The sequence below is a fragment of the Isoptericola sp. NPDC060185 genome (assembly GCF_042728595.1).
Classification (GTDB): domain Bacteria; phylum Actinomycetota; class Actinomycetes; order Actinomycetales; family Cellulomonadaceae; genus Isoptericola.
The window spans coordinates 1-42,828 of record NZ_JBHWYY010000036.1; the positions used below are offsets into that span (position 1 = coordinate 1).

44 protein-coding genes and 1 tRNA gene are annotated in these 42,828 nt (G+C 74.2%); 31 read left to right on the forward strand and 14 right to left on the reverse strand.

What is annotated here, in order from left to right:
• Positions 1-51 precede the first annotated feature (51 nt).
• The gene (locus tag ACFWDO_RS12890; RefSeq protein ID WP_380319922.1) at positions 52-1,572 is read right to left on the reverse strand and encodes a zinc-dependent metalloprotease; all 1,521 of its coding nucleotides are present in this window, start codon (positions 1,570-1,572) and stop codon (positions 52-54) included.
• Positions 1,573-1,789: 217 nt separating this feature from the next.
• Here ACFWDO_RS12890 and ACFWDO_RS12895 point away from each other — a divergent pair, with 217 nt between their 5' ends.
• From ACFWDO_RS12895 to ACFWDO_RS12930, 8 genes are all read left to right on the forward strand, one after another.
• Complete coding sequence (locus ACFWDO_RS12895; protein WP_380319925.1) at positions 1,790-2,959, forward strand: PDZ domain-containing protein; 1,170 nt, start codon at positions 1,790-1,792, stop codon at positions 2,957-2,959.
• Between the two features lie 116 nt (positions 2,960-3,075).
• The gene (locus ACFWDO_RS12900; protein ID WP_380319928.1) at positions 3,076-6,126 is read left to right on the forward strand and encodes a UPF0182 family protein; all 3,051 of its coding nucleotides are present in this window, start codon (positions 3,076-3,078) and stop codon (positions 6,124-6,126) included.
• A 147-nt stretch (positions 6,127-6,273) separates the two neighbouring features.
• Positions 6,274-6,350 (forward strand) — tRNA-Met (locus ACFWDO_RS12905).
• Positions 6,351-6,500: 150 nt separating this feature from the next.
• A complete protein-coding gene (locus ACFWDO_RS12910; RefSeq protein WP_380319931.1) occupies positions 6,501-7,082 on the forward strand; it encodes a helix-turn-helix domain-containing protein in 582 nt (193 codons plus the stop codon).
• The gene (locus ACFWDO_RS12915) at positions 7,079-8,368 is read left to right on the forward strand and encodes an MFS transporter (RefSeq protein WP_380319934.1); all 1,290 of its coding nucleotides are present in this window, start codon (positions 7,079-7,081) and stop codon (positions 8,366-8,368) included. Before ACFWDO_RS12910 ends, ACFWDO_RS12915 begins: the two co-directional genes overlap by 4 nt.
• Positions 8,369-8,370: 2 nt before the next feature.
• Positions 8,371-8,640 carry a Rho termination factor N-terminal domain-containing protein gene (locus ACFWDO_RS12920; RefSeq protein WP_380319937.1) on the forward strand — a complete coding sequence of 90 codons (270 nt, stop codon included), beginning with the start codon at positions 8,371-8,373 and terminating at the stop codon, positions 8,638-8,640.
• 116 nt (positions 8,641-8,756) lie between these two features.
• Complete coding sequence (locus tag ACFWDO_RS12925) at positions 8,757-9,134, forward strand: hypothetical protein (protein WP_380319940.1); 378 nt, start codon at positions 8,757-8,759, stop codon at positions 9,132-9,134.
• A gap of 127 nt (positions 9,135-9,261) precedes the next feature.
• Positions 9,262-9,756 (forward strand): dsRBD fold-containing protein, encoded by a 495-nt coding sequence (locus ACFWDO_RS12930; RefSeq protein ID WP_380319943.1) that lies wholly within the window; start codon positions 9,262-9,264, stop codon positions 9,754-9,756.
• 10 nt (positions 9,757-9,766) lie between these two features.
• Here the strand turns inward: ACFWDO_RS12930 and ACFWDO_RS12935 are convergent, their stop codons facing one another.
• Together ACFWDO_RS12935 and ACFWDO_RS12940 are read right to left on the reverse strand one after the other, a co-directional pair.
• Positions 9,767-11,014, reverse strand: coding sequence for an RNA polymerase sigma factor (locus ACFWDO_RS12935; protein ID WP_380319946.1), 1,248 nt, complete (start codon positions 11,012-11,014; stop codon positions 9,767-9,769).
• Positions 11,015-11,027: 13 nt separating this feature from the next.
• Complete coding sequence (locus ACFWDO_RS12940; RefSeq protein WP_380319949.1) at positions 11,028-11,411, reverse strand: YciI family protein; 384 nt, start codon at positions 11,409-11,411, stop codon at positions 11,028-11,030.
• 214 nt (positions 11,412-11,625) lie between these two features.
• Between ACFWDO_RS12940 and ACFWDO_RS12945 the strand changes: the two genes are divergently transcribed.
• The 3 genes from ACFWDO_RS12945 to ACFWDO_RS12955 are packed head-to-tail and all read left to right on the forward strand — an operon-like array spanning position 11,626 to position 14,175.
• A complete protein-coding gene (locus ACFWDO_RS12945; protein WP_380319952.1) occupies positions 11,626-12,489 on the forward strand; it encodes an ABC transporter substrate-binding protein in 864 nt (287 codons plus the stop codon).
• Positions 12,490-12,496: 7 nt separating this feature from the next.
• Positions 12,497-13,402 carry an ABC transporter permease subunit gene (locus tag ACFWDO_RS12950; protein WP_380319954.1) on the forward strand — a complete coding sequence of 302 codons (906 nt, stop codon included), beginning with the start codon at positions 12,497-12,499 and terminating at the stop codon, positions 13,400-13,402.
• On the forward strand, positions 13,399-14,175 hold the full coding sequence (locus tag ACFWDO_RS12955; protein ID WP_380319957.1) for an amino acid ABC transporter ATP-binding protein: 777 nt from the start codon (positions 13,399-13,401) through the stop codon (positions 14,173-14,175). Before ACFWDO_RS12950 ends, ACFWDO_RS12955 begins: the two co-directional genes overlap by 4 nt.
• A gap of 2 nt (positions 14,176-14,177) precedes the next feature.
• On the opposite strand, the gene ACFWDO_RS12960 is transcribed toward ACFWDO_RS12955, so the two are convergent.
• Positions 14,178-14,843 carry a response regulator gene (locus tag ACFWDO_RS12960; RefSeq protein WP_380319960.1) on the reverse strand — a complete coding sequence of 222 codons (666 nt, stop codon included), beginning with the start codon at positions 14,841-14,843 and terminating at the stop codon, positions 14,178-14,180.
• Positions 14,844-14,892: 49 nt separating this feature from the next.
• Positions 14,893-16,161, reverse strand: a complete 1,269-nt coding sequence (locus ACFWDO_RS12965) for a sensor histidine kinase (protein WP_380319963.1) — start codon at positions 16,159-16,161, stop codon at positions 14,893-14,895.
• Positions 16,162-16,325: 164 nt separating this feature from the next.
• Here ACFWDO_RS12965 and ACFWDO_RS12970 point away from each other — a divergent pair, with 164 nt between their 5' ends.
• The 4 genes from ACFWDO_RS12970 to ACFWDO_RS12985 all read left to right on the forward strand — a co-directional run bounded on the left by ACFWDO_RS12970 (position 16,326) and on the right by ACFWDO_RS12985 (position 20,622).
• Positions 16,326-17,048, forward strand: coding sequence for an Ltp family lipoprotein (locus ACFWDO_RS12970; protein WP_380319966.1), 723 nt, complete (start codon positions 16,326-16,328; stop codon positions 17,046-17,048).
• 69 nt (positions 17,049-17,117) lie between these two features.
• Complete coding sequence (locus ACFWDO_RS12975; RefSeq protein ID WP_380319969.1) at positions 17,118-18,152, forward strand: DUF2510 domain-containing protein; 1,035 nt, start codon at positions 17,118-17,120, stop codon at positions 18,150-18,152.
• A 133-nt stretch (positions 18,153-18,285) separates the two neighbouring features.
• Positions 18,286-19,164 (forward strand): NAD(P)-dependent oxidoreductase, encoded by an 879-nt coding sequence (locus tag ACFWDO_RS12980; RefSeq protein WP_380319972.1) that lies wholly within the window; start codon positions 18,286-18,288, stop codon positions 19,162-19,164.
• 105 nt (positions 19,165-19,269) lie between these two features.
• Positions 19,270-20,622 (forward strand): DUF2235 domain-containing protein, encoded by a 1,353-nt coding sequence (locus tag ACFWDO_RS12985; protein WP_380319975.1) that lies wholly within the window; start codon positions 19,270-19,272, stop codon positions 20,620-20,622.
• Between the two features lie 24 nt (positions 20,623-20,646).
• Here ACFWDO_RS12985 and ACFWDO_RS12990 read toward each other — a convergent pair whose 3' ends face one another.
• Entirely contained in the window at positions 20,647-21,033 is a 387-nt protein-coding gene (locus tag ACFWDO_RS12990; protein WP_380319978.1) for a universal stress protein, read from the reverse strand.
• A 79-nt stretch (positions 21,034-21,112) separates the two neighbouring features.
• Here ACFWDO_RS12990 and ACFWDO_RS12995 point away from each other — a divergent pair, with 79 nt between their 5' ends.
• Positions 21,113-21,514: a zf-TFIIB domain-containing protein gene (locus tag ACFWDO_RS12995; protein WP_380319981.1), complete on the forward strand. Its 402-nt coding sequence runs from the start codon at positions 21,113-21,115 to the stop codon at positions 21,512-21,514.
• Between the two features lie 39 nt (positions 21,515-21,553).
• Here the strand turns inward: ACFWDO_RS12995 and ACFWDO_RS13000 are convergent, their stop codons facing one another.
• Together ACFWDO_RS13000 and ACFWDO_RS13005 are read right to left on the reverse strand one after the other, a co-directional pair.
• A complete protein-coding gene (locus tag ACFWDO_RS13000) occupies positions 21,554-21,994 on the reverse strand; it encodes a SufE family protein (RefSeq protein ID WP_380319984.1) in 441 nt (146 codons plus the stop codon).
• 152 nt (positions 21,995-22,146) lie between these two features.
• Positions 22,147-23,073: a sulfurtransferase gene (locus tag ACFWDO_RS13005; RefSeq protein WP_380319987.1), complete on the reverse strand. Its 927-nt coding sequence runs from the start codon at positions 23,071-23,073 to the stop codon at positions 22,147-22,149.
• A gap of 439 nt (positions 23,074-23,512) precedes the next feature.
• Between ACFWDO_RS13005 and ACFWDO_RS13010 the strand changes: the two genes are divergently transcribed.
• From ACFWDO_RS13010 to ACFWDO_RS13030, 5 genes are read left to right on the forward strand one after another with little or no spacing between them, the layout of a single operon-like run.
• Positions 23,513-24,052: a nucleoside deaminase gene (locus ACFWDO_RS13010; protein WP_380319990.1), complete on the forward strand. Its 540-nt coding sequence runs from the start codon at positions 23,513-23,515 to the stop codon at positions 24,050-24,052.
• A 29-nt stretch (positions 24,053-24,081) separates the two neighbouring features.
• Positions 24,082-25,572: an NCS2 family permease gene (locus tag ACFWDO_RS13015; protein WP_380319993.1), complete on the forward strand. Its 1,491-nt coding sequence runs from the start codon at positions 24,082-24,084 to the stop codon at positions 25,570-25,572.
• 58 nt (positions 25,573-25,630) lie between these two features.
• Positions 25,631-26,854 (forward strand): XdhC family protein, encoded by a 1,224-nt coding sequence (locus tag ACFWDO_RS13020; RefSeq protein ID WP_380322699.1) that lies wholly within the window; start codon positions 25,631-25,633, stop codon positions 26,852-26,854.
• Positions 26,845-27,723 (forward strand): FAD binding domain-containing protein, encoded by an 879-nt coding sequence (locus ACFWDO_RS13025; protein WP_380322696.1) that lies wholly within the window; start codon positions 26,845-26,847, stop codon positions 27,721-27,723. The genes ACFWDO_RS13020 and ACFWDO_RS13025 overlap by 10 nt, the downstream gene beginning before the upstream one ends.
• Entirely contained in the window at positions 27,720-30,593 is a 2,874-nt protein-coding gene (locus tag ACFWDO_RS13030; protein ID WP_380322693.1) for a molybdopterin-dependent oxidoreductase, read from the forward strand. The genes ACFWDO_RS13025 and ACFWDO_RS13030 overlap by 4 nt, the downstream gene beginning before the upstream one ends.
• A gap of 69 nt (positions 30,594-30,662) precedes the next feature.
• On the opposite strand, the gene ACFWDO_RS13035 is transcribed toward ACFWDO_RS13030, so the two are convergent.
• The gene (locus tag ACFWDO_RS13035) at positions 30,663-31,313 is read right to left on the reverse strand and encodes an NTP transferase domain-containing protein (RefSeq protein WP_380322690.1); all 651 of its coding nucleotides are present in this window, start codon (positions 31,311-31,313) and stop codon (positions 30,663-30,665) included.
• Entirely contained in the window at positions 31,310-31,738 is a 429-nt protein-coding gene (locus tag ACFWDO_RS13040; RefSeq protein ID WP_380322687.1) for a winged helix-turn-helix transcriptional regulator, read from the reverse strand. Before ACFWDO_RS13040 ends, ACFWDO_RS13035 begins: the two co-directional genes overlap by 4 nt.
• Before the next feature lie 146 nt (positions 31,739-31,884).
• Here ACFWDO_RS13040 and ACFWDO_RS13045 point away from each other — a divergent pair, with 146 nt between their 5' ends.
• The 7 genes from ACFWDO_RS13045 (at position 31,885) to ACFWDO_RS13075 (ending at position 38,504) form a co-directional block, all read left to right on the forward strand.
• Positions 31,885-32,760, forward strand: coding sequence for an SDR family oxidoreductase (locus ACFWDO_RS13045; RefSeq protein ID WP_380322684.1), 876 nt, complete (start codon positions 31,885-31,887; stop codon positions 32,758-32,760).
• Positions 32,757-33,698, forward strand: coding sequence for a VOC family protein (locus ACFWDO_RS13050; protein WP_380322681.1), 942 nt, complete (start codon positions 32,757-32,759; stop codon positions 33,696-33,698). Before ACFWDO_RS13045 ends, ACFWDO_RS13050 begins: the two co-directional genes overlap by 4 nt.
• Before the next feature lie 59 nt (positions 33,699-33,757).
• Entirely contained in the window at positions 33,758-34,780 is a 1,023-nt protein-coding gene (locus ACFWDO_RS13055) for a bile acid:sodium symporter family protein (protein WP_380322678.1), read from the forward strand.
• Between the two features lie 10 nt (positions 34,781-34,790).
• On the forward strand, positions 34,791-35,078 hold the full coding sequence (locus tag ACFWDO_RS13060; RefSeq protein WP_380322675.1) for a DUF3175 domain-containing protein: 288 nt from the start codon (positions 34,791-34,793) through the stop codon (positions 35,076-35,078).
• Positions 35,079-35,174: 96 nt separating this feature from the next.
• On the forward strand, positions 35,175-36,461 hold the full coding sequence (locus ACFWDO_RS13065) for a GAF domain-containing protein (protein ID WP_380322672.1): 1,287 nt from the start codon (positions 35,175-35,177) through the stop codon (positions 36,459-36,461).
• A gap of 81 nt (positions 36,462-36,542) precedes the next feature.
• Positions 36,543-38,066, forward strand: coding sequence for an aldehyde dehydrogenase family protein (locus tag ACFWDO_RS13070; protein WP_380322669.1), 1,524 nt, complete (start codon positions 36,543-36,545; stop codon positions 38,064-38,066).
• Positions 38,067-38,081: 15 nt separating this feature from the next.
• Entirely contained in the window at positions 38,082-38,504 is a 423-nt protein-coding gene (locus tag ACFWDO_RS13075; RefSeq protein ID WP_380322667.1) for a DUF779 domain-containing protein, read from the forward strand.
• Positions 38,505-38,522: 18 nt separating this feature from the next.
• Here the strand turns inward: ACFWDO_RS13075 and ACFWDO_RS13080 are convergent, their stop codons facing one another.
• Positions 38,523-38,888, reverse strand: coding sequence for a DoxX family protein (locus tag ACFWDO_RS13080; protein ID WP_380322664.1), 366 nt, complete (start codon positions 38,886-38,888; stop codon positions 38,523-38,525).
• A 138-nt stretch (positions 38,889-39,026) separates the two neighbouring features.
• On the opposite strand from ACFWDO_RS13080, the gene ACFWDO_RS13085 reads away from it, so the two are divergent.
• Positions 39,027-39,428: a winged helix-turn-helix transcriptional regulator gene (locus tag ACFWDO_RS13085; protein ID WP_380322661.1), complete on the forward strand. Its 402-nt coding sequence runs from the start codon at positions 39,027-39,029 to the stop codon at positions 39,426-39,428.
• 21 nt (positions 39,429-39,449) lie between these two features.
• Here the strand turns inward: ACFWDO_RS13085 and ACFWDO_RS13090 are convergent, their stop codons facing one another.
• Complete coding sequence (locus ACFWDO_RS13090) at positions 39,450-39,815, reverse strand: DoxX family protein (RefSeq protein ID WP_380322658.1); 366 nt, start codon at positions 39,813-39,815, stop codon at positions 39,450-39,452.
• A gap of 173 nt (positions 39,816-39,988) precedes the next feature.
• Between ACFWDO_RS13090 and ACFWDO_RS13095 the strand changes: the two genes are divergently transcribed.
• Positions 39,989-40,981, forward strand: a complete 993-nt coding sequence (locus tag ACFWDO_RS13095) for a hypothetical protein (RefSeq protein WP_380322655.1) — start codon at positions 39,989-39,991, stop codon at positions 40,979-40,981.
• A gap of 40 nt (positions 40,982-41,021) precedes the next feature.
• On the opposite strand, the gene ACFWDO_RS13100 is transcribed toward ACFWDO_RS13095, so the two are convergent.
• Entirely contained in the window at positions 41,022-41,501 is a 480-nt protein-coding gene (locus ACFWDO_RS13100; protein ID WP_380322652.1) for an HNH endonuclease, read from the reverse strand.
• A gap of 144 nt (positions 41,502-41,645) precedes the next feature.
• Here ACFWDO_RS13100 and ACFWDO_RS13105 point away from each other — a divergent pair, with 144 nt between their 5' ends.
• Entirely contained in the window at positions 41,646-42,293 is a 648-nt protein-coding gene (locus ACFWDO_RS13105) for a dihydrofolate reductase family protein (protein ID WP_380322649.1), read from the forward strand.
• Between the two features lie 2 nt (positions 42,294-42,295).
• On the opposite strand, the gene ACFWDO_RS13110 is transcribed toward ACFWDO_RS13105, so the two are convergent.
• Complete coding sequence (locus ACFWDO_RS13110) at positions 42,296-42,718, reverse strand: hypothetical protein (protein ID WP_380322646.1); 423 nt, start codon at positions 42,716-42,718, stop codon at positions 42,296-42,298.
• Positions 42,719-42,828: the final 110 nt, after the last annotated feature.

Here is a 42,828-nt window from a genome sequence, read left to right on the forward strand (position 1 = left end):
GCCCGGGGCCTCGGGCGACGAGCCGCAGCATCCGGCGGGCTGAGCCCCCCGTCAGCCCTCCTTCGGCGCCGCGGGGCCGTCGTCCGTCGTGTCGTCCGCGCCCTTGTTCGTGCCGTGCTCCGGGTCGTCGTCCGCGCCGCCCTCCGCGGCGTCGAAGATCTGCGCGAGCGCGGCGTCGAGGTCGGACTGCTCGTCCGCCTGGGCGGCGCGGCGGGAGAAGTATCCGGCGGGGTCGTCGAGGTCCGCGGTGCCCGGCAGCAGGTCGGGGTGCGCCCAGACGGCGTCGCGCGCCTCCGGACCGCCCTCGGCGAGGACGTGCGCGAAGAGCGCGGTCGCGTCACGGGAGCGACGGGGCCGCAGCTCGAGGCCGACCAGCGTGGCGAAAGTGTGCTCGGCGGGGCCGCCGGCCGCGCGCCGACGACGGATCATCTCGCGCAGCGGGTACGTGTGCGGCAGGTGGGGGAGGGCCGCGGTCGCGGCCACCTCCGTCACCCAGCCCTCGACGAGCGCGAGCGCCGTCTCGAGGCGCAGCAGCGTGGCCTCCTGCTCCGGGGTGTGCTGCAGCCCGAAGACGCCGCCGGTGAGGGCGCCGCGCAGGGCCTCCGGGTCGCTCGGGTCGATGTCGCGCACCTGCTGCTCGAGCACGTCGAGGTCGATGGTGATGCCGCGCGCGTACTGCTCGACCAGGCCGTGCAGGTGCGCGGCGAGCCACGGCACGTGCGTGAACAGGCGGGCGTGCGCGGCCTCGCGCAGCGCGAGGAACAGCCGCACCTCCTCGAGGGGCGCGTCCAGCCCGTCGGCGAACTTCGCGACGTTCGTGGGCAGGAGGACGGTGGCGGGCTCGGACAGCAGGGGGACGCCGACGTCGGTCGAGCCGAAGACCTCGCGCGAGAGCGTGCCCGCGGCCTGGCCCACCTGCATCCCGAAGACGGCCGAGCCGAGACGGCGCATCATCTGGGCGGGGTCGAGGCCGCCGCCCAGCGCGCCCGCGGGCAGGCCGGCGAGGCCGGGCACGTCGGGCATGCCGAGCGCGCCCGCGGCGCCGAGGTCGTCGGGGAGCTGGTCGCTCAGCACGGTCGCGAGCGCGTCGGCGACGGAGGCCGCGACGGGGGCGACCAACCGGTTCCACGCGGGCAAGGTGGCCTCCACCCACTCCGAGCGGCTCCAGGCGTGCGTGCGACCGCCGGCGGGCGGGAGGTCCGTCACGGCGTCGAGCCACAGCTCGGCCACGCCGAGGGCGTCGGTCGCGGCCTTGGCCTGGCCGCCCGTGAGCGAGGGGTCGCCCTCCGCGACGGCGACCTGACGGGCGATGTCGTGCGCGACGTCCGTGTTCACGGGGCCGTCGCCGGACGCCGACAGGAGGCGCTGCACCTGCGCCAGCACGTGCTGCATGGTCGCGGGGTCGGGCGTGCCCGCCCCTGGCATGCCGGCGAGGGCGGCGGGGTCGATGCCCTGCGCGCGCATCTGGTCGAGCACCTCGTCGGTGCGCTCGCCGAAGAAGCCCTCCAGCATCGAGCGCAGCATGCGCTCGCGCTCCTCGGCACCCTCGGGGTCGTCGGGAAGGTTGCTCATGAGGCTCCTCGCCTGGCTGCGGAACGGCTGCGAACGGTTGCGGGCGGCTGCGGGCGGACGGCGGCCGGGGCCGACCGCTTCACCGTAACCACCCAGGACGTCCGACCGGTGGCCGAGGTTCCGGTGGTTCGCTCTCGGCGCAGATCCCCCGGAGCCCCCTGACGTCCGAGGTCCGGGACCTGGCGCGGGGTCCAGGAACGTCGGCGATGATGTGCCCGTGACCTTCGACCGCGACATCCTCGCGCCCGACGACCCCTCGGCGGCCGGGGACGACCCCTTCGCCGCGCCGCGTGCGTCGCTGCGCAGCGTGACCCTGGGGGTGTCCCTCCTCGTCACGGCGCTGCTCGCCGCGGTCCTGCTCGTGCTGCCGACGCCGTATGCGATCCGGGCGCCGGGGCCCACCGAGGACACGCTGGGGCTGCAGGGCGTCGACGTCGAGGGCGCGGGGGAGGCCTCGAGCGGTGGCAAGAGCGCGACGGCGCAGCCCGTCGTCGAGATCGAGGGCGCCAAGACGTACGACGTCACGGGAGAGCTGCGGCTCACGACCGTGTCCGTGTACGGCGGCCCGGGCGGCGACGTGCTGCTGGGCGACGTGCTGTGGGGCTGGGGCTCGCGGGAGCGGTCCGTGCAGCCGGTCGAGTCGATCTTCCCGGAGCAGACCACGCAGAAGCAGCAGCAGGAGGTCGGGCAGGCGCAGATGGCCGGCTCCGAGTCCTCGGCCACCGTGGCGGCGCTGACCGAGATGGGGTACGAGGTGCCCGCGACGCTGACGATCGCGGGGGCCGCTCCGGGGTCGGGGGCCGACGGCGTCGTCGAGGCGGGCGACGTCGTGAAGAGCCTCGACGGCCACGAGGTCGTCACCCATCAGGACCTGCTGGCCGACCTCGACGACGTCGAGCCGGGCGACGACGTCGTCCTCGGCGTCGAGCGCGGCGGGAAGCCGACGGACCTCACGATCACGACGGCGAAGGGCGACGGCGGCCGGGCGGCGCTGGGGGTGTACCTCGACCCGTCCTACGACTACCCGGTGGACGTGACGATCCGGCCGGGCGACATCGGCGGCCCGAGCGCGGGGACGATGTTCGCGCTCGCGATCATCACCAAGATGACGCCCGAGGACGAGCTGCGGGGCGCGCGCGTGGCCGGCACGGGGACGATGAGCGTCGACGGCGAGGTCGGGCCCATCGGCGGCATCCGGCAGAAGCTGTTCGGCGCGCGCGACGCCGGGGCGGACTGGTTCCTGGCGCCCGCGGACAACTGCGACGAGGTCGTGGGCCACGTGCCGGACGGCCTGCACGTGGTGCGGATGGCGACGCTCGAGGACGCGCGCGCGGCGGTCGAGGCGATCGGTGCCGGGAAGGGCGCGGACCTGCCGACCTGCTCGTGACCGGCCCGTGAAGGGGCTGTCGCCCGCGGGGGGACGAAGCGTGGGAACCTGAGGGATGACAGGGACGTTCACACCAGACGTCCGCCCGTCCCGAGCACGAGTGAGGTGCCCGCACCGTGTCCTTCGCTGCCCCACCCCGTCGACGTCCCGGCGGTCCGCCCGCCAAGCGTCGCCGCAGCCCCCTGGCGATCACGCTCGTCGTGATCGCCGTGGTCGTCGTCGCGCTGCTGCTCCTCGCGCAGTTCTGGACCGAGGTGATGTGGTTCGACGCGCTCGGATTCGGCAACGTGATCTGGACGGAGTGGATCACCCGCGGGGTGCTGTTCGTCCTGGGCTTCCTGGTGATGGGCGGCGCGGTCTTCTCGTCGTTCGCCGTCGCGTACCGGGTGCGCCCGGTCTACGCGCCGTCGACCCCTGAGCAGGCGACCCTCGACCAGTACCGGGAGGCGATCGAGCCGCTGCGGCGGGTCGTGACGATCGCCGGGCCGGTGGTCGTCGGGTTCTTCGCCGGTGTGGCGGCGTCCGCGCAGTGGCGCAGCGTGCTGCTGGCGATCCACCCCGCGTCGTTCGGCACGAAGGACCCGCAGTTCGGCATCGACCTCGGGTTCTTCGTGTTCTCGCTGCCCGCGCTGAGGTTCGTCGTGAGCTTCCTCATGGCCGTGGTCATCATCGCGGGCATCGCCGCCCTGGTGACGCACTACCTCTACGGCGGGCTGCGCCTGGGCCCGGTGCCGCCGGGGACCCCGCGCACCACCCGGGCGTCGCGCGTGCACCTGGCGGTGCTCGGCGCAGTCCTCATGCTGGTCATCGCGGCAAACTACTGGCTCGACCGGTACTCGCTGCTGACGGCCACCAACGGGAGCACGACGAACGCCCGGTACAACGGCGCGTCCTACTCGGACGTGCACGCCGTCATCCCGTCGAAGGAGATCCTCACGGGCGTCGCGGTGCTCGTGGCGCTGCTGTTCGTCGTCGCCGCCGTGCGCGGCACGTGGCGCCTGCCCGCCATCGGCGTGGGCCTCATGGTGGTGTCCGCGATCGCGATCGGCGGGATCTACCCCGCCGTCGTGCAGCGCTTCCAGGTGAACCCGAACGCGCAGGAGCTCGAGGCCGACTACATCCAGCGCAACATCGACGCCACGCACGCGGCGTACGGCCTGGACAGCATCGAGACGCAGCCCTACGACGCGACGACGGAGGCGGAGGCCGGCGCCCTGCGCGCGGACGCCGAGACCACGGCGTCGGTGCGGCTCCTCGACCCGCAGATCGTCAGCCCGTCGTTCCGGCAGCTGCAGCAGAACAAGCAGTACTACAACTTCGCCGACACCCTCGCGGTGGACCGTTACGACATCGACGGCGAGTCCCGCGACACGGTGATCGCCGTCCGCGAGCTCAACCTCGGCGGGCTCGGCGACGGGCAGCGCAACTGGGTCAACGACCACACCGTGTTCACGCACGGCTACGGCGTGGTGGCCGCGTACGGCAACCAGCCCGGCCCGGACGGGCAGCCCGCGTTCTACGAGGGCGGCATCCCCACGCAGGGCGCGCTCACGGACAAGGGCTACGAGCCGCGCATCTACTTCAGCCCGTCCACCACGGAGTACTCCGTCGTGGGCGCGCCGGAGGACGCCAAGCCCTGGGAGCTCGACTACCAGGCCGACGACGAGCAGGGCGGCCAGCAGGTCAACACCACGTTCCCCACGCAGGACGTGACCGCGGGCCCGTCGATCGGCTCGTTCGGCAGCAAGCTGCTGTACGCGCTGAAGTTCGGGTCGCAGGAGATCCTGTTCTCCGACCGCGTGACCGACGAGTCGCAGATCCTGTACGACCGCGACCCGATGACGCGGATCCAGAAGGTCGCCCCCTGGCTGACACTCGACCAGGGCATGTACCCGGCCGTCGTCGACGGTCGCGTGAAGTGGATCGTCGACGCCTACACGACGTCGGACGCCTACCCGTACTCGACCAGCCGGCCGATGCAGGAGGCGACCGCCGACTCGCTGACCCTCGCGGCGCAGGGCGTCCCCGTGGAGATGCCGCAGGAGGTCAACTACATCCGCAACTCGGTGAAGGCGACGGTCGACGCCTACGACGGCTCCGTGACCCTGTACGCCTGGGACACCAGCGACCCGGTCCTCAAGGCCTGGTCGGACGTCTTCCCGACGTCGGTGAAGCCGCTGTCGGAGATCTCGGGCGACCTGATGAGCCACATCCGCTACCCCGAGGACATGTTCAAGGTGCAGCGGACGCTCCTCACCCAGTACCACGTGGACGACGCCGGCCAGTTCTTCTCCGGCCAGGACTTCTGGGCCAACCCGGAGGACCCGGTCGCGAACACGAAGGCGCCCGCGGCGAAGCAGCCGCCGTACTACCTGTCGCTGCAGATGCCCGGGCAGAAGGACTCGGCGTTCTCGTTGACGAGCACCTTCATCCCCGGCGGCAACACCGACCGCGAGATCCTCACCGGGTATCTCGCTGCCGACGGCGATGCGGGCTCGACGGCGGGCAAGGTGGCGGACGGCTACGGCGAGCTGAGGCTGCTGGAGCTGCCCCGTGACTCGACCGTGCCCGGTCCCGGCCAGGTCCAGAACAACTTCGACTCCAACCCGACGATCTCCGAGCAGCTCAACATCCTGGAGCGCGGCTCGTCGAACGTCGTGCGCGGCAACCAGCTGACCCTTCCGGTGGGCGGCGGCCTGCTCTACGTGCAGCCCGTCTACATCCAGTCCGCCGGCGGCACGCAGTTCCCGCTGCTGCGCCGGGTGCTGGTGGCGTTCGGCGACCAGACCGGTTACGCGGAGACGCTGGACGAGGCGCTGGACCAGGTGTTCGGCGGCGACTCCGGCGCGAACGCCGGCGACGCGTCGGGAGAGGCCGAGTCCGAGGTGCCGACGGCGCCGGTCGAGGGCGGGGGCGACGGCTCGACCGAGCCCTCCACGGAGCCGAGCACGGAGCCGTCCACGGAGCCGACCCCGACCGGCACGCCGTCGGGCGACGCGCAGGCACGGCTCAACTCCGCCCTCCAGGACGCGAACAAGGCGATGACCGACAGCGACAAGGCGCTCAAGGCCGGCGACTTCACCGCCTACGGCGAGGCGCAGGACCGCCTGCAGAAGGCGATCGAGGACGCCGTCGCGGCGGAGAAGGAGATCGAGTCCGCCGGCTGACGGCCGGAGGGAGCACGAGCGGGGTCGTCGGTCCACGGACCGACGGCCCCGCGCCGTTCCCGGGGAGGGACGTGGTGTGACCTGAGTCCCATCTGCCCGATTCGATTTGGTCCCTGTCCGGGGATGCCGTAATGTTCAGGGAGTCGACGCGGGGTGGAGCAGCTCGGTAGCTCGCTGGGCTCATAACCCAGAGGTCGCAGGTTCAAATCCTGCCCCCGCTACCACGGGATGTCGTCGACATCCACGAAGGCCCCGACCGGGATCCGGTCGGGGCCTTCGTCATGTCCGGGTATCGGCGCTCGGCGCGGTCTGCTCGGTGCGAAGAGTTCTTCGCATTTCTTGCGAAGAGTTCTTCGCATCCCTACGGTGCCGGTATGGATCACGACGACGAGGTCCCCGGGCCGGCGACCGAGGTCGGCACCGCCCAGCTCCGCGTGCTGGCCCATCCGATGCGCCTCGCCTTTCTGCGGCGGCTCCGGACGGAGGGGCCGAGCACCGCCCGGGCGCTCGGACGCGAGCTCGGCGTGGACTCGGGCGCGGCGAGCTACCACCTGCGCCGCCTGGCCGAGGGCGGCCTGATCGTGGAGGAGCCGGGGCTCGGCACGCGACGGGAGCGATGGTGGCGGGCCGTCACCGACTCCGTGCAGTTCGACCCCGCGGCCCACGAGGACGACCTGTCGCGCGAGTACGTCCGGTCGGCGCTCGTCGCGCTGGCCGACGACCTCCACGGCCTCGCGGCCGCCGTCCCGGCGGCGTCGGCGAAGTGGCTCGAGCGGGCGGCCTTCGTGGACGACCGCCTGCGCATCGACGACTCGACCGCCGACCAGCTCCGGTCGGACCTGCTCGCCCTCCTCGCGCGCTACCGAGCCAGGTCGGCGAACGCGGACACGGCCGCCGAGGGTGCGCAGCCGGTCGCGCCGACGATCGTCCAGGTGCAGCTGTACCGGCAGCCATGAGCGGCTCCGAGGGCTGGCGGGGGAACGCGGCGCGCTGGGTGGTGGCGTACACCGCCGCCGTCGTCGGCGACGTCAGCTACTTCCTGGTTCTCACCTGGGCGGCCGCCGAGGCCGGCGGGCCGCGCACCTCGGGCCTCGTCCTGGCGCTCGGTGCCGTGCCGCGCGCGTTGCTGATGCTGCTCGGGGGCGTGCTCGCGGACCGGGTCGAGCCGCGCCGCATCGCGATCGCCACGGACGGCGCGCGGACGCTGCTCCTCCTCCTGGCCACCGGCGCGGCGTCCTGGTTCGGGCTCGTGCCCTGGTGGCTGGCAGTGCTCGCCGTCGCGTTCGGGGTGGTCGACGCGTGCTTCATCCCGGCGGTCGGCGCCATGCCGGTGCGGCTCGTGCCCCCCGAGGCTCTCCCGCGGCTCCAGGCCTGGCGGCTGACCGGGCTGCGCGCCGGCAACGCCGTCGGCCCGGCGCTCGGCGCGGGGCTGGTGGTGCTCGGGGTCCCCGCCGCGCTCGCCTCGGTCTCGGTGCTGTTCGCCCTCTCCGTGGTGCTGCTGCTCACGGTGCGCAGCAGCGACGACGCGGTGCGGCTCGCGGCGGGCGGCTCGCCCGAGGCCCCCCTGCGGCTCTCGCAGCTCCGGCGGCACGGTCTGCTCCCGCTGGTGGTCGGCACGGCGCTCTCGGAGCTGCCCTTCTCCGGGCCGGTCGCGATCGGCGTCGTGCTGCTTGCCCAGGAGCGGGGGTGGTCCGTCGCCGCCGCCGGCACCGTGCTCGCCGCCTTCAGCGTCGGGGGGATCGTGGTGAGCGTGCTGCTCGCGGCCCTCCCGGTCGCGTCGCCGGGGCGCGCCACGACGCTCGTCGCGGCCGGGGCGACCGCGCCGCTGCTGGTGGTGCTCGGGACCACCCCGGACGCCGCGCGCGCGATCGTCGCGGGCGCACTGCTCGGGGTGACCACGGGAACGGTCATGGTGAGCTGCCACGGGCGGATCCAGCAGTCCACGCCGCCCGGTCTGCTGGGGCGGGTCACCGCCCTCCTCTCGCTGGCGACGCTCGGGCTGAGCCCGCTCACGTACGGCGCCGTCGGCATCGTCGCCGGCGTCTGGGGCGTCGGGGCGTTCTTCGCGCTCGCAGCGGGCGTCATGGTGCTGGCGGGCGTGGTGCTGGCCGGCGCGCCCCTCGCACGGCCGGGCGGGGACCGGACGTCCGTCCTAAGGTCGGAAGGAACCCACACCTCGCACGAGGGCGACGTCCGCGTGGAGCCGACGCGCGGTCGCCCGCGGCGGACCGGAGGGAGCTGACCATGCCTCGACGAGACGCAGGCCCCAGCGTGAAGGACAAGGAGCTGTACGAGGAGCTCCGCGACGAGGGCAACAGCAAGGAGAAGTCCGCGCGGATCGCGAACGCCGCCGCGGCACGCGGCCGCGGGAAGGTTGGCAAGAAGGGTGGCGAGTCGGGCTCCTACGACGACTGGACGGTGGCCGACCTCCGCAAGCGGGCCGCGGAGATCGGCATCGAGGGCCGGTCGTCGATGCGCAAGAGCGAGCTGATCGACGCGCTGCGCTCCCACTGAGCGAGGAGGCTCGCGGCGTCCCGGGCCCTGTGGATAGCCGCCGGGTCGGAAGCGAGGTCGCCGCTACGTTCGGGGTGCCGGCGGGACGCGTCGGCACCCGAACCCAGGAGCGCGAGATGCCCGAGCAGCACGCCGTCGACCTGTCCGCGCCCGAGCACCACGCCTCGCCGCCCGCCACACCGCCCGCCCCGCTGCGCGCCCCCGTCGACCCTGGTCGGCTGCGGACGCGGGCGGTCTGGGCGGTCGTCGTGGCCGCCTCCGGGATCGTGGTGGCCCTCCCCTTCGCCGGGGTCGTCGCGCTGCCCCTGGCGCACACCGCGCACGTCGACGCGCGAGGGACCGGCCCCTACGGCGACGTGACGCGGCGGCTGGCGGTCGTCGCGATCGTGCTCGCGTGGCTCGCGAACGTGGTGACGGCGCTGGCCATCCTGGCCGTCGGCTTCATGACCTACATGGCCTGGACGTACGCCGAGTCGCTCGGGACGCCGTACTGATCGCCCGACGCCCCGTACCGACGGGACGGACCGGGCACGGCGGCCGTGCTGCCTGGCCCCTCGCGTCGGCGCATGATGGGAGGACCGGGCTCGGGCGGCGGGCGGACGACGGCGCGAGGAGGCGGCGATGAGGGCGACGGTGGGCGACCGGATCGTGGTGGCGTCCGGGGTGGTCGGAGGGGCCGTGCGCGACGGGATCGTGATCGCGTGCCCGCACGGGGACGGCTCGCCGCCGTTCCAGGTGCGCTGGTCGGACACGGGGGAGGAGACGCTGGTCTTCCCCGGGGCCGACACGCTCGTGCAGCACGACGGCGGTGGCGCCGAGCCGGTGCGGCCTCCGCGGCCGGAGCCGGCGCGGGCGCTGTCCTGGGACGTGCGGGTGACCCTCGTGGAGTCCTCGGGGAGCACGACGGCCGAGGCGATGCTGACCCCCGGGCCGGACGTGGGGTCGCTGCGCGCCGTCGGGCATGCGCGCAAGGACCCGGGCGACACGGAGATCCCGGTGATCGGGGACGAGGTGGCGGCAGCCCGCGCGCTGCGGCGGCTCGCGGACGCGCTGCTCGGGCAGGCGGAGCAGGACATCTCGGCGCAGACGGGCCACCGGGCGCACGTGCATCCCTGACCGGTGCGGGTCAGGCGAGCTCGGCCCGCCGGCGCAGCAGGTGGTCGCGCTCGGGGGCGTGGTCGCACAGGGCGAGGGCCGCGTCGTAGGCGTGGCGCGCGCCGTCGAGGTCTCCGACGCGCCGCAGCAGCTCGGCGCGCAGCGACGGCAGGCGGTGCCCGGGCAGCGCCACCCCGGAGAGGGCGTCGAGGCCGGCCCGCGGCCCGGCGACCTCCGCGACGGCGACCGCGCGGTTGAGCCGCACCACCGGGGTGTCGGTCAGGGCGAGCAGCTCGTCGTACCGGGCCAGGATGCGGTCCCACGCGGTGGCGTCGGCGGAGGGGGCGATCGCGTGCTCGGCGGCCACCAGCGCCTGGAGCAGGTACGGCGCCGGGGGCGCGGCGGCGAGCGGCGCCAGGAGGTCCACGGCCTCGGCGATCTCGTCCTGGTGCCACCGGCCGCGGTCCTGGTCGGGCAGCGGCACGGGCGCGCCGTCGTCGACCCGTGCGTCGCGCCGTGAGTGCTGCAGGAGCACGAGGGCGAGCAGCGCGTCGAGCTCCGTCGAGCGGTCGGGGTCGCCGTCCGGGGGCACGACGTCCCGCAGGACCCGGACCAGCCGGACGGCCTCTCCGGCGAGCTCGGCGCGCACGACGGCGTCGCCCGTGGCCGGCGCGTAGCCGGCCGTGAAGGCGAGGTAGGCGACGTCCGCCGCGACGGCGAGCCGCTCCTCGAGCTCCGCGCCGTGCGGCAGGGCGAACCGCTCCCCGGCGAGCTTCTTGCGGGCCCGGGTGAGCCGGGCGGCCATCGTCGGCGTCGACTGCAGGAACAGCCGGGCGACGTCGGCGGTCGGCACGCCGAGCACCAGCCGCAGGCTCAGCGCGGACGCCGCCTCCCGCGACAGGCGAGGGTGCGCGCACAGGAGCACCAGGCGGAGCCGCTCGTCGGCGAGGGGCTCGCCAGCGTCCGCCATGACGCGGCGGGCCCGCGCGGCGAGGTCGGCCTCCACCTCCAGCAGCGGCATCGACCGGGCCAGGACCTGCTCGGAGCGGAGCCGGTCGAGGACCCGGCGACGGGCCGCCGTGAGCAGCCAGGCGGCGCCGTTCGCCGGAGTCCCGTCGTGCGGCCAGGTGCGGGCCGCCGCCTCGAACGCGTCGGCGAGACCGTCCTCCGCCAGGTCCAGGCGGCGGAACCGCGCGACGAGCAGGGCCAGCAGGCGGCCCCACTCGTCGCGCATGAGCGTCGTGAGCCGCGCCGAGGCGTCCGCCTCGGGCGAGATCACGGCAGGTGCGCCCTCACGCGTCGCCCTCGCCGTGGTCGACGACGGCCCGCACCTCGACGGTGCCGTCCGCACCGTCGTCGCCGGGGCCCGCCAGGATGGCGCAGACCTGCAGCAGGTCGTCGAGGTCGTCGGACTCGACCAGGTAGAACCCGGTCAGCTGCTCGGCCGTCTCGGCGTAGGGACCGTCCGTGACGACGACCCGGCCGCCGGCGTCACGACTGACCTTCTTGGCGGTGCGGGAGTGGGTGAGCTCGGCGCCGCCGGCCACGGTGTGCCCGCGCTCGGCGAGCGTCCGGGCGAACTCCTCGTGCCGCCCGTAGATCGCGGCGCGCTCCTCGGCGCTGGCCCGCTCGAAGGTGTCCTCGACGCCCGGCAGCAGTACGGCGTAGGTGGTCATGGTCCCATCGTCCTTCCTCGTGGTGTGACGTACACCTGGATGACGCGCGGGGCCGGGACGGATCGACAACCGGGGCAGCTCGAGTCCCCGGGGAAGATCGACAACCTGGCGCGGGTTGTCCTGTTCCGACCGCCATGCCGCCGGCACGCGCCGTCGGCATAGGGTCGACGACGGCGCGACCCGCCGCGTCCCCGCCCCTCGGAAAGGCCCACCCGTGCGCACCTCCCGCCCCGTTCTCGCGCTCGCCCTCGCGTCCGCCGCCACGCTCGCGCTCGCCGGCTGCTCGTCGTCGGACGGCGGCGGCGACGGCGCGCCCGCGGCGTCCGGCAGCGCGACCGACTGCCCGCCCGAGGGCATGAAGACCCTCACGGACGGCACCCTGACCGTCGGCGCGAGCGACCCCTTCGAGCCCTGGTACGTGGGGGAGCCGAACAGCGGGAAGGGCTTCGAGTCCGCGCTCGTGTACGCCGTCGCGGACGAGCTGGGCTTCGCGAAGGACGACGTCGAGTGGACGTCCGTCACCTTCGAGCAGATCATCAGCCCGGCCGTGAAGCCGTTCGACGTCGCGGCCTACCAGACGACGATCACCGACGAGCGCAAGGCTGCCGTCGACTTCTCCAGCCCGTACCTCACGAGCCGCCAGGGCGTCATCGTGGCGGACGAGGGCGAGTTCTCCGACGCCGCGAGCCTGGCCGACCTCAAGGGCGCGAAGATCGGCGTCACCGCCTCGCAGACGTCGCTCGCGGTCGCGGACGCCGCGTGGGGCGACGACGTCGAGGTGACGCCGTTCAACGCCGCAGGCGACGGGATGACCGCCCTGAGCTCGGGCACGATCGACGCGATGGTGATGGACGTCGACCAGGGCGTCGCCGCCACGACCGTCTACTTCCCGGACACGCACGTCGTCGGCTCCCTCCCGCCCGTCGGCGAGCCGGAGCAGCTCGGGCTGGTGCTCGACAAGGGGTCGTCGCTGACCGCGTGCGTGTCGGCCGCCGTCGACACGCTCGAGGAGAACGGCACCCTCGACGAGCTGCGGACCGCGTGGCTCAAGTCGGACGACGTCCCCGAGCTCTCCTGACCCCCGCGTGAGCGACCCCACGACCTCCCCGGCGACCACGCCCGCCGACGGCTGGCGGCCGTCGGACCGGGCGCGCGCCCGCGCGGCCTACCGGCGCGCCCAGCACCGCCGGGCGCTCCTCGTGGCCGGGGTCGCGACCGTCCTGGTGCTCGCCGCCGTCGTCTACGTCGTGACGACCGCCCCCGGCTGGGAGCGGGCGCGCGAGGCGTTCTTCTCGCCCGAGCGGGCGTGGGAGGTGCTGCCCGAGGTCGCGGCGGGCCTGTGGCTCAACCTGCGGGTGTGGGTGGTGGCGAGCGTCGTCGCGCTCGTCGTCGGGCTGCTGCTGGCGGTCGTGCGGACATCCCGGGTGCCCGCCCTGTTCCCGCTGCGGATCCTCGCCGTCGGGTACGTGGACGTGTTCCGCGGCGTGCCGCTGCTGCTGGTGCTGCTGCTGGTCGGCTTCGGGCTGCCCGCCCTGCGCCTGCCGTGGCTGCCGGTGAGCGCCGCGTTCCTCGGCGGGCTGTCGATCGTCGTCTGCTACACCGCGTACCTCGCGGAGATCTTCCGCGCCGGCATCGAGGCGGTGCACCCGTCGCAGGTCGCCGCCGCCCGGTCGCTGGGCCTGACGCGCGGGCAGGCGGCGCGGCGCGTCGTGCTGCCGCAGGCGGTCCGCAACGTCGCCGCGCCGGTCGCGAGCATGCTGGTGTCGCTGCAGAAGGACTCCGGCCTCATCTCGATCCTCGGCGCCGTCGACGCGATCCGCGCCGCGCAGATCGCCACCACCGGGGACTACAACTTCACGCCGTACGTGGTGGCGGGTCTGCTGTTCCTCGCGATCTCGATCCCGCTCACCCGGCTGGTCGACGCGTGGTCCGCGCGCCAGGGGTGGCGCGGCGAGCTGCGTGGCGTCGCCGGGGCGGGGGTGGTCCGATGAGCGCCGTCGTGCCGGGCGCGCCCCTGCTGTCGCTGCGCGGCGTCCGCAAGTCGTTCGGCACCGGTGACGCGCGCAAGGTGGTGCTCGACGGGGTCGACCTGGACGTCGCCGCGGGGTCGTGCGTCGTCGTCGTGGGCTCGTCGGGGTCCGGCAAGTCCACGCTGCTGCGCGTGGTCGACCTGCTCGAGGAGGTCGACGACGGGCAGGTGCTGCTCGACGGCCTCGACGTCGCCGACCCGTGGGTGGACGCCGACGCGGTGCGCGCCCGCCTCGCCATGGTGTTCCAGCAGTACAACCTGTTCCCGCACCTGCGCGTGCTCGACAACGTGACCCTGGCGCCGCGCGTCGTGCACCGGGTGCCGCGCCGGGAGGCCGAGGCGGCAGCCCTCGAGATGCTCGAGCGCGTGGGCCTCGCGGACAAGGCCCGCGCCTACCCGGACCAGCTGTCCGGCGGGCAGCAGCAGCGCGCCGCCATCGCCCGCGCCCTCGTCAGCGGCCCGGAGCTGCTGCTGCTCGACGAGGTGACCTCCGCCCTCGACCCCGAGCTGGTCGGGGAGGTGCTCGACCTCCTGCTGTCCCTGCGCGCCGAGGGCGTGGCCGGCCGCCCCACGACCATGCTCGTCGCGACCCACGAGATGGGCTTCGCGCGCGAGGTTGCCGACGAGGTCGTCTTCCTGCACGACGGGCGCGTGCACGAGCGCGGCACGCCCGAGCAGGTGCTCGGCGACCCGCAGCAGGAGCGCACGCGCGAGTTCCTGCGCCGCCTGCGCTGACGTCAGCTCCGCAGCGGCGCGGTGGCACCTGCACGGTCGACGAGGACGGCGAGCTGCTCGCGCGCGGTGAGGCCCAGCTTCGCCGTCGCCCTGCCGAGGTGCGCCTTCACGGTGGACTCGGAGAGGTAGAGGCGCTCGCCGATCTCCCGGTTCGACAGGCCGTGCGGGAGGTACGACGAGATCTCCAGCTCGCGGGCGGTGAGCCGGGCGAGCGCGTCCCGGGCCTCCGTCCGGCGGGAGTCGAGGCTCTGGCTGCCGCTCAGGTGCCGGATCACCGCGCCCGCGGACGCGTGGTCGAGGGCGCCGGCCCCGGCGGCGACCTCCCGGACGTGGCCGGCGATGTGCTCGGGCTCGTCGTCCTTGCTGAGGAATCCCTGCGCGCCCGCGGCCAGCGCCGCCACCACCGTCTCGTCCGTGCCGAACGACGTCAGCGCGATGACCGCCGGGGGCCGCGGGCGGCGGCGCAGCTCCCGGATCGCCTCCAGCCCGCCCGTGCGCCGCATGGTCAGGTCCATCAGCACCACGTCGGGCCGGTGCTCCGCGACGGCGGCCACCACCTCGTCGCCGTCCGAGGCCTCGCCGACGACGTCGATGTCCTGCGCGGTCAGCACCGTGGCCAGGAGCCGCCGCACCATCGGGTCGTCGTCGACGACGAGGACGCGCGTCACCTGCGGGATGGTAGCCCGGGGCTCCCGCGCTCGCCGGGGGACGCCCTGGTCACGCCCCGCGCGGGACCCACGGGAAGCGCGCCCGCACGACGAACGACCCGTCCTCGGGCCCGGCGAAGAGCGTGCCGCCCACGGCGGCGGCACGCTCCCGCATCCCGAGCAGCCCGGTGCCGGTGCCGGGCACGCCGGGGCCGCGGGGTGGCGTGCGGTCCAGCGGGTTGGTCACGAGGATGTCGACGCCCTGCTCCGGGGAGGCCGTCACGCGGACGTCGACGGGGGCTCCCGCCGCGTGCTTGCGCGCGTTCGTCACCGCCTCCTGCACCACGCGGAACGTCGCGCGCACGAGAACCGGCGCCGCCTTCTCGCCGTCGGACACCGCCACGGCCGTCGTCATGCCGGGGACCTCGCCGGCCATCCGCTCGAGCAGGGGCGCCGCGTCGTCGAGGGTCGCACCGGGGAACCCCGTCACCGTCTCACCCGACCGCAGCGTCGTCACCAGGGACCGCAGCTCCGCGATCGCCCGCTGGGCCGACGCGCGCATCTCGCGCGCGGCGTGCACCGCCTCCGGGTCGTCGGCACTCGTGACCTCGAGCGCCGACGCCTGCAGCGAGACCGCCGCCATGTGGTGCGCCACCGTGTCGTGCACCTCGCGGGCGACGAGCCGCCGCTCGTCCTCACGACGCACACGGTCGCGCAGGACCGCCGTCGCCGAGGCCTGCGCCTCCTGCTCCTCCCGTGCCCGCTCGGCCGCGACCCGCGCCCGCCGGACGAGGCCTGCGGCGACCGAGGCGCCGAGGAGGCCGAGCCCGACGACGACGTATGCCGCCACGGTCGGATCGGTGGACAGCACGCGGGTCTGCTCGTCGATCGTGACGAGCACCTGCGCGGCGTGCTCGCGCGTGCCGTCCCGGATCAGCGCCGCGGAGGTCGCCGCCGCCGTCGCCCCGGATGCCACCAGGCAGGTGCGTCTCGTGGCGCGGGCCAGCACCCACGGCAGTGCGAGCAGCGCCGCCGACGCGTCCAGGGGGAGCAGGACCGAGCAGGCGCACGCGCCGAGGCAGACGGCGAGCGGGAACCGCCGCCGCAGCACCAGGAGGCCCGCCAGGACGATCCCCACGAGCGCGCTCACGACGTAGAGGGCCGGGTGCAGGGCGCTGGCGGGCGCGGCCGCGTGGGATGCGAAGCCCACCGCGGTCAGGGCGCTCGCGGCGGAGACCACGACGGCGACGACCGTGCCGGCGACCGACGCCCAGCGCAGGACGGCGGAGCGGTCAGGTATCTCGCGGGTGCTCGGAGCATCCGTCGCTCGAGCGAACATGCATCGACAGTACGGCTCCGGCGCGCTTCGAGTCCGGCCGAGGCATGAGAGGTACCCGATCGGGTCATGGGGACTGCCCGATCGGGCGATGCCCTGCGGCCGCGACCGGAGCGAACCTGGGAACAGCTCGAACGCAGCATGCGTACCGACCACCAGGAGCAGCGATGACCGACCAGTTCCCGCCCCCCGCTCAGCCGACCGACCCCTCGCCCGAGCAGCCGCCCAGCCAGGCCGAGCTCAACCGGCGTGCCCGTGAGGCGAAGGCCACGGCCAAGGCCAACAAGAACTGGTTCGCGCGGCACAAGGTCCTGACCGGTGTCGGCGTCATCGCCGCCGTCAGCATCGCGGGCACGGCCATCGGCGGTGGCGGTGACGAGGACCCTGCGACCGCCGAGGCCCCGGCGGCCGCGGCGGTGGAAGCGACCGATGTCGGCGACGACCTGACCGCGGAGACGGCTGACGAGAACACCGTCGAGGACGCGGACGTCGAGGAGCCGTCCACGGAGCAGGCTGCCGAGGAGAAGACCGCGAAGGAGCCCGCCACGAAGGAGCCCGCCACGAAGGAGGTCGCGGACGGGCCCACCGTGGCACAGCAGAACGCGCTCGAGTCCGCGCAGTCCTACCTCGAGTACTCCGGCTTCTCCAAGCAGGGCCTGCTGGACCAGCTGACGTCCGAGTACGGCGACGGCTTCGAGACCGCCGACGCCACGTGGGCGATCAAGCACGTCGACGCCGACTGGAAGGCCGAGGCGGTCGAGTCCGCCGAGTCGTACCTGGAGTACGACTCGTTCTCCCGGTCCGGCCTGATCGACCAGCTGTCGAGCGAGTACGGCGACCAGTACACCCGCGCCCAGGCCGAGTACGCGGCCGACCAGGTGGGTCTCTGACGCCGTCTCCGCGCCTCGTCGGCGGCGCAGCCGCGGACCCGGGCCCCATCTCCCGAACGAAGGAACACAGTGAGCAACTCGACGCCGCCGCCCGGCTGGTATCCAGACCCGCAGAACCCGCAGTCGTCCCGCTGGTGGGACGGGCGAGCATGGGGCCCGTCAGCTCCGCCGGCCGCACCCACGACGCAGGCGGTTCCGACCCACCCCGCCGTCGTGCTGGGGACGGGCGTCTTCGTCCTCGCGATCGCCTCCCTGGTGTTCTTCTGGATCCCCGTCCTGGGCCTTCTGCTGGCTGCCGGAGCCGTCGCCTGGTCGATCGTCTCTCTGACGAGAAACCTGCGGACGTGGAAGGTCGTCAGCGCCACGGTGATCTCGTCCGTCGCGCTCGCCCTCGGCGTGGGGTTCACGGCGTCGACCGTCGGCGGCAACGATAACGGTGCAACCCCGTCGGTCGCGTCCAGCTCGACAACCGACGAGGGCGCGTCCGACGCCGCGTCGGAACCGGAGCCGTCCGATGCTTCACCCGCGGACGACCCGGACGAGTCGACACCGCCCGCTTCGCCGTCGGACAAGACCGAGAGCGAGAGGGCGTCGAGCGACGACACGAAGGCCGCGACGCCGGATCCTGCCGCGCAGTACGGCGAGCAGCCGCGGTCGGAACGAGAGTTCGTCACGATCGTCACCGACGGGTTCGCCGCGTTCGACAAGGCGGACACCGACCTCCAGCAGTCCGAGGCGATCCGCAAGCGCAATGCGAAGATCTGCGACGCGGTCGGCACGGCGGCCGACGACTGGACAGGCGTCGTCACCGACGTCGGCGCGAACGGCGAGGGCAAGGCGTGGGTCGAGATCGAGGTGGCGCCGAACATCACGGTGCAGACGTGGAACAACGCGCTCTCCGACACCTTCGACGACACTCTCATCCCGCCGGGGTCGTCGATGTTCGACAACCTGGTCGCCATGAAATCGGGCGACAAGGTGACGTTCTCCGGTGAGTTCGTCCGTGACGACGACGCGTGCGTGCAGACGACGAACATCACCCAGCATTTCAGTGGTGTCGATCCTCAGTTCCTCATGCGCTTCACCGCGGTCGGCGGGCGCTGAGGGTCTGCCTGCGCCGCGTGCTCGTTCCCCGGTCGCGCCGAACACCGCGCGGCCGGGGGAGCCGGTTTCGTTAAGGTGCCTGGAAACGGGCCGCCACCTGGCCTCGTGGTCACCATCGCTCGGAGGTCAGGGCATGCAGGGCACGTCGATCGGGTTCGTCGGCACGGGTCCGATGGGGGCGCCGATGGCGCGGAACCTGCTGACGGCGGGGTTCGACGTCGCGCTGTGGAACCGCACGTCGTCGAAGGCCGCGGCGGTCGCCGAGGGTGAGCCGCGCGCGACGGTCGCGGCGACGCCCGCGGAGGTGGCGCGGCCGGTGGTGGTCGCGATGCTCCCGGACCTGCCGCAGGTGCGCGACACCGTCGATCGCCCGGACGGGCTGCGCGCGGGGTGGGCGGCGGCCGGCGTCGTCGACCCGGTGCTCGTGGTGATGAGCACGGTGAGCCCGGTGGAGGTCACCGCCTGGGCGGGGGAACTCGCGGCTGACGGCATCCGGCTGGTCGACGCGCCCGTGAGCGGCGGCGTCGAGGGCGCGGTGGCGCGCAGCCTGAGCATCATGGTGGGCGGCGCGGACGAGGACGTCGCGGCCGTCCGGCGCGTGCTCGACGCGATGGGCACCACGGTGCGTCACCTGGGCCCGGTGGGTGCGGGGTCGCTCACCAAGACGTGCAATCAGATCATCGTCGGCGGCACGCTCAACGCGCTCGCCGAGGCGGTCGCCATCGCGCGCGCGGGCGGGCTCGACCTCGGGACGGTCCTCGAGGTGCTGGGCGGGGGCCTGGCGGGTTCGCGCCTCCTCGCCGACAAGGGTCGCCGCTACCTCAGCGGCGACTACTCGCACGGCGGCGCCTGCCGCACCCAGCTCAAGGACCTCGAGTTCGGCCTCGCCGCGGGAGAGGCGCTCGGCGTCGACACCGCCCTGACCCGCGTCGCGCGCGACCGCTACCAGCAGATGGTCGACCGCGGTGACGCGGAGCTCGACCACAGCGCCGTCATCCGCGTCGTCGTCTGAGGCCGTCCGGTCGTCGACACCGCCCGGTCGTTGCGCCAGGGCGCATGCGGTGGCCGTATCACTGCCGGTCCTGCGACCCTCCGAAGGTAGGTGGAGGGGACGACGATGAAGCGACTGGTGCTGTGCTGCGACGGGACGTGGAGCCACGCGGTGAACCCGCAGGTCTCCAACATCGAGAAGCTCGCGCGGTCCGTGCTGCGTTCCGGAGGGAGCCGGGAGCCGGACGTCGAGCAGATCGTCGGGTACGTGGCGGGCGTCGGCGCCCGCGGCTACCTGGCGGACCAGCTCCTGGGCGGGGCGTTCGGGTACGGGTTCACGCGCAACGTCGTGGACGGCTACCGGTTCCTGGCCATGAACTACGAGCGCGGCGACGAGATCGTGGTGCTCGGGTACTCGCGCGGCGCGTACACGGCGCGCAGCGTCGTCGGGATGCTGTCCCAGGTGGGGCTGCTGACCCCGGAGGCGACCGACGACGGGCTCCTGCACGAGGCTGAGCGGGTGTACCGCCTCAAGCCGCCGTCGCCACGCCGCGTGGCGTGGGCCGAGCGCACGACGGCGCGGGCGAAGCCCGGCTCCTGGCGGTACCGCAGGGCGGCGGCCGTGCTGGGTCGCGGCGGCGAGGTCGCGGCGGAGAAGGCGCGGTTCCGCGCCGCGCACGGCATCGAGGTGCCGGTGCGGTTCCTCGGCGTCTTCGACACCGTCGGCGCGCTCGGCGTGCCAGGCCCGTCGCGGCGCAAGAACCGCTTCCACGACGTGTCGCTGTCTCCGGCCGTCGCGACGGCCCGGCAGGCGCTGGCGATCGACGAGCGGCGGCTGACGTTCGCCCCCTGCCTGTGGACGGTGCCCGACGGCGACCCGCCCGAGCGCGTGCAGCAGGTGTGGTTCCCCGGCACGCACGGCGACGTCGGCGGCGGGGGAGCGCGCTGCGGCCTGTCCGACATGGCGCTGCAGTGGATGGCGGACGAGATGCGGGCCGTGGGCGTCCAGTTCGACGAGCGCCGCCTGGCGCGCCAGCTGACCCCGAAGGCCGAGCTGATCCTGGCGCAGTCGCCCCCGTGGCCCTTCCGCATCCTCAACGCGGTCAAGCGCACCTGGCCGCGGTACGGGACGGTCGACGGGCGGGTCGTGTTCCGCCGCGGCCTGCGGGTCCTGGCGCTGCCTGCGGCGACGTCGACGGCGTCGACGCTGCCCGCGATCGCCGGCCCGGCCGGCGGCGTCGCCTCCGCGTGGCGCGACGGCGTGCGGCTCGCGGACACGGTGCTGCGGCACGTGCTGCGGGACGGCTACGCAGCCCTCGCGCCGAACCTCGGCTGGTGGATGGCGGAGGCCGGCGGCGTGGAACGGCTCCCCGTGGAGCGGGTGGACGCCGCGCGGGGCGACATGCGGCACCTGGTGGTCCCCGGCGAGGACGACCCCGCCACGGAGCGTGGGCCGCGCGCCCTCACGGCGGGTCGGTGAGGCGGCCGGATCGCGGCGTCGCCGTCAGGCGTCGTAGGCGTCCTTGACGACGAGGACGGGCACGGAGGCGTCGAGCAGCACCCGCTGCGTCGTCGTGCCGATGAGAAACGTGCCGGCGCTCGAGCGCTTGCGCGAGCCCAGCACGACGAGCGTCGCGCCGGACTGGTCGGCCGCGTCGAGGATCGCGTCGGCGGGCTCGGTGCCGGGGGACCGGCGGGTGACGGACTGGACCTCGACGCCCTGCGGCGCCTCCTCGAGGAGGCTCTCGAGCGGGTCGCCGTCGACGGGGTCGTCGGAGCGGGCCAGGTGCACGACGTGCAGGGCGAGGCCCCTGCGGGCAGCCTCCGCGATCGCCGTCCGGACGGCCGCCTCACCGTGCGGCGAGGGGTTGTAGGCCACGAGCACCGTCATGCGCACACTCTCGCACATGGAGGGAACCCTCCGCCGGTCCGGGCCGTTGTCCCCACGACCCGACGAAGGAGCTCCCGCCATGCAGTGTCCGCATGACCAGTCCGTCCTCGTGATGACCGAGCGCAAGGGCGTCGAGATCGACTACTGCCCCCAGTGCCGCGGCGTGTGGCTCGACCGGGGCGAGCTCGACAAGATCATCGACCGCTCGATGGAGGCCGAGATCGCCGCCGAGGCCGGGTCGCCGATGCCGCCCGCGGAGCCCGCCTACGGCGGCCCTGCCGCGTCCCCTTACCCGCCGCGGTACGACGACCGCGCCCCCGACCCCCGCGGCTACGACGACAGGCGATACGACGACCGCCGGGACGACCGCCGGGACGACCGCCGCTACGACGAGCAGCGTCGCGACGACCGCGGATACGACCCGCGCTACCGCAAGCGCAAGAAGAAGGAGTCCTGGCTCGAGGACCTGTTCGACTTCTGACGCGCCGGCCGGCGAGCCGCGGCCCGGGCGGGCGCCGCCTCAGGAGGCGAGCTGCTCGCGGATCTGCCGCTTGGCGCGGGTGAGCATGCCGGCCATGCCGTTGAGGCGCAGCGGGCTCACCGCCCGGGTGAGGCCGATCATGAGGGGAAAGTCGTCGGGCACGTCCAGCACCTGCTGCGGCGTGAGCCCGGACAGCCCCTGGGCGAGGATCGACGCGAACCCCCGAGTGGTGGGCGCCTCCTGCGGTGCGGTGGCGTAGAAGTGCACGACGTCGCCGTCGACCTCGGCGAACGCGCGCACGGGGGACTGGCACTCCTCGACGCGCTCCAGCAGGCCCGGCGCGCTCTCGTACCGGGCGGGCAGGCCCGGCAGCTCGCGCGAGAACTCCAGCAGGAGCTGCAGCCGCTCGCGCTCGGGCAGGGCGAGGAAGTCCTCCCGGATCTCGGACAGCGACTCGGGCAGGGCGGCGGCGTCGGTCATGGTTCCAGTCTCTCTCGGTGCGGGGAGGTGCCGTCGCCGACGACGTAGTCCGAGACGGCGCGAGGTAGTCGCGTTCCCGCCGAGGTAGTGGACCAGACCACTACCTCGGCGAGATCGGGACTACCTCGGCGGGATCGGGACTACCTCGCGGGTCAGGCGGCCTGCTGCTGCTTGACGCTCGCGGGGACCTCGCCCGGCTCGGCGCCCGCGACGATCGGGACGCGCACGGCGTTGCCCCACTCGGTCCACGAGCCGTCGTAGTTGCGCACGTCGTCGATGCCGAGCAGGTAGCGCAGCGCGAACCAGGTGTGGCTGGAGCGCTCGCCGATGCGGCAGTACGTGATCACGGAGTCGCCCTCGGTCAGGCCGAGGCCGCCCTCCTGGTAGATCGCCTCGAGCTCGGCGCGGGTCTTGTACGTGCCGTCCTCGGCGACCGCGGTGGCCCAGGGGACGTTGCGCGCGGACGGGATGTGGCCGCCGCGCAGCACGCCCTCCTCCGGGTAGTCCGGGATGTGCAGGCGCTCGCCGGAGAACTCCTGCGGGGAGCGGATGTCGACCAGCGGCCCGTTGCCGAGGTGGGCGAGCACGTCCTCCTTGAAGGCGCGGAACGTCGTGTCGTCGCGCTCCACGACGGGGTAGATGCCCGGGACGGGGGAGGGGACGTCGGCGGTGAGCTCGCGCCCCTCGGCGACCCACAGGTTGCGGCCGCCGTCGAGCAGGCGGACGTCCTCGTGCCCGAACAGGGTGAACACCCATGCCGTGTACGCGGCCCACCAGTTGTTCTTGTCGCCGTACAGCACGATGGTCGTGTCGCGAGAGATGCCGCGGGACGCGAGCAGGTCGGCGAAGCCCGCGCCGTCGAGGTAGTCGCGCTCGACCGGCTGCAGCAGGTCGGTGTGCCAGTCGATCTTCACCGCGCCGGGGATGTGGCCCGTCTCGTAGAGCAGGACGTCCTCGTCGGACTCCACGACCACCAGGCCCGGGGTGTCGAGGTTCTCGGCGAGCCACGCCGTCGTGACGAGGCGCTCGGGGTGCGCGTACTCGGCGAGGCGCGGCGTCGGGTCGGTGGGTGCGGGCATGGCTTCCTCCATCTGGGGCGGCGTCGGAGCGGCGTCCGGACGCCGGCGGGTGCGGTGGTCCGTGGCCACTCTAGGAACAGCGCGACCAGCGGCGACAGCCCATGTCCAGAATGTGGGACCACGATGCGAGACGCCCCCCTGCATCACGAGAAGACCGCGATGCGGAAGTGTCCTTCCGAAATCCTTGTGGTCGCTCTCACCGAGTGCTAGCGTCGCGGATGCCAAAGGCGGGCCCGGGCCGTGCGGACGCCGACGTCGACGTCGGCACGGTGGTCGACTCCGATCGATCCGACACCGGCAGCTATCAACCAGGCGGCATGAAGGACAACTCGCCTGCAGCGGCCCGCCGAGCTCCCGGTCTCCCGTACCGGACCCGGTGAGGTGCCGACGGACCCGTGGTGTGCCCGGGGGTCGCTGCCCGAACCCGTGGAGACTCACCATGGACCGCAATGCCGTGATCAACACCCAGCCAGCACGCACGGCCGTTCCCGTGGACGCAGCACACCTCGAGAAGGCCGTCACCCTCGCCGTGGACAGCGTCGCGAACGCGGGCGGCCCCTTCGGTGCCGTCGTCGTCACCCGTGACGGCCGCGTCGTCGAGGGCAACAACCGCGTGACCCAGGACAACGACCCCACCGCGCACGCCGAGGTCACCGCCATCCGGCGGGCCTGCGCCGAGCTCGGCACGTTCGACCTGTCGGGGGCCGTGCTCTACTCGAGCTGCGAGCCGTGCCCGATGTGCCTCGCCTCCGCCCTGTGGGCGCGCGTGGACGCCGTCTACTTCGCCGCCGACCGCCACGACGCGGCCGCCGCGGGGTTCGACGACGCCGTGTTCTACGACTTCTTCGCCGCTCGCCTGGGAGACCACCCCGGGGCCGGCGACGGGGACGGCGTCATGACCGTGCGCCACGAGCGCACCGCCAGCGCCGTCGCGCCCTTCGACGCGTGGCGTGTCCTCGACACCCGCATCGACTACTGACGCGCGCGGGCCGGAAAGGACACAACGACGTGACCATCCTGGGAACCCGGCGGGACACCGCCGAGAACGACAAGACGCCCTCCGCCGCCGCCCGCCGCGGCGTGCTGGAGCGGCTGTTCAAGATCACCGAGCGAGGCTCCACCACGGGACGTGAGATCCGTGGCGGGCTGGTGACCTTCTTCGCGATGGCGTACATCGTCATCCTCAACCCCCTCATCCTCGGCGGCACCAGCGCCGAGAACGCGCCGACCGACGTCGCGGGCGGCTGGCTCGCGACGGCCCAGGTCGGCGCCGTCACCGGCCTCGCCGCGGGCGTGCTGACCATCCTGTTCGGCCTCGTCGCGAACCTGCCGTTCGCGCTCGCGGCCGGGCTGGGGATCAACTCGTTCCTCGCCGTGGCCGTCGTCGGCGACGTGACGTGGCCCGAGGCGATGGGCCTCGTGCTCATCAACGGCGTGCTCATCGTGCTGCTCGCCGCGACCGGTGCGCGGTCGGCGATCTTCAACGCCGTCCCGCGCCAGCTCAAGGCCGCCATCACCGTGGGCATCGGGCTGTTCATCGCCTTCATCGGCTTCGTCGACGCCGGCTTCGTCACCCCCACCGAGGGCGGCCCGCCGGTGCAGCTCGGCGACGGGGGGTCGATCACGACCGTCCCGACGATGATCTTCGTCTTCGGCCTGCTCCTCATGGGCATCCTCGTGGCTCGCAAGGTCAAGGGCGGCCTGCTCATCGGGCTGGTCGCCACGACGATCGTCGCGATCGTCGTCGAGGCCGTGGTCAAGCTCGGGCCGGCGAGCGCCGACAACCCGGGCGGCTGGAGCCTGTCGGTGCCCGCGCTGCCCGACACCCTGGTCTCGGTTCCGGACCTGTCCCTGCTGGGACAGTTCAGCTTCGGCGCCTTCGACCGCATCGGGGCGCTCGCGGCCACGATGCTCGTGTTCACGCTGTTCTTCACGAACTTCTTCGACGCGATGGGCACGATGACGGGCCTCGCCAAGCAGGGCGGTCTGGCCGACGCCGACGGGAACTTCCCGCGCATCAAGTCGGCGCTCGTGGTCGAGGGCGTGGGCGCGGTCGTGGGCGGCGCGACGTCGTCGTCGTCGAACACGGTGTTCGTGGACTCGGCGGCGGGCGTCGGCGAGGGGGCGCGCACCGGCCTGGCGTCGGTCGTGACCGGCGCGCTGTTCCTGGCCGCCATGTTCCTCACGCCGCTCACCGCCGTCGTGCCGATCGAGGTCGCCAGCGGCGCCCTCGTCGTGGTCGGCGCGATGATGATGCGAGAGATCAAGGAGATCGACCTGGGCGACTTCTCCGTCGCCCTGCCGGTGTTCCTCACGGTCGTGACCATGCCGCTGACGTACTCCATCGCCAACGGCATCGGGATCGGCTTCGTCACGTGGGTGCTGCTGCGGTTCGCCTGCGGCCGGGCGCGCGAGGTGCACCCGCTGCTGTGGGTGGTCGCCGCGGGCTTCCTCGTGTACTTCGTGCGCGGCCCGCTCTCGGCGGCGCTCGGCGCCTGACGTCGTCGGTCGGGCCTGCCGCGACCCGGCAGGCCCGACCGTCGGGGAGGGACCTTCGATGCTCACCCTTGCTGACCAGCTCGCCGCGTGGCTCGAGCCCGGCGCGCCGCCGTTCGCCGTCGCGACGGTGGTCGGCGCGTCGGGCTCCGTGCCCCGGCCCGTCGGCACCGCGATGGCGGTGCGCGCCGACGGCGCCGTGATCGGCAGCCTCTCCGGCGGCTGCGTGGAGGCCGCCGTGCACGCGGCCGCCCTCGACGCGATCACCGTCGGCGCGTGCCACCGCGAGACCTTCGGCTACTCCGACGACGACGCGTTCGCCGTCGGGCTCACCTGCGGGGGATCGCTCGAGGTGCACGTGCAGCCCGTGCGCCCCGGCGACCCGGACGACCCCGCCGCGGCCGCGCTCGCGCGCCTCGTCGCCGACGACGGCGGCGCGCCCGCCGCGCTCGTGCGCCGCCTCGACGTCGCGCGGCCCACCGCCGTCCTCCTCGGCGACCTGTCAGCGCCACGCGGGGGTATGGCCCGTTCTGGCTCTGACAACCCGTTGCACGGCCTGGTCGACGACGGCGCCCTGCCGGCGGTGTCCGCGCAGGTCGCGGCGGTGCTGCGGGCGGGCGGCGCTGCCACGGTGCACGCGGCCCCCGGTGTGCGCGACGGCGCGTGCGAGCCCGAGGAGCCCGCGGCGCTGCTCGTGGAGACCCGGCTGGCGCCGCCGCGGTTCGTCGTCGTCGGCGCCAACGACTTCGCCGGCGCGCTGGTGCGCGCCGTGCACCTGCTCGGGTACCACGTGACCCTCGTGGACGCCCGCGAGGTGTTCGCCGCGCCGCGCCGGTTCCCGCAGGCCGACGAGGTGGTCGTCGACTGGCCCGACCGCTACCTCGCCGCCGAGGCCGCGGCCGGCCGGCTCGACCCGCGCACCGCCGTCGCCGTCCTCACCCACGACGTGAAGTTCGACGTCCCGACCCTGCGGCTCACCCTCGGCCTGCCGCTGGCATACGTCGGCGCGATGGGCTCGCGGCGCGCCCACGCACAGCGCCTCCAGGCCCTGCACGACGAGGGCGTCACCACCGACCAGCTGGCGCGCCTGCGCTCGCCGATCGGCCTCGACCTCGGGGCGGTGACGCCGGAGGAGGTCGCCGTGTCCGTGGTGGCCGAGCTCCTCGCCGTCCGCTACGGCCGCGACGCGGCCGTCCCCCTGAGCCGCACCGACGGGCCGCTGCATGCGACCTCTCGCCCGTCCTCCAGCACCACCCGAAGCAAGGAGCACTCCCGGTGGACATGAACACCGTCACCGACCTGGTCCCTACCTCCGACCCCGCCGACTGGCGCGAGGGCGACGCGTGGCTGGCCGGCGGCACCGTCCTGTTCTCGTACGGCAGCCAGACGTTGCGCCGCCTGCTGGACGTCACGACCGCCGGCTGGCCCGCGCTCACCGTGACCGACGACGGCCTCGAGATCGCCGCGACCTGCACCGTCGCCGAGCTGTACGCGTTCCCGGAGGGCGCGGCGTCGACCCCGGTGCGCGACGAGTGGCGTGCGCTGGACCTCGTGCGCCCGTGCTGCGACGCGTTCGTCGCGTCGTTCAAGATCTGGAACACCTCGACCGTCGGCGGCAACGTCGCGACGTCGCTGCCCGCGGGCCCGATGACGTCGCTGACGGCGGCGCTCGACGGCGTCGCCGAGGTGTGGGGTCCCGGCGGTGGACGGCGCACGCAGCCCGTGGCCGAGCTCGTGACGGGCGAGATGCGCAACACCCTCGCCCCCGGCGAGCTGCTCCGCGCGATCCGCGTCCCCGCCGCCGCGCTACGGGCCCGGACCGCGTTCCGCCGGCTGTCGCTGTCGAACCTCGGCCGCTCCGGCGTGCTGCTGATCGGGCGCCTCGACGCGCCCGACGACGGCGGCGCACTGGTGATCACGGTGACCGCGTCGACCCGTCGGCCGGTCCAGCTGCGCTTCGCCGCCGGCGCGCACCCGGACGCGGCCGGCCTGGAGGCGGCGATCGACGCCGCGATCCCGGACGACCTGTACCACGACGACATCCACGGCCTGCCCGCGTGGCGCCGCGACATGACCTACCGGCTCGCGGAGGAGATCCGCACCGAGCTCACCACCGAGCTGTTCGACAGCACCACCGACGGAGGCCGGCGATGACCGACGCGACCACCCACCCCACGACCGCGGCCCCTGCGCACTCCGCGACATCGCCCGCCCTCACGTCCGCCCTGCGCGTCGACGGCCGCGACGTCGACGCCGTCCCGCGGGCGGGGCAGTGCCTGCGCACGTTCCTGCGCGAGCAGGGCTCCCTCGGGGTGAAGAAGGGCTGCGACGGCGGGGACTGCGGCGCGTGCACCGTGCACGTGGACGGCGTGCCCGTGCACAGCTGCGTGTACCCCGCGCGGCGCGCGGCCGGGCGCGACGTCACGACGATCGGGGGACTCGCCGCGACGGCCGAGGAACCGACGGCCGACGGGCTGCACCCCGTGCAGCAGCGCTTCCACGACGCGCAGGGCTTCCAGTGCGGCTTCTGCACCGCCGGCATGATCATGACCGCCGCCACGTTCGACGACGAGCAGCGCGCCAACCTGCCCCGCAACCTCAAGGGCAACCTGTGCCGCTGCACCGGGTACCGAGCGATCGAGGACGCGGTGCGGGGGACCGAGAACGCCGAGACGATCGGCGGCTGCGGCACCGCGTTCGGCACCTCGGAACCGGCTCCGGCGAGCCGGGGCGTGGTCACCGGGCAGGTGCGGTACACGCTCGACGTCGACCCCGACGCCTATCCCGGGCTGCTGCACCTCAAGCTGGCGCGCTCGCCCCACGCCCACGCGCGGATCACCGCGATCGACGCCTCCGCCGCGCTCGCGGTGCCCGGGGTGGAGGCCGTGCTCACCCACGAGGACGCGCCCACGGCCCGATTCAGCACCGCCCAGCACGAGCTGTGGACGGACGACCCGGACGACACGCGCATCCTCGACGACGTGGTCCGGTTCGTCGGGCAGCGCGTGGCCGCTGTTGTCGCCGACTCGGTCGCGGCGGCAGAGGAGGGCGTGCGCCGGCTGCGCGTCACCTACGAGGTGCTGCCCGCCGTCGTCGACCCCGAGCAGGCGATGGCGCCCGGTGCGCCGCTCGTGCACCCTGGCCTCGACGCCGCGGCCGCGCGGGTCGCGCGGCCGGAGGCGAACGTCGTCGCCGAGCTGCACAGCGAGCTCGGCAACGTCGAGGCAGGGCTCGCGGAGGCCGACGTCGTGCACGAGGCCACCTACCGCACGCAGCGCGTGCAGAACGCGGCCCTGGAGACGCACGCGGCGATCGCGTCGTTCGACGACGACGGCCGGCTGGTGGTGCGGTCGTCGACCCAGGTGCCGTTCCTCGCCCGCCGCCATCTGGCGCGGGTGCTGGACCTGCCGATGGACCGCGTGCGCGTGGTGTGCGAGCGCGTGGGCGGCGGGTTCGGCGGCAAGCAGGAGGTGCTCGTCGAGGACGTCGCCGGGCTCGCCGCCCTCAGGCTCGGCCGTCCGGTCCAGCTGGAGCTCACGCGCACCGACACGTTCGTCGGCACGACGACGCGGCACCCGTTCCGCATCCGGGTCCGGGCAGGCGCCCGGCGCGACGGCACGCTCACCGCGCTGCACCTGGACGTGCTGAGCAACACCGGCGCGTACGGCAACCACGGGCCGGGCGTGATGTTCCACGGCTGCGGCGAGTCGATCGCCGTCTACACCTGCGCGAACAAGAAGGTCGACGCGCACGCCGTCTACACCCACACCCTGCCGTCCGGGGCGTTCCGCGGGTACGGGCTGAGCCAGATGATTTTCGCCGTCGAGTCCGCGATCGACGAGCTGGCCCGGCAGCTCGGCATGGACCCCCTCGAGGTGCGGCGCCGCAACGTGGTCCGTCCGGGGGTGCCGATGCTGTCCACCGGGCCGGAGCCGGAGGAGGACGTGCTGTACGGCAGCTACGGCCTCGACCAGTGCATCGAGCTCGCCGACGACGCGCTGGCTCGCGGGCGGGCCCGCGACGTCGCGGAGTACGGCGCCGACCCCGCGGACCCGTCGCGCCCGTGGCTCGGGGAGGAGTGGGGCGTCGGCGAGGGCACGGCCGTGTCGATGATCGACACGGTCCCGCCGCGCGGGCACGTGTCGCACGCCCGCGCCCGGCTGCGCCCGGACGGGGTGGTGGAGGCCGAGGTCGGCACCGCCGAGTTCGGCAACGGCACCACGACCGTGCACGCGCAGCTCGTCGCCTCGGCCCTCGGGCAGCGGGCGGCCGACGTCGTGGTGCGGCAGTCCGACACCGACCTCGTCGAGCACGACACCGGTGCCTTCGGGTCCACCGGCACCGTCGTCGCCGGCAAGGCGTCGCTCGCGGCCGCGACGGAGCTGGCGGAGCGCGTGCGCGTGGTCGCGTCGTCGCTCACGGGCACCCCGTCGGCGGAGTGCCGGCTGGTGCCCGGCGGGGTCGAGTACGAGACCGGCGCGGTGGTGCCGCTGGCCGAGGTGGCGCGGCACGCGCGCACCGCGGGCGTGCGGCTCGAGGCCGAGGGCCGGTGGGGCGGCACGCCGCGGTCGGTCGCGTTCAACGTGCACGGCTTCCGCGTGGCCGTGCACCGCGGCACCGGCGAGATCCGCATCCTGCAGAGCGTGCAGGCCGCCGACGCGGGAGAGGTCGTCAACCCGCGCCAGTGCCGCGGCCAGATCGAGGGCGGCATCGCGCAGGCCCTCGGCGCCGCACTGTACGAGGACGTCGTGATCGACGACTCCGGCCGCGTGGTGACCGACATCTTCCGCCAGTACCACCTGCCCACCTTCGCGGACGTGCCCCGCAGCGAGGTCTACTTCGCGCAGACCTCCGACTCGACCGGGCCGATGGGCGCGAAGTCGATGAGCGAGAGCCCGTTCAACCCTGTCGCCCCCGCGCTCGCCAACGCGCTGCGCGCCGCCACCGGCGTCCGGTTCACCGAGCTCCCGCTCGCGCGGGACAAGGTCTACCTGGGCATGAAGGCCGCCGCCGCGACGTCCTGACCGAAGGTTGTGGGTGGGCTTCTGGCCCTGTTTCAGGCGGAAACAGGGCCAAACGCCCACCCACAACGATCAGGCCAGCAGGTCGAGGTCGGCCTCGGTGTCGAGGTCGCGGCCGTCGCCGGGATGGGTGACGACGTCGATCAGGTCGGCGTGCGCGCGCAGGAACGCGCGCGCGCCGGCGTCGCCCTCGGCGCTCGCGGCGGCCGGGCCGGCGAGCGCGGCGTCCAGCACGAGCGGGTGGGACCAGCGGGGCGTGCCCTCCTCGGGCGCGGGGGCGCCGGCCCACCGGGACGCGGTCACGCGGCCGGGCCGGTGCGCCGCGAGGAGGCGGGCGACGTCGTCGGGCGTGACGCCCGGCTGGTCGACATGCGCGACGACGAGGCGCGCGACGGGGCCGTCGAGGGGCTCCAGCGCCGCCGCGACGCCCGCCTGCAGCGACGAGGCCATGCCGGTGGCCCAGCGGTCGTTGACGACGACGCGGGCGGCAGGTTCGGCGAGGCGGTCGGCGGCGGCCGCCACCCGCGCGGCGTCGGCGCCGAGCACGACGACGACGTCGTCGCAGCCGCCACCGAGAAGGACGCGGGCGACGTGCTCCACGAGGGGCCGGCCACGGTGGGGGAGCAGGGCCTTGGGCCCCCGGCCGAGACGCGTGCCCGCACCCGCCGCGAGCAGGACGGCGACGCTGCGGCCGCCCAGGAGCGGGTGCGCGGGTTCGGTCACGACGCGTCGTGGCGCGCGTCGTAGCGCTGCTGCGCTGCGCTGACCTCGTCGACGGCGCCCTCGAGCACGTCGATGAGCCCGACGAGCCGGTCGGCCACCTTCCGTCCGAGGTCGGTCAGCGAGTACTCGACGTGCGGGGGGATGGTGGTGCGCACCTCGCGCGCGACCATGCCGTCGCGCTCGAGGGCCTGCAGCGTCTGCGCGAGCATCTTCTCGCTGACCCCGTCGATCCGGCGGCGGAGGGCGTTGAACCGCACCGCTCCGTCGCGCAGACCCGCGACGGTGAGCACGCCCCAGCGGCCGGTGACGGCCTCGAGCGCCTGGCGCGAGGTGCAGTCGCGCGCGAAGACGTCGGCGATCATCGCGTCGGTCGGGCCGGGGCCCGCCTCGGCCCGGTCGACTGCAGTGGGGGAGTCAGGGGTCACCCATCCAGGATAGGCCGCGAACCCACGGTGTGCACTGTGAGGAGCACCGCACGTGCTGACGGTTGGCACTTTCTAAAAGTTAGTGCATGCTGGGAGTGCGGCCGCGAGCCGCGCACCCCCGATCGTCCGTGAAGTGGAGCATCGCCATGACCATCGCCGTCACCGGAACCAGCGGCCACCTGGGTCGCCTCGTCGTCGAGTCCCTCCTGGCCCGGGGCGCCGCGCCCTCGGACGTGGTCGCGCTCGCCCGCTCGACGGCGAAGGTCGCCGACCTCGCCGACCGCGGCGTCGTCGTCCGCGAGGCCGACTACGACCGCCCCGAGACCCTCGTGCCGGCGCTGGACGGCGTCGAGGTGCTGGTGTTCGTCTCGGGTTCCGAGGTCGGCCGCCGGGTGCCGCAGCACCGCGCGATGATCGAGGCGGCCCAGGGGGCCGGCGTCGGACGCGTCGTGTACACGAGCGCCCCGCACGCCGACACGTCCCCGCTGATCCTCGCCCCCGAGCACAAGGCGACCGAGGAGATGCTCGCCGCGTCCGGCCTGTCCACCACCGTCCTCCGCAACGGCTGGTACACGGAGCTCTACGTGGGCGACGTGCAGCAGGCGCGCGAGACGGGCGAGGTCGCGCGGAGCGCGGGCGAGGGGCGTACCGCCTCCGCGAGCCGCGCGGACTACGCCGAGGCCGCGGCCGTCGTCGCCCTCGACGCGCGTCGCGACGGCGCCCACGACGGCGCGGTGTACGAGCTGTCCGGCGACGTGGCGTGGACCTTCGACGACCTTGCCGCCGCCGCGGCCGAGATCGTCGGCCGACCCGTGACGTACCGGCGCCTGACCGCGGACGAGCACCGTGCGGCGCTGGTCGCCGCCGGGCTGGACGAGGACACCGCCGCGTTCGTCGTCGCGCTCGACGGCGACGCGCGCGCCGGGCTGCTCAGCGAGACCTCGGGCGACCTCGCCCGCCTCATCGGCCGCCCCACGACGCCGCTCGCCGACGGCCTGCGCCGCGCGTTGGACGCGTCGTGACCCCGCTGGCGGGCGACCGTCTCGCCGACGACACGCGCATGGACGCGGTCACGCTCCACGTGCGCGACCTCGACCTCATGACCCGGTACTACCGCGACGCGCTCACGCTCACGGAGCTCGCCGTGCCGGACGGCCTCGAGCTGCCGGCCGGCGCGCGCCGCGAGGAGACCACCGTGCTGGGCCGCGGGACGACGCCGCTCGTCGTGCTGCACCGGTCGCCGGACCTGCCCGCGCCCGGCCGCGGCGAGGCGGGCCTGTTCCACACGGCCGTGCTTTTCGACGACGAGCCCGGGCTGGCGCACGCGCTCGCGTCCGTCGCGACCACCGCGCCCAGCACGTTCATCGGCAGCGCGGACCACCTCGTGTCGCAGGCGTTCTACTTCACCGACCCGGAGGGCAACGGCGTCGAGCTGTACGCCGACCGGCCGCGCGAGGAGTGGTCGTGGGACGGCGCGCACGTGCGCATGGACACGCTGTACCTGGACCCGAACGCGTTCCTCGGCGACCACCTCACCGACGCCGCGCGGGACGCCCTCGCCACCGCCGACCCGGAGGCCCGCGCCACGGCCACCCGCGCGGCCGGCGCGGGCGCCGTCGTCGGGCACGTGCACCTGCAGGTGGGCGACGTGCCCGCCGCCCGCCGCTTCTACGTCGACACCCTCGGCTTCGCCGAGACGGCGAGCGTGCCCGGCGCGCTCTTCGTCTCCGCGGGCGGGTACCACCACCACATGGCGATGAACACGTGGAACAGCCGGGGAGCGGGCCCGCGCGCGTCGACGCTCGGCCTCGGCACCGTGGCCATCACGGTGCCCGGCGCCGACGACGTCGGTGCGCTGCGCGAGCGCCTGTCCCGGGCCGGCGTGGCGGTGCGCGACGACGGCGCGGCCCTGCGCTTCGAGGACCCGTGGCGCAACGCCGTGGAGGTCCGCGCGGCCTGACGGTCTCGGCGGCGTGGACCGGATCGCTTCCCGGGGCGAACATTTCCTACACTCGCGCGGTGCGTCGTGTGCTGAGTGGCTGGTTGGACCTGTTCGTCGTCACGCTCGTCCTCGTGATGGTCCTGGGCCTGGTGGTCCCCGTTCCCCCGGCGGCGCAGCAGGTCGTGGACGTCGCGGCGGACGTCGCGGTCACCGTCCTCTTCCTCGTCTACGGCATGCGGCTGTCCACCCGCGAGGTGTGGGCGGGGCTGCGCAACTGGCGGCTGCAGGGCGGCATCCTCGCGGCCACGTACGTCGTGTTCCCGGTGCTGGGGCTCGTGGTCGCGTGGGCGGTCACGCCGCTCGTCGGGGCGCCGCTGGCCGCCGGGATCCTCTACCTGTCGCTGCTGCCGTCCACCGTGCAGTCGTCGGTGGCCTTCACGTCCGTGGCCCGCGGCAACGTCGCGGGCGCCATCTGCGGGGCCACCGTGTCCAACGTGCTGGGCATGGTCGTGACACCGCTGCTCGTGCTGTGGCTGATGACCGACGCTGACGGCTCGGGCGGTGCGGCCGCCGGGCACGGGCTGGACGGCCTGCAGACCGTGCTGCTGCAGCTGCTGCTCCCGTTCGTCGTGGGCCAGCTGCTGCAGCCGTGGGTGGGCGGCTGGATCCGGGCCCGCCGCTGGCTCACCCTCGGGGTGGACCGCGGCACCATCCTGATCGTCGTGTTCTCCGCGGTCGCGGCCGCCAGCTCCGCGGGCGTCTGGGCCGGCATCTCCGGCTGGGCGATCGTGGCGCTGCTGGCCGTGAGCGCGGTCATGCTCGCCGTGATGCTCGGTGTCACCTGGTGGGGCGGCGCCGCGCTGCGGCTGCCCCTCGAGGACCGTGTCGCGCTCCTCATGTGCGGGTCCAAGAAGTCCCTCGCCACCGGCCTGCCCATGGCGAGCGTGCTCTTCCCCGTCGCCGCCGCCGGCGTCGTCGCCGTGCCCGTGATCATCTTCCACCAGCTCCAGCTCGTGGTCTGCGCGGTCCTCGCGCGGCGCCTGGCGCTGCGCGACCACGAGGCCGGACGAGCCGCTGCGAGCACGCCGACTGCCGCCTAGCGTCGGCCGCATGGCGAAGGACGACGACGGCGAGCGGTGGTCGCAGGACGTCACCGAGCACTCCGACGCCCTGGATCTCGAGAACGAGGTCTTCACCTGGGACGACCCTGCGCGCATCGCCGCGTCGCTGAAACGCTCGGCCGAGGCCAGCGAGCGGCGCAAGGGCACGCCGTACCAGTCGGCGATGTCGATGCTGACCTTCTACCTCAACCGGGCCGGCACGAACCTCCCTGCCGCGCAGCGGGACGTCCTCGAGCGGGCCAAGGACGAGCTGCGCCGGGCCTTCGGCCGCGACTGACCTCGACCGACCTCGACCGACCTCGCCCCCCCGACGGGCTGGACGCCGCCCCTAGACTGGCTCGAACGCACGGGACGACGACGTCGGGAGGTCGCGGTGAGACGCTCGGCCACCTCCGAGGCGCGCGGGGACGGGACCCGCGCGGCAGGCGTGCGTCGTGACCCGCGCTCGGTGCGCGCGGCCTACGAGCGCTTCCTCGGCACGGGCGAGCTGCCCGGCGGCATCGACCCGGTGGTCGCCGACTCCTGGCGCCGGTCGGTGCGCAGCGGCGTCGACCCGGACACCCCGCACCCGCAGGTCGCGCTCGCCGACGACGACCTGGCCGCGTACCGCGGCGCCCACCCCCTCGCCGCGGTGATGCCCGTGGTGCGGGAGCTGGTGGTCGACGGTGCGGCCGACGACGGGCTCGTCGTGGCCGTGTCGGACGAGGTCGGCCGGCTGCTGTGGGTCGAGGGCAACCCGCGGCTGCGCGGCGTCGTGGACCGGGTGGGCTTCGTCGAGGGCGCCGTGTGGCGCGAGGAGAGCGTCGGCACCAACGCACCCGGGACGGCCCTCGCGACCCGGCGCGCCGTCCAGGTCATCGGCGCCGAGCACTTCTCCCGCCCCGTGCAGGAGCTGAGCTGCGCCGCCGCCCCCGTCCGTGACCCCGCCACCGGGCGGGTGCTCGGGGTCCTCGACGTGACGGGCCGGCGGGCCGCGGCGACGCACGTCGTGCTGTCGCTGGTGCGCGCCACCGTCGCCACCGTGGAGCGCGAGCTCGCGACCCGCGCGGCGGCGGTCCCGGTGGCACCGGGGGGCCCGGGCGTCCCTGCGCCCGTCGACCTGCGCGTGCTCGGGCGCCCCGTGCTGGGCGGCCGGTCCGGGGAGCGGCCGCTCTCCCTGCGGCACGCGGAGATCCTGCTGCTCCTCGCGGAGCACCCGCGCGGCCTCGGTACCGACGAGCTCGCCGTGCTGCTGCACCCCGGCGAGCTGTCCGACGTCACCGTCCGGGCCGAGGTGTCCCGGCTGCGGCACGTCGCCGGCCCGCTCCTCGCCGGATCACGCCCCTACCGCCTCGCGCGGCCGCTGCGCACCGACGCCGACGACGTCCGCGCGGCCCTCGCCCTCGGCGACGTGCGCGGTGCCGTCGCCGCGTACGCACCCCTGCTGCCGAGGTCCGTCGCCCCCGGCGTCGAGCGGCTGCGCGCCGAGCTCTCGGCGGAGGTCCGCGCGGCCGTCCTCGCCTCCGGCGACCCCGACGCCCTCGACGCCTGGGTGCGCGGAGTCGACGGCGCGGACGACCACGCCGCATGGTCCCGGCTGCTCGCCGTCGCGCCCGCGGGGAGCCCGCAGGCCGTGCGCGCCCGCGCCCGGATGACGCTCCTCGACGCGCACCTGTCCTGACTGCAACGGGACTGCAACCCTCGCCGTCCTACGGTCGGCGCATCGCGGCGCGACGAGGCGCCGCACGTGCGAGGAGGCAGCATGACCGTCTACGCAGCCCCCGGCCAGCCCGGGGCGATCGCCGAGTACCGCGCGCGGTACGACCACTGGATCGGCGGGGAGTACGTGCCGCCGTCGAGCGGCCAGTACTTCGAGAACCCCAGCCCCGTCACGGGCCAGACCTTCACCGAGGTGGCGCGAGGCAACGCCGACGACATCGAGCGGGCGCTCGACGCCGCCCACGGCGCGGCGCCGGCCTGGGGGCGCACGTCCGTCACCGAGCGGGCGAACATCCTCAACAAGATCGCCGACCGCATGGAGGCCAACCTCGAGAAGATCGCGGTGGCCGAGACGTGGGAGAACGGCAAGCCCGTCCGCGAGACCCTCGCCGCCGACATCCCGCTCGCCATCGACCACTTCCGGTACTTCGCCGGCGCCATCCGCGCCCAGGAGGGGTCGATCTCCGAGATCGACGAGGACACCGTCGCCTACCACTTCCACGAGCCGCTGGGCGTCGTCGGGCAGATCATCCCGTGGAACTTCCCGATCCTCATGGCCACGTGGAAGCTGGCCCCGGCGCTCGCGGCGGGCAACGCCGTCGTGCTCAAGCCGGCCGAGCAGACGCCCGCGTCGATCCTGTTCCTCATGGACATCATCGGCGACCTGCTGCCGGCGGGCGTCGTCAACGTCGTCAACGGCTTCGGCGTCGAGGCGGGCAAGCCGCTCGCGTCGAGCTCGCGGATCCGCAAGATCGCCTTCACGGGCGAGACGACGACGGGCCGCCTGATCATGCAGTACGCGTCGCAGAACATCATCCCGGTGACGCTCGAGCTGGGCGGCAAGAGCCCGAACATCTTCTTCTCGGACGTCGCGTCGGCGAAGGACGACTACTACGACAAGGCGCTCGAGGGGTTCACGATGTTCGCCCTCAACCAGGGGGAGGTGTGCACCTGCCCGTCGCGCGCGCTCATCCAGTCCGACATCTACGACCAGTTCCTCGGCGACGCGCTGGAGCGCACGAAGGCGGTGAAGCAGGGCAACCCCCTGGACACCGACACGATGATCGGCGCGCAGGCGAGCAACGACCAGCTCGAGAAGATCCTGTCCTACATCGACATCGGCAAGGCGGAGGGTGCGACCGTGCTCACGGGCGGCCACCGCGCCGAGCTCGACGGCGACCTGGCGGGCGGCTACTACGTGACGCCCACGGTGTTCGAGGGCAAGAACTCCATGCGGATCTTCCAGGAGGAGATCTTCGGGCCGGTCGTCTCGGTGACCGACTTCGCGGACTTCGACGACGCGATGAAGATCGCCAACGACACCCTCTACGGCCTCGGCGCGGGCGTCTGGTCCCGGCAGGGCGAGACGGCGTACCGGGCGGGGCGCACCATCGAGGCCGGGCGCGTCTGGACGAACTGCTACCACGCGTACCCGGCGGCCGCCGCGTTCGGCGGCTACAAGGGCTCGGGCGTCGGGCGCGAGAACCACAAGATGATGCTCGACCACTACCAGCAGACCAAGAACCTGCTGGTCAGCTACTCGGGCCAGAAGCTCGGGTTCTTCTAGGAGGCGCGACGCGCCATGACTGACGACACGATCTCCCGTGTCGCCGTGACCGACGCCGCGGCCGGGCTCCTCGCCCGGCTGCGGCGTCAGCACGGCGAGCTGATGTTCCACCAGTCCGGCGGCTGCTGCGACGGGTCCAGCCCGATGTGCTACCCCGACGGCGACTTCCTGCTGGGCGACGCGGACGTGCACCTCGGCGACCTCGTCGTCGTCGACGGCCCCGCGGACGAGGCCGGCGCGACCGGCGAGCCGTTCACCGTGCCGGTCTGGATGAGCCGCGCCCAGTTCGAGTACTGGAGCCACACGCACCTGACGATCGACGTCGTGCCCGGGCGCGGGTCCGGCTTCAGCGTGGAGGCCCCCGAGGGGGTGCGCTTCCTCATCCGGTCGCGCCTGCTCACCGACGAGGAGGCGACGGCGCTGGCCGGGCGTGCGTGACCCGGCCGCGGCCACAGGTCAGAGCGCGGCGAAGCGGCCCACTGCGACGAAGACCGCGAGCGCGAGCAGGACGACGTTCATCGGCACGCTCTTGCCCTCGCCGAGGCGCACGTGCAGGGGGATGGCGCCGACCTGCGTGATCGCGAGCCCGACGGCGGCGACCGGGGTCAGCACGGGCGCGACGCCCGTGGCCCAGGGCAGGATCACGCCGATCGCGCCCAGCACCTCGAGCCAGGCGAGGACGCGGACGGCGGTGACCCGCTCGTCGGTGATCCAGCGCATCTGCTCCTGCAGCGCGGGGATCGGCCGCAGGGCCTTGCCGAGGCCGGCCATGAGGAACATGGCGGCGAGCAGGCCGGAGGCGATCCAGAGGGCGATGTCCATGCGAGTCCTTCGAGAGACGCGGGCGGTGACGACCCGTCTGGTCGGTCACTCTTTGTGCCTTGGAGCATGATGAGTAATCATGGGCGGGCGTACAAAAGGCACACCCGTGTGCCCCAGGCACACCGGAGGGAGCGCACGATGACGACGACGGCGCAGGGCCGGCCGGTGCTGAGCGGCTCCTGCCACGCCGACGCGACCACCAGCGAGGTGCGTGCGGTGCTGGACCGCGTGGGCGACAAGTGGAGCACCCTGGTGCTCGGCACGCTGGCGTCGGGCCCGCGGCGGTTCACCGAGCTGCTGCACGGGATCGACGGCATCTCGCAGCGGATGCTCACCCTGACGCTGCGCCAGCTGGAGCGCGACGGCCTGGTGAGCCGCACGGTGCACGCCGTCGTGCCGCCGCGCGTCGACTACGCGCTCACCGACCTCGGGCAGACGCTGCTGCCGCCCGTCATCGCGCTGGTCGAGTGGGCGTTCGCGCACACGGACGCGATCCGTGGGCACCGCGAGCGGTACGACGAGGCGCGGGCCGGGGCCTGACCGGCCGCGCCGGCCCGGCCGTCACCAGCCGGCGAAGCGGCCCACCGCGACGAACGCGGCGGCGAGCAGCAGGAGCACGTTGACCCACAGCTGGCCGAGCTCCCGGCGGCGCACGTGCACCGAGATCGCGAGCGCCTGCAGCACCACCAGGCAGGTCGCGGCGACCGGCGTGAGCCACGGCAGCGTGCCGGTGGCCTGCGGCAGGATCAGCCCGACCGCGCCGGCGATCTCCGCGAGGCCGATGAGCCGCACCACCACGCCGGGGAAGTCGTCGACCCAGCCCATCGCCGAGCGCAGCCGGTCGCGGCTGCGCGTGAGCTTCACGACACCCACGGCCAGGTAGAGCAGGGCCAGCAGCCCGGCGGCGACCCACAGTCCGACGTTCATCCGTGCCTCCTCGCGGCAGCAGCTCGAGGGCGGGCGGCGGCGATGCCCGGGGGGCGGAGCGGCGACGCCGTCGTGCCTGTCCGTGGTGCTGTCCGGAACCTAGCGTGCGGACGGCGCGACGGGAACGACCGCGCCCGTGGTGTCGGAGGGTCGGCGCCCGATATGTTCTCCCGGTGACCCGAGAGACCCTGCCCTCCCTGTCGGCGCTGCCCGCGTGGCTCGTGCCGTCCGTCTACCTCCACTGGTCGGCCGACTGGCTCGCGGAGTCGGTCGCGATCGCGACCCGCTCGTCGGAGCACCGGCTGCCGGGCGGGCCGGACGGGCCGCAGCGCGGCGACGTGGTCGTCACGGTCCTCGGCGACGCGGGCGTCGTCGCGTCGGTGGAGCTGATGGGCGCCACCGACGGCGAGAGCTGGGTGAGCGACGACCTGTTCGGCCCCGACCGGCCCATCGTCTGGGCCGACCTGTTCGACGGCGCGGACACCTACACGGGGTCGTCGGGCTGGCTGCCGCCGGACCACGCGCGCTTGGTGCTCGACGGCGTCGCGGAGCAGTTCCGCGGCGGCCCCGTGCACACGCTCGACCCGGGCGACTGCGGCGCCGGCGCCACCGCCCCCGACGTGCACGCGCTGCGGATCCTGGGCCACCGCGCCGTGACGGGCTGGTCGATGCGCCGCGAGGAGCGCTGCGCCACCTGCGAGCGGTTCGTCGACGTGCACCGGATGCAGGCGCACGACGACGGTGCCGTCCGCCTCGGCACGACGACCGCCGGCGGGCGCACGCTCGAGCAGCTGGTGCGCGACGTGCACCTGCTGTGCGAGCAGTGCCACGACCTCATGCACGCGCACACGGTGTCCTCGCAGCGCGCGCGGATGCGCCCGCAGTGCCCCGGGTGCGGCGCACGCGGCCGGACCAAGCGCATCGTGTGGGGCATGACGTTCCAGGACGACGTCATGAACGCCGAGCCGGACGTCGTCTACGGCGGCTTCGAGGTGCCAGTGCCGACGCCGGAGTGGTACTGCACCGACTGTCACGCGAACTTCGCGAGCAGCGTCATCGCGTCCCGCGCGCTCACCCCGGCGGACCAGGGCGGCGCGAACGCGCTGCCCGCCACGGGGTCGCTGTCCGTGGTCCCCGACCTGCCGGACGACCAGCCCGCCGCCTGACGGCGGTGCAGCCCCCCGGCGGGCGCGGCCGGACCTCGGGTCAGGCTGCGGCCGCCGGTGCTGCGCGGCGCCGCCGGCGGACCAGGCCGTGCTCCGCGGGCGGCACGTAGGGCGCGAGCAGCAGCGGCATGCCGGCCTCGAGCGGCGTGCGGTCGGCCTTGCGCCCGTTGCAGCGCTCGCACGCCGCGACGAGGTTGAGCCACGACGAGTCGCCGCCGCGCGAGCGCGGGATCACGTGGTCGACCGTCTCGGCCGGCCCGCCGCAGTACGCGCACGCGCCGTCGCGTCGCTTCACGCCGTCCTTCGTCACCGCCGGGCGGCCTGCGCCGCGGTAGCGCCACCGCATCGCGACGTACCGCACCAGCCGCAGCACGCGCGGCATCGGGTAGGGGCCGAACCGGTGCCCCTCGACGGCCTCCTCGACCACCGCGACCTCGCGCACCAGCATCGTGATGGCGTGCTTGACCGACACACGGTGCAGGGGCTCGTACCCCGCGTTGAGCACCAGGACGTCGGCCACGGTCCGCTCCTTCCATCTGGTCAGCCCAGCGGTCCGGTAGCGTGTGTGAATCCGGTCACAGCATGCCGCCGAGGCGAAAATATGCCGCCGAGGCGTGGAAGTCCAGGGCAAACGGCGGCCGGTCGGACGGTGACGGAGGATCCGATGAGGCTCAGCGTCAACATCTTCGCCTCGCTCGACGGCGTGGTGCAGGGGCCGGGCGGGCCCGAGGAGGACACCCGAGGCGGCTTCGCCCAGGGCGGCTGGTTCGTCCCCTTCACCTCGGACCCGGCGTTCGGGGAGGTCGTGGACGGCTGGTTCGCCGAGGTCGACGCGTTCCTGCTCGGCCGCACCACCTACGACATGTTCTGGGCGTCGTGGGCGCAGGTCACCGACCCGGACGACGCGCTCGCCGCCCGCATCGACGCCGGCCCGCGGTACGTCGTCTCCTCGACCCTGCGCGACCCCGAGTGGGCAGGGACCACCGTCATCGACCCCGCGGACCTCGCCGCCGAGGTGCAGGCGCTCAAGGACGGCCCCGACGGCGAGCTGCAGATGCACGGCAGCGCCCGCCTCGCCAGCACCCTGCACGACCTCGGGCTCGTCGACGTGTGGCGCCTCGTCCTCGCCCCCGTCGTCGTCGGCTCCGGCGCGCGACTGTTCGACACCGGCGCCACGCCGTCCGGGTTCGCCGTCACGCGGTCGCGGCTCGGAGAGTCCGGGCTGGTGTTCCTCGAGCTCGAGCCCCGGCCCCTGCGGCACGGCACCGCGGACGTCGTGGACGGCAGCCAGTCCGTCAGCGTGGACGACTGACGTCACGCGTCGTCGAGCGCCAGCGGCCGCACCTGCCCGCCCGCGGCGACGAAGAACCCCCGGAGCCGCACGCCCCGCAGGTCGGCCTCGGCGCGCAGGTCGCGGTTCCAGGCGCGGTCGTCGTCGGTGCGGGTCGCGTCGCCCGGGCGTTCCAGGACGACGACTGCGCAGCCGCCGGGCGCCTCGTCCTCGACGACGCTCCGCAGCAGGGCGCCCAGCCCGGCGAGGGCGTCGCCGTCGGGTCGGGCAGGCGGGTCGTCGATCGGCAGCGCGAGGCCGAGGAGGCGGTCGTCGGCGTCGAGCCACGTGACGGTGAGCGCGCGCCGTCGCGGGAAGGCGCCTCCGGCGAGGAAGCGGGCGAGCTCCAGGAGCGCGGCGTCGTCGGCGACCTGGTCGCCCGGGCGGAACGGGGTGGTGGTGTCCATGCGTCGTCACCCTGCCGTACCGGCGCCTCCGCCCGCGGACGTTATCCACAGGTCCCCGACCCCCGGGTGCCGAACAGGCGGTTGCGCACGTTCTGACCGCTCAGAACGTG

Coding starts and splice junctions, on each gene's coding strand:
- ACFWDO_RS12965 (WP_380319963.1), bottom strand. CDS start 16,161: ATGTTCGCTCGAGCGACGGATGCTCCGAGCACCCGCGAGATACCTGAC.
- ACFWDO_RS12990 (WP_380319978.1), bottom strand. CDS start 21,033: ATGACGGTGCTCGTGGCCTACAACCCCTCGCCGCACGGTGAGGCGGCC.
- ACFWDO_RS13010 (WP_380319990.1), top strand. CDS start 23,513: ATGGACCGCAATGCCGTGATCAACACCCAGCCAGCACGCACGGCCGTT.
- ACFWDO_RS12910 (WP_380319931.1), top strand. CDS start 6,501: ATGGATCACGACGACGAGGTCCCCGGGCCGGCGACCGAGGTCGGCACC.
- ACFWDO_RS13020 (WP_380322699.1), top strand. CDS start 25,631: ATGCTCACCCTTGCTGACCAGCTCGCCGCGTGGCTCGAGCCCGGCGCG.
- ACFWDO_RS13070 (WP_380322669.1), top strand. CDS start 36,543: ATGACCGTCTACGCAGCCCCCGGCCAGCCCGGGGCGATCGCCGAGTAC.
- ACFWDO_RS13080 (WP_380322664.1), bottom strand. CDS start 38,888: ATGGACATCGCCCTCTGGATCGCCTCCGGCCTGCTCGCCGCCATGTTC.
- ACFWDO_RS12920 (WP_380319937.1), top strand. CDS start 8,371: ATGCCTCGACGAGACGCAGGCCCCAGCGTGAAGGACAAGGAGCTGTAC.
- ACFWDO_RS13090 (WP_380322658.1), bottom strand. CDS start 39,815: ATGAACGTCGGACTGTGGGTCGCCGCCGGGCTGCTGGCCCTGCTCTAC.
- ACFWDO_RS13105 (WP_380322649.1), top strand. CDS start 41,646: ATGAGGCTCAGCGTCAACATCTTCGCCTCGCTCGACGGCGTGGTGCAG.
- ACFWDO_RS13000 (WP_380319984.1), bottom strand. CDS start 21,994: ATGACCGACGCCGCCGCCCTGCCCGAGTCGCTGTCCGAGATCCGGGAG.
- ACFWDO_RS13030 (WP_380322693.1), top strand. CDS start 27,720: ATGACCGACGCGACCACCCACCCCACGACCGCGGCCCCTGCGCACTCC.
- ACFWDO_RS12930 (WP_380319943.1), top strand. CDS start 9,262: ATGAGGGCGACGGTGGGCGACCGGATCGTGGTGGCGTCCGGGGTGGTC.
- ACFWDO_RS12925 (WP_380319940.1), top strand. CDS start 8,757: ATGCCCGAGCAGCACGCCGTCGACCTGTCCGCGCCCGAGCACCACGCC.
- ACFWDO_RS13045 (WP_380322684.1), top strand. CDS start 31,885: ATGACCATCGCCGTCACCGGAACCAGCGGCCACCTGGGTCGCCTCGTC.
- ACFWDO_RS13060 (WP_380322675.1), top strand. CDS start 34,791: ATGGCGAAGGACGACGACGGCGAGCGGTGGTCGCAGGACGTCACCGAG.
- ACFWDO_RS12985 (WP_380319975.1), top strand. CDS start 19,270: ATGAAGCGACTGGTGCTGTGCTGCGACGGGACGTGGAGCCACGCGGTG.
- ACFWDO_RS13110 (WP_380322646.1), bottom strand. CDS start 42,718: ATGGACACCACCACCCCGTTCCGCCCGGGCGACCAGGTCGCCGACGAC.
- ACFWDO_RS12890 (WP_380319922.1), bottom strand. CDS start 1,572: ATGAGCAACCTTCCCGACGACCCCGAGGGTGCCGAGGAGCGCGAGCGC.
- ACFWDO_RS12940 (WP_380319949.1), bottom strand. CDS start 11,411: ATGACCACCTACGCCGTACTGCTGCCGGGCGTCGAGGACACCTTCGAG.
- ACFWDO_RS12970 (WP_380319966.1), top strand. CDS start 16,326: ATGACCGACCAGTTCCCGCCCCCCGCTCAGCCGACCGACCCCTCGCCC.
- ACFWDO_RS12995 (WP_380319981.1), top strand. CDS start 21,113: ATGCAGTGTCCGCATGACCAGTCCGTCCTCGTGATGACCGAGCGCAAG.
- ACFWDO_RS12915 (WP_380319934.1), top strand. CDS start 7,079: ATGAGCGGCTCCGAGGGCTGGCGGGGGAACGCGGCGCGCTGGGTGGTG.
- ACFWDO_RS12955 (WP_380319957.1), top strand. CDS start 13,399: ATGAGCGCCGTCGTGCCGGGCGCGCCCCTGCTGTCGCTGCGCGGCGTC.
- ACFWDO_RS13085 (WP_380322661.1), top strand. CDS start 39,027: ATGACGACGACGGCGCAGGGCCGGCCGGTGCTGAGCGGCTCCTGCCAC.
- ACFWDO_RS13075 (WP_380322667.1), top strand. CDS start 38,082: ATGACTGACGACACGATCTCCCGTGTCGCCGTGACCGACGCCGCGGCC.
- ACFWDO_RS12980 (WP_380319972.1), top strand. CDS start 18,286: ATGCAGGGCACGTCGATCGGGTTCGTCGGCACGGGTCCGATGGGGGCG.
- ACFWDO_RS13005 (WP_380319987.1), bottom strand. CDS start 23,073: ATGCCCGCACCCACCGACCCGACGCCGCGCCTCGCCGAGTACGCGCAC.